We start from the raw sequence: 57,671 nt of genomic DNA, 5'->3' as shown, positions 1-57,671 counted from the left end.
TGGGGATACTTCCCTCTTTTGATACGCTTAGGTTGTCCGGGTGTGTTGTAATAGCCCACAGTATTGTCGCTAAACACAGCCACATATCCATTGGTCAGGTTCATTTCTTTTGCCAGCAGCTCCTGTTTGAGGATGTATAAAGGAAAATCAATGCCATCGAGATTAATATCGTTAAAGGCTATAGTATATCTGTCTTTAGCATAATGCGCCACTTTGCCAAATTCCATTTCCGCATAACGGGGCACAAGGCCAAACTTCTTGATTTTCAGTTTGCCGGTGGAGGCACGAAAATCAAGCTGGTTGATGTTGATGTGGTAGAGACTGTCGGGCGTAGCATAGGTATAGTCATTGATATTGACTGCAATATCTTTAAGGAGGTAGATTCTATTAGGATCCGTTGCCGAATTTTTGTCGATCAGCCAGTCGGTAAGTGTAATGTTCAAGTTAGACAAGGAATCTGCTTCTGGTACCGGAAGGTTTGCATTGATATACTTGAATTTGATATCTTTAAAAGCAATGGTTTGCACGCGTAACTCCTTTAAAAACTGCGAAATATAGCCATAAGGTGATTTGCGTGGCCTTGGCAGCTTACCCTCGTTGAAATCCAGTTGTTTGTTTACCATGAGTACACTTGGATTATCCAGGCGGATGAGGTCGATGTGCAGGGTCTTATCCCGGAACAAAAGTATCGGGTGAAAGCCGCGGATCATCAATCGCCGCAGCCTAATCGTATAAACGTTGTTGGGAGCCTTTTTTTCCGCTGTAAGTCGTTTTAGCACATCGGCATTGGGCACAATGCGGACATTGATCAGCGCAGCATTACCGGTGATAACATTGGTACGCACATCGGAAAACTCGATGTGGTACAGGCTATCCGTAGCATTGAGCACCAGTTCCTTGATCTCTGCGGTTAACATCGGCCGGAGCTTTACTGAGTAATACCAGGAAATGGCACCGAGTAGCAGGAGGATGCCTACCGTAACTGCGGCAATCCATTTCCATATCCTGAGTGTTCCGGGAATTCTTACAACCATATTAAGCGCCAATTCTTTGCTACAAGATACATTTTGTTAGTCAGATTTTTTGTCTTTGTCTTTTTTATTGTCGGCTTTACGGTCGGCCTGTTTCGCCTGAACCTTCTTGAAGGCCCCTTCCGGACTTTTCGGCTTGATAGCACCGATACCTACTGTTTCGCGGATCCCTATAAAGATACCTTTCCAGAGCAGGTTAAAGAATGAGGCTGCCGGGGTACGTTCAAACTTGATGTTCCCGGTACGTACAGGGTCTCCTTTTGTAGGATTGGAATCCTTAACTACAAACGTATTGGCCAGGAAAGATAAGAATCCACGCTTTTTCATCGGTGCTCCGTTTTCTCCTTCTTTAAGCAACTGCACTTTGAGGTTGGTGTAATAGAGGTGCATGCTTCCCGTTGAGCCGTACAGATTGGCCTGTACATCAAAGTCCGCTTTCTGCACCTGCCCGCTTTCTATTTTAACCAATCCCAGAGATTCCGCAAGTGGATTGAGCGACACCATGTTCAAGGCACCGATATCACCACTATAATGGAAAGCACCATCTTTGGCCAGCAGGTTAAAATTGATATTAATATTGATCGGCGCGTTCATGATGACAGCTGAAAGCTTAGCCAGCATGTGTCCGTGTTTGGCTTTCTGATCATCGTTGTTGGTAACATTTAACAGGTTTCCGTTTAAGTTATCAATATGTACGGTACCACGTTCTTTGGTGATCGGGTTATACTCGGTGTAGGCTACATCTACATTGTTTAATTTTACCGAATCGATGATTAAGGGCTGCTCCAACCGCTGAAGAGCAATCTGCGGATAGTTTCGTCCTTTATTGAATGTTGGCGGCGGCAGTTCGCGGTTCATAAAAACGTTGACTTTTGCAGGGCCGATCTTTGCCGAACGCGCATATACTAATGCTTCGGTATTAAATCGGACAAAGTCAAACCCTTTCAAGCTGATGCGATTAAAGGATAAGTCGTAACGATCTTTCTGGTGACTGTATTTTCTGCTGAAGGTTAGATCCGGGTAATTGGGGATCATCTTAAAGTTTTTGATGTTCACGATTCCGTCTGCCGCAGATCCTTTAAGTGAATCCATCGTCATGGTGTACATCTTATCCTTGGTAACAGATTTGTAGCCCGACATTTCGAACTCCACATCCTTAGTATAATAAAACCGCTTTGCATCAAACTGCGATGCAGAATCTATCAGCAGGTCGGTCACGTTTACATTCAGGTTTTTTACGCGGTTGAGGACAATCCGGCGCTCGCCGCTCAGGTAATCAAAATCAGCATATAACACTTTGATCGTGCGGATATGTATCGATTCCAGCGATTTTGAAATCATTTGATATAAGGTCTTGTCGTCTTTAACAGTATCTGTTTTTTTGGGCACATTAAAGTGCAGCATGTTGATGGAGGGGCGATCAAGGATAATCGCATTCATATTGATACGCTTTTTGAAATAGGCGGTCAGGATGCCTATGCGCGTTAGCTTAAGCTGTTTCATCTTCAGTTCAAACAGGTGCACCGGCGCTTTTCCGTTTTTGCGAAGCGTGTTAAACACAGCAGTATCGGCGCTCAGGCTTACACTATCCATGGCGGCTGTTCCGGTAAGCAGGTTGATGTGAAGGTCGGTAAAGTTAATGCGATACAGATGGTTAGACCCCTCATACACCGTGCTTTTAATCTTTTCGGTAAGCACAGGCTTCCATTTGGCGCTAATGTAAAATGCCGCTATGGCAAGGATTAAAATGATGACGCCAAGGATTCCGCCGATCCATTTCAGCAGTTTATATTTTCCGGTTTTTTGTGCAGGCATGGTGTAGATTTAAAAATCACTATGCAATATCAAGGCCAACAATCATTTAAGTGTTGAAGTAATGTCTTTTAAAATATGACACTTTGTCATTTGTAAAAATATTTCCGTATTTTTGAACCAGTAAAAATTTAAGTATATAGATGATTGATTTACAGCTGCTAGATAAAAAACATGATGAGTCACGCCAGGGAGAGGCCTTAGTATTGGACGCTCCTACTGGTAATGCATCGCGAAAGCTCTACATTGAAAGTTATGGTTGCCAGATGAATTTTGCTGACAGCGAGATCGTAGCTTCTATATTACTGGATCAGGGATTTGAGACCACTGGCGACTATAAGGAGGCCGATGCAATCTTTATCAATACCTGCTCTATCCGTGAAAATGCAGAACAACGCGTACGCAACAGACTGTCGCAGTTCGGTGTAGAGAAGCGTCGTAATCCGAAGCTGATTGTTGGTGTACTGGGTTGCATGGCAGAACGGTTAAAGTCTAAATTTCTGGAAGAAGAAAAGCTTGTTGACGTTGTTGTTGGGCCTGATGCCTACCGCGATTTACCTCAGCTGATCTCTCAGGTGGAAGATGGACAGAAAGCGATCAACGTGTTGCTTTCCCGTGAGGAGACTTATGCAGACATCGCTCCTGTACGTTTAAATGGAAATGGCATCACTGCATTTATTTCTATTATGCGTGGTTGCGATAACATGTGTTCTTTCTGCGTTGTTCCTTTTACGCGTGGCCGCGAACGCAGTCGCGATCCGTTTTCTATCCTTGCCGAGGCGCAGGATCTGCACGACAAAGGCTATAAAGAAGTTACCCTTTTGGGCCAGAACGTAGATTCGTATAAATGGAAAGGTGGCGATGAAAGTGAAACGGCAGCCGTTGCTGTAAATTTTGCGCAGCTGCTTGAAAAAGTAGCTTTAATCAGTCCGGAGTTACGTGTGCGTTTTTCTACCTCGCATCCTAAAGATATTACCGATGAAGTATTATACACCATTGCGAAGTATGATAACATCTGTAACAACATACACTTACCAGTTCAGTCTGGTAGCACCAGAATGCTTGAGCTGATGAACCGTACTTACACCAAAGAATGGTACATGAACAGGGTTGATGCCATCAGACGTATTATCCCTGGCTGTGCAATTTCTACTGATATCATCGCCGGTTTCTGCACGGAAACTGAAGAAGATCATCAGGAGACTTTGGCAATGATGGATTATGTAGATTATGATTTCGCCTTTACTTTCAGTTACTCTGAAAGACCAGGTACACTGGCGGCACGTAAACTGCCTGATGATATACCCGAAGAAGTTAAAAAACGCAGACTTACCGAGATTTTACTGAGACAACAGGAGTCTTCTTATAAACGCTTACAGGAAAATGTAGGCAAGACCATCCGTATCCTGGTTGAAGGAAAGTCTAAAAAATCCGATGCTGACTATTGCGGAAGAAATGATCAGAATGCGATGATCGTGTTTCCTGCGACAGCAGAAATTCAACCTGGCCAATATGTAAACGTCTACATTGAACGTTGTACATCGGCTACATTGTTGGGCAAAATTGCAGATTAATTATGGACGTACAGGACATTAAGAACCGGTTCGGGATTATTGGCGGCTCTCCGCTACTAAACCGGGCTATAGATATAGCAAGACAAGTTTCTCCAACCGATATGTCGGTATTAATTACCGGCGAGAGTGGTAGTGGAAAGGAAGTTTTCTCACACATTATCCACCAGCTTAGTGCACGTAAGCACGGTGCTTTTATCGCCGTAAACTGCGGTGCCATTCCTGAAGGAACGATAGATTCAGAGCTTTTTGGTCATGAGAAAGGATCTTTTACTGGTGCCCATGAAGCACGTAAAGGATATTTTGAAGTAGCCAACGGTGGAACGATCTTTCTGGATGAGGTGGCTGAACTACCGTTAGGTACTCAGGCACGCCTGCTTAGGATTCTGGAAAGCGGCGAATACCTGCGTGTAGGATCATCAAAAGTACAAAAAACAGATGTCAGGATTATTGCGGCGACGAACGTAGACGTGTATAACCGGGTAAAATCTGGCAAGTTCAGGGAAGATTTATATTACAGACTAAACACCGTACCTCTGCGTATTCCTGCATTGCATGAGCGCAAGGAAGATATTTATTTATTGTTCAGAAAGTTCTCAGCCGATTTTAGCGACAAATACCGCAGTCCGGGAATCCAGTTAGAACCAGATGCTATCCAGGTATTGAGCAATTACAGCTGGCCTGGAAATGTTAGGCAGCTGAAGAATATTGCGGAGCAGATCTGTGTACTTGAAAAGGATAGGAATGTTACTGTGAGTGCATTATTAAATTATATCCCCAACGAGAGCGCTACAAACCTCCCTATGGCCATTAACGGTAATAATAAGGAGGATTTCTCTGAGCGTGATATTTTATACAAGGTCCTTTTCGACATGAAGAAGGACATGGTAGAGTTAAAGAAACTTGTTGCCGAGATTATACAAAATGGTGGAAATACGCAGCATATTATGGCCGACAACCCCCATTATATCAATCAGCTGTATCAGGAAATCGAGCAGTCTCCTGCCGGTTATGAGCCTACATTAACCATCAAAAAACCTGTTCAGAACGCTCCTGTTGATTACAACTATACGCACCACGAGGCTGAGGAAGTAGAAGAATCTTTATCGCTCATTGATAAGGAATCTGACCTGATCAAAAAGGCATTGAAGAAACATAAAGGAAAGCGAAAGTTTGCTGCACATGAACTGGGTATTTCGGAGCGTACATTATACCGCAAAATCAAAGAACTGAACCTGAACTAATGAAGAAAATCATATCCCTGTTGCTGTTCGTTGTAATGGCAACTTTCAATTCTTGTTCCGTGTCTCTGAATGGGGCTTCAATACCTGCAGAGATGAAAACGGTGACAATCAATTATTTTGAGAACAATGCGCCATTGGTGGTGCCTTATCTGGCACAACAGTTTACGGAAGCATTGAAAACAAGGATCAGAAATCAGACTCGCCTAAGTGTGGTGCAGAATGACGGGCATGGTGTTTTTGAAGGTAGGGTTACGGGTTATGAGGTGAGGCCTGTTACGTACACCGATAATAGAGCTACAACGGGTAACGGAACTAACAGGCTGTCTATTACTATAGCGGTGAAATATACAAACAACATCAATCCGAAGCTTAGTTTTGAAGAATCCTTTATGCGATTTAAAGATTTTCCATTGTCGGGAGCCTCCTTCCAGTCGCTTGAGCCTAATTTAATCAAAGACATTAACTTAATGCTTACCGAAGATATTTTTAACCGTGCTTTTGCATCACAATGGTAAAAAAGTTTGCATTCAATTATTAACTTAGCAACGTGGACCAGGATAAAGAAATCAGCACATACGTATCAGCATTAATTGCGAGCCCTGAAAAGCTTAGTGCATCAGATGTGCCTGTACTGCAGGATTTACTGGAGCGTTATCCCTATTTCCAGCCCCTGCATTTACTGCTGGCGAAAGCAGGTACAGAATTACCTGAGGCCCAAAATATGCTGACTACAGCAGTTATACATACCAATGGCGAACTGGTTTATGATTTCCTGCACAGGAAACAGTGGAACCAAAATCACCTTATTGCTGCAGAAGTTACGCCGCCTACTGATGAACCCTCAATTTATGAATTGATAGACACCAAACAGGCTATCGATGAACAAGAAATTTTTGAAGAGATCGGTGAAATTGATCCGCATGAATTTCCTGTTACTGAATTAACGCATACTGAAGTATCAGCGCTTACATTGGAGACAGCAGCCGATTTTCTTGCCGACGCAGATGTTGAAACTGCTGAGCGGAATACCGAGCACCAGGAAGAAGAAACAGAGAAACCTTCATTTGACATTGAAACTGCTGAGACCGATGTAGTGGAGGAAGAAGAAACAATCGTTGAAGTGCCAACTGCTCCGGCAGATGCTGAATATCGTCAGGAATCCGTAGCGGTAGAAACTGCAGAAAACGAGTTTATTGAAGAGGAAGAATCCACAGATATTGTAGTGGAGGCTGAAGGGACACCTGAGCCTGCTGAAACAAAAAGTATTCCTGCCATTGAAACCCAGGAGGATGCATTTGTATTGGAGAATATCATGTCGACCGACTTCTTTGCTTTTGAGCAAAGCTTTGCGTCGCCTGCGGTAGCAACCCCTGAAATTGAAGAGGCATCGGAGCCTGTTGCACACCACGAATACGTGGAAGCAGAAGCAGCAGTGCAGCATGCAGAACCTGAAGTTATTGCCGAGGAGGTTTTACAACAAGAGGGCAATGAGGTTACCAATTACCACGATGAGAAAATGCCTTACACCTTTTTATGGTGGCTGGCAAAAACCAGAAAAGAATATCAGACTATCTTTCAGCCATATGTTTCGCTGAAGAAAAACAACCCCAGCGAACTGCAGCAGCAGTATGTGGAACATATTTTCCACATTCAGAGTCCTTTCAATCCTGAGGAAATCCTGAACAATACACCTGAGCTTCATGGCGATCCTAAAGATGTGGCTATCATTGATAACTTCATTAAAAAAGATCCGCAAATCAGTCCGCCGCGACCAGATCAGATCGACAATGAAAACAAGGCCCGTAAAAGTGCGGAGGATCAAAATGACGTTGTTTCGGAGACTTTAGCAAAAATTTATATTGAGCAAATGCTTTATCACAAGGCCATAGATACTTATGATAAATTAAGTTTGAAGTTTCCAGAAAAAAGCCGTTACTTTGCCGACCTTATCCAATCTATAAAAAAGAAAATTTAACCATAACACAGACCATGCTTTTTTTAATTATTCTATTAATCATCATTTGTATCGCATTAGCCCTGTTTGTTTTGATCCAAAACCCTAAGGGTGGTGGTCTTGCAGCGGGTGCATCAGGAGGAAGTAACATGTTTGGCGTGCAACGCACCGGAGATGTTTTGGAAAAAGGCACATGGATTCTATTGGCTTTGATCGTTGTTGTTACTTTGTCAATCACAACGGTAGCAAAAAGCGGTGGAACTTCAACTGGAGACTCTAAAATTCAGGAGCAACTGGACAAAACAGTAACACCTTCACCTATTGGCAATAAAGGCACACAGGCACCAGCGCCTGCACCCGTTAAGCCGGTAAAATAAGGAAACAGATATTTGTTGAAAGAGGATAGCCTTTAGGTTTATCCTCTTTTTTTATGTGTCAATTTTTTGTAATTCTGCCACTCTGACACCCTTAATTACTGATTAAAAAGTCATTGCTGACAGGCTGTGCAAATTTGTCAAGCTTAATCCGCTTGGCATAAAAACTGTAATAGACATTGTGCTCGTATTTTATGCGAATCAAATTTTAAACTAAAAAATAAATTAATATCAAGTTATGGCTTTAAACCTTAAACCCATTTCAGGTACAACAAATAGAGTTATTGTTGAGCCTGCTGCGGCAGAAGAAAAGACAGCTTCTGGAATTTATATTCCTGACACTGCAAAAGAAAAACCGTCCAAAGGAACTGTAGTTTCTGTATCTGAAGAAGATTCAGAAGGCAAAAAACCATCTGTAAAAGTTGGTGATGTTGTTCTTTATGGAAAATACGGTGGCACAGAGCTTCCTATTGATGGTAAAGACTATCTGATTATGCGTGAGAACGATATCTACGCTATAGTTCTATAATTATTTAAGCCTGATAAATTAAAACAAGACATGTCAAAACAAGTTAAATATAACGTTGAAGCCCGTGATGCCCTGAAAAGAGGTGTTGATATTCTGGCTAATGCTGTAAAAGTTACTTTAGGTCCTAAAGGTCGTAATGTAATTATTGATAAAAAATTCGGTTCACCAGCAATCACCAAAGATGGTGTTTCTGTGGCTAAAGAAATTGAATTGAAAGACCCTATTGAAAACATGGGCGCTCAAATGGTTAAAGAAGTTGCTTCTAAAACTGCTGATATTGCAGGTGACGGAACAACAACTGCAACTGTATTGGCTCAGGCTATTGTTACAGCGGGTATTAAAAACGTTGCTGCCGGTGCAAATCCAATGGATCTGAAACGTGGTATCGATAAAGCGGTTACCGCTGTTGTTGAAAATCTTAAAAAACAGTCACAAACTGTTGGTGAAGACAACAACAAAATCAAACAAGTTGCTTCTATCTCTGCTAACAATGACGAAATAATCGGTTCATTGATCGCAGAAGCTATGGGTAAAGTAGGTAAAGATGGTGTTATTACTGTTGAAGAAGCAAAAGGTACTGAAACTGAAGTTAAAACAGTTGAAGGTATGCAATTTGACCGTGGTTACTTATCACCGTACTTTGTAACTAACGCTGATAAAATGGAAGCTGAGCTGGAAAGCCCTTACATTTTGATCTACGACAAAAAAATCAGCAACATGAAAGAATTGTTGCCGGTATTGGAAAAACAAGTTCAAACTGGTAAACCATTACTGATTATTGCAGAAGATTTAGATGGCGAAGCTTTAGCTACTTTAGTAGTTAATAAAATCCGTGGATCCCTGAAAGTTGTTGCTGTTAAAGCTCCAGGTTTTGGTGACCGCAGAAAAGCAATGCTTGAAGATATCGCTATCTTAACTGGCGGTACAGTGATCTCTGAAGAAAGAGGTTATAAATTGGAAAATGCTGACCTTTCTTACTTAGGTACTGCTGAGAAAGTTGTTGTTGATAAAGACAACACAACAGTCATCAATGGTGCTGGCCAGTCAGAAGACATTAAAGCTCGTGTTAATCAGATCAAAGCTCAGATTGAAACTACTTCATCTGATTATGATAAAGAAAAATTACAAGAGCGTTTGGCTAAACTTGCTGGTGGTGTTGCCGTACTTTATGTTGGTGCAGCTTCAGAAGTTGAGATGAAAGAGAAAAAAGACCGTGTTGATGATGCTTTACATGCAACCCGTGCGGCTGTAGAAGAAGGTATTGTTGCTGGCGGTGGTGTTGCTTTTATCCGTGCAATTGAGGCATTGGATGGCATGAAAGGTATCAACGATGATGAGACTACTGGTATCCAGATCATCCGTCGTGCTATCGAAGAGCCACTTCGTCAGATCTGCGAGAACGCTGGTATCGAAGGATCTATCGTTGTTCAGAAAGTTAAAGAAGGTACTGCAGACTACGGTTACAATGCACGTACTGATGTTTACGAAAACTTAATCTCAGCTGGAGTTATCGACCCTACTAAAGTAGGTCGTGTAGCTTTAGAAAATGCAGCATCTATTGCAGCTATGTTGTTAACAACAGAAGTTGTTTTAGCTGACGATCCTGAAGATAATGCTGGTGCAGCTATGCCTCCTATGGGCGGTGGCGGCATGGGTGGAATGATGTAATTTCCACACAGCTATATTACAAAAACCCCGCGATGAGCGGGGTTTTTTATTGTTTAAAAATCTGCTTTATTAACTAGCTTTGCACGATGCACCGGGAACCTATTTCTGTATTTGACATTTTTAAGATTGGTATCGGACCGTCCAGTTCCCACACCCTGGGTCCGTGGCGTGCCGCACAACAGTTTGTGGCATTACTAGCTGAAAATGCCCCCCTGGAACAGGTAGACCAGATCAAGATCCTCTTATATGGCTCGCTTGCTAAAACAGGTGTAGGCCACGGTACAGATATCGCTATCCTATTAGGCCTTAGCGGTGCTGACCCGGTTACATTTGACGTCAATGCAATTGACTTTACCATTGCACAGATCAAGGCGAATAAAGTATTACAGCTTAATGCTGAACAGGCCCTAAATTTCGATTACAATGAGGATCTGCTTTTTCTATACAACGAGAGTCTGCCTTTCCATCCCAATGCCGTTACCTTCCAGGCATTCCTGAGTAATGGAAAAGCGGTTTCTGCCACCTACTATTCCATTGGTGGTGGTTTTGTTGTTAAAGAGGGCGATAACAGTGCGGAGAAAGAACAGGTGGAACTACCATTTCCCGTGGAGCGCGCCAATGACCTCTTACACTGGTGCTTAACGACCGGACTTAAGGTATCCGAGATTGTAATGGAAAATGAGCTTTCCTGGCGTACGGAAGCCGAAACCAGAAAAGGGATTTTGCAGCACTTTCAGGTGATGAAAGATTGCACCTATCGGGGTAGCCATACTTCCGGCTTCTTACCGGGTGGTCTAAATGTAGGCAGAAGAGCAGCTGCGTTAAACAAAAGGTTGGTGGGTGACCGCGTCTACACCGATTATACCAGCTGGGTTGCCGCCATTCGCGAAGGCGGAAACGGATTTAATTACATCCTGGACTGGGTAAGTTGCTTTGCCCTTGCTGTGAACGAAGAGAACGCATCTTTTGGACGTGTTGTAACAGCACCTACGAATGGTGCAGCAGGAGTGATTCCGGCGGTATTACAATATTACATCGCTTTCTGCGATGGTTATTCGGATGAGAAAATCACACAGTTTATTGCCTGTGCCTCCGAGATCGGAAGTATCTTTAAAAAAGGAGCTACGATATCTGCTGCAATGGGCGGCTGTCAGGCTGAGATTGGCGTTTCTTCCGCTATGGCCGCGGCAGCGCTGACCGAATGTCTGGGTGGATCGCAGCGTCAGGTGTTGATGGCCGCAGAGATTGCCATGGAGCATCATCTGGGTTTAACCTGTGACCCCATTGGCGGGCTTGTTCAGATTCCATGTATCGAAAGAAACACCATGGGTGCCATAAAAGCAATTACTGCCAGTCAGCTGGCATTACAAAGTAATCCTGATAAGGCAAAAGTAAGTCTGGATGCTGTGGTACGTACAATGTGGGAGACAGCATTAGACATGAACTCCAAGTACAAGGAAACCTCTGACGGAGGTTTGGCTACCAACATCCCAATCAGCTTACCAGAATGTTAGTTTTGCTGAAATGCTGCTTTTACCGCAGGGAGCATTGCATCTGACCAATTACCATACATCTTGCCCGAAGGGTGGAGACCATCTGAAGCAACCAACGCCGGATCGTTAATCACCGCCCTGGATCCTGGAGTAATATCCGTATAATTTACCCCCATGGCCAGTGTTTCTGTTTTATTGATACTATTAAACGTATCAATTTCTGCAGAAATACCGCTCTGATCTCTCCCGGTAGATGCACCATAAGGAGTCAGACCCCAATCAGGAATAGAAACCACAAAAACATGTTCCTTTTTACCGCCCGCAAAAGCGATAGCCTGTTGTAGCAGAGATTTAAATTCTGTGCGGTAGCTTTCGCTAGACATGCCACGGTATTGATTATTTACGCCAATCAATAAAGTTACGATATCATAAGTACCTTTCAGATTAGCTGCATTTATGGCCGACTGAAGCTCGCCCGTTGTCCAGCCTGTTTTTGCAATCACCTTTGGTGCCGATACGACTATTCCTGACGCACCAAGTTTTGCTGCCAGCTGAAAAGGAAAGGTTAGATTTTGTTCCACGGCTTCACCGATGGTATAGGAATCACCTAGTGCCAGGTAGCTATGTGTTGTCCCTATATTTACAGGCGTAACAGTTGTATTCATTTGATTAACCTCAGCTTTTTCGCAGGCCATTAACAGACAGGCAGAAACAATAGCAGTTATAATTTTCATACTGTGAATTACGAGAATTCACACGGCTTAGTTTTGGATCTCCATCTGAAAGAGATCAGCGATATGTCCTTTTAGTTTGCCTTTAACCTCATCCATATCCAGCGCCTTTCCGAGTTCATGTTCGAGCGAGGTTACCGCTTTATCGTCAATCCCGCAAGGGATGATATTTTTAAAATAATCCAGGTTGGCATTTACATTAAAAGCAAAGCCGTGCATGGTCACCCATCTGCTGCAGCGGACCCCCAGGGCACAGATTTTTCTGGCTTTATCGTTATCAGCATCCAGCCATACTCCGGTAAAGCCGGGATAGCGTCCAGCTTCCACTCCGTAATCTTTAAGCGTTAGAATTACCGCTTCTTCCAGGGTACGCAGGTAGAGGTGGATATCTGTAAAGAAGTTATCGAGATCAAGGATGGGATAACCCACAAGCTGTCCGGGCCCATGGTAAGTAATATCCCCTCCCCTATTTATTTTATAATAGGCAGCATGTTTCTCTTCCAGTCCTTTTTCATCCAGCAATAGATTTTCAGGATGTCCACTTTTACCGAGTGTATACACATGAGGATGCTCACAGAAGATCAGGTAGTTGGGAGTTTCGAGGGTTGTATTATTGGTACGGTTTTGGGTTTTCAGGGTAACGGTATCCTGAAAAATCTTCTCCTGATCGGCCCATGCCTGTTCGTAATCAATCAGACCCCAGTCTAAAAATTCTACTTTCTTATTCATGTTCTTTTATTTATCGGCAACGTAACCCAACATGTAGGCGGCGTCGACCTTAAAGTAGTGTACTGTAAGCTGCCGTTCACCATCGGGCAGGCTTACCAGCGCTGTGATTTCACCTTGTTCTGCAGCAACAAAGGGCTTGATTACCATGTCGCGTTTAAACTCCAGTCCTTTGCGTCCATGCCATTTGAAGATTGCCTCCTTGGCACACCAGCAGATGTAGAGCGCAGATACATTATCTGCACTGGGTAACCCGGCTAGCTCTTCGTCAGTCATAAATTTATTCCTGATCCGCAGCACCTTTTCTTTAACAAGTTCGATGTCTACACCAACCTGCTTATCCTTACTGATCATTACCGCAGCGTAGTCAAAGGAGTGACTTAGAGAGATATGGTAATCGCGGTTCAGCAGAAAAGGTTTACCATGCTCGTCAAGTCCGGTAGCAATATAGTCTGAAGTCTTCAACATCGTTCTGAGCAGCAGTCTGGTACTTAACCAATGGAGCAGTCTTTTGCCGTTATTGAATGTGGCAATAAATTCGAGCTCATGGTCTTTCAACTGTAAGCCTGCGAACAATTCCTGTTCGGTTTCTTCAATCTTCCATACAGAAAGTATGGTATGTTCATCTATATGCTTGGTAAAGACTACAGGCATCCCTATTTTAGAAAAATGAATGTAAAAGTATCTTAAATTAATCATAATTTAGCCCAATACTTGATAAATGATACTTTCTGATAAACGCATTCTTGAAGAAATTGACAAAGGAACAATAATCATTGAACCTTTCAGGCCCGACTGTCTGGGTACAAATTCTTATGATGTGCATCTGGGAAAATACCTGGCCACCTATACCAACAGGGTACTCGATGCAAAGGCACACAACACCATTGAACATTTTGAAATCCCTAAAGAAGGATTTGTATTGCAACCGGGCACTTTGTATCTGGGTGTGACACTAGAGTATACGGAAACACATGCCCACGTACCTTTTCTGGAGGGAAAATCAAGTACCGGGCGTCTGGGTATTGATATTCATGCCACTGCAGGTAAAGGAGACGTAGGCTTCTGCAACACCTGGACCCTGGAGATTTCCTGTGCACAGCCTGTAAGGATTTATGCAGGCATGCCTATCGGGCAGCTTATTTACTTTATGGTGGAGGGCCAGATCGAAACGATGTACAACAGTAAAAACGACGCTAAATACAACAATAAAACCACCAAGCCGGTAGAAAGCATGATGTGGAAAAACAGCTTCTAAAACGATTTAAATCCTTGGAATAAAGCCTCAATATACGTATATTGAGGCTTTAATTATTTTCCAGGATGTTAACAAAAAGATACCTCACAGCGCTCACCGGGATTTGTATTGTTTTGGTTTTAGCCGCATTCCAGTTGAAGGACGAGACCTTTGACCAACTGATCAAAAAGATCGAAACTTATGTGAGAGCCAATCCCCAGGAAAAGGTATATCTGCACCTGGACAAACCTTACTATGCTGTTGGCGATAACATCTGGTTTAAATCTTATATCCTGACCTCCGAAAATGACCGGCTATCCAGTCTCAGCAAAATTCTTTATGTAGATCTGATCAATGAAAAGGATTCTACTGTGCAGGCACTAACGCTTCCGATTACTGAAGGCTTAAGCTGGGGAAATATCAACTTATCAGACTCTCTGTCTGAGGGCAATTACAGGGTAAGAGCCTACACGCAGCTGATGAGGAACAGCGGTCCAGAATATTTCTACGATAAGACTATCAAAGTTGGTAACGCCTGGTCAAATCAGGTCTCCGTTAAGGCAGCATATAACTTTAAAACTGTGGGTACGGAATCCTCTGTAGCCTCTACTTTACAGTTTAGCAATAGGGACGGCACTACGCTGTCTGGTAACGATGTGAGATACAGTGTAGTCTGGAACGATAAAATAATTAAATCGGGCTCGGGAAAAACAAACGGTTCGGGAATGTTGGACTTGAATTTTAATAGTCCGAAAGACAATGGAACGGGAAGGATTTTAGCTACAGTGACTATGCCTGACAAGAAGAAGGTATTAAAAGAAGTCTTGATCGACGCTGTGTCTTCCAGGGTTGATGTTCAGTTCTTTCCTGAAGGTGGAAATATGATTGCTGGTTTACCTGGCAAAGTTGCTATTAAAGCTGTAAATGCTGCTGGAAAAGGAACCGATGTAAGTGGTACTATTGTAGATAATGAAGGGAACCTATTGAGTACGTTTAGCACAACATATTTGGGTATGGGAAACTTTATCCTTATACCGGAACCCGGTAAAAGCTATAAGGCAAAAGTTAAGTTTACAGATGGCTCTGAACAGGACTATCCTTTACCCGAAGTGCAAAAAAGTGGATATGCCCTTTCGGTAAACAATACAGACAGCACTAAGCTTCAGTTGAAAATCTATATCAGTGCCGACTTGCTAAACCCTGGCGCAGATGTAAATTTACTGGTGCAGCACAATGGTAATATCTATTTCACTTCTACAGCAAAGGCTACGAAACAGATTATCTCCGCAAGTATTCCTAAAAAGGATTTGCCTTCAGGCGTTAACCATATTGTTGTGGTAGCCGGTGCTAATCAACCCGTTTGTGAACGCCTTGCTTTTATTAGTAATTCAGAGGACCGCCTTCCCCTAAAACTGGATACTGACCAGCCCAGCTACAAAAGAAGGGCACATGTAACGATGAATTTCTCTGATTTAAACACCAGTCCTGCTGTGGGTTCTTTTTCCGTAGCGGTAACTAACGCAGATGTTGTTGTTCCTGATCCTGATAATGAAAGTAATATCCTAACCAGCTTATTGCTAACCTCAGATCTGAAGGGTTACGTGGAACGGCCCAATCACTATTTTCTGAATTCCAGTATGGAGACCATCAGGGAATTGGATAATCTAATGCTGACACAAGGCTGGAGCAGATTTTCCTGGAGAAAAATGCTGGAAGGAAGTTTCCCTCAACCCAAATTTGATGTACAAAAAACATTCAGGATAACAGGCACCATCAACACATTAGGCGGCAAGCCACTGCCAAATGGAAGGGTATCATTATTTTCGTCTACTAAAGGTTTTTTCATGGTTGATACCGTAGCAGACGCCAATGGCCGTTTTGTGTTTGACAAACTATCCTACCCGGACAGCACAAACTTTATCGTTCAGGGTAAAAACATCAAGGGCAAAAACAGGGTAGAGATTAAAGTAGACCCCATGCCCGGGCAGGTTGTTACGAAGAACAAAAACACCGGGGACCTGGAGATCAATGTGAACGAGACGCTATCAAAATACATTCAGCAGAGCAATCAATACTTTGACCAGCAGTTTAAACAAGGCTTCCTAACCCGCAGCACACTCCAGTTAAACGAAGTTAAAATCACGCAAAAAAAGAAAAACCCTACACCAAACTCAGCAAATCTAAACGGCGCAGGAAATGCCGATGCGATTATACTTTCTAAAGACATGCTGACATGTATCACACTAGTACAATGTTTACAGGGAAAAGTGGCAGGCCTGATGTTTACACCTCAGGGCGAACCTTATCTGATGCGAAATAATGGTAAATATATGGCGATTTACATCGACGGAATTCAGGTACAACCAGACTTCCTGGCGAGCATCAATGTACCTGATGTAGAAAGTGTGGAAGTGTTAAAAAGCGGGGCCAACACTTCTATATATGGAATGAACGGTGGTACGGGCGTGCTGATTATTACTACCAAACGGGGCGGTGGTGGAGCCTACACACAATACAGTCCATGGATTGTTGCCTTTTCACCGAAAGGTTATTCAATGACCAAGGATTTCTATTCACCAAAGTATACTTCCACAGATGTTCCTGGAAATACAGATTTACGGACAACCGTATACTGGAATCCAAATATCATCAGCGACGCTTCCGGCAAGGGTAAATTTGATTTTTACACTTCTGACCAGCCGGGAAATTATCGAGCGGTGTTTGAAGGGATCAATTTAAATGGTAAAATTGCGCGACAAACGCTCACTTTTCAGGTAAAATAAAAATAGCACTATTTCAAATTAGCAAGTAACGCTCAACTAATGACTTTCAGCCTATTAATCAAAAAGTATTTGCCCATACTCACGGGAATGAGTATGATTCTTGTACTTGCCGCATTCCACCTCAAAGAAGAGTCATTTGACATTCTGACTAAAAAGATCGACACATACGTGCGGAGCAATCCACAGGAAAAAATCTACGTACATTTAGATAAGCCTTACTACGCTGTGGGAGACACGATCTGGCTTAAAGCATATATTGCTAATGCAACTAACAACCGCTTGTCCAACCTAAGCAAAATCGTGTATATCGATCTCATCAATGACCGGGATTCTATTGTACAAGGTCTCACCCTACCCGTTGCTGAGGGAATGTGTTGGAGTAGCCTGAGTCTTTCTGATTCCCTTTCTGAAGGGAATTACAGACTGAGGGCATATACCACGCTAATGCAAAATACAGGCCCAGATTTTTTCTATGACAAGACCCTTAAAATAGGTAACAATTGGTCTAATAAGGTCTCACTAAAAGCAACATACAGTTATCATAAAGAACGTAACGGGGAGCTAGGGGTGGCGTCATCATTGCAGTTTGCAAATAACGACGGGGTTGGAATTACAGCCAAAGAGCTTACCTATGAAGTTGTATGGAATACAAAAGTGATTAAGCGCGGCAGCGGGAAAACCAATTCGGATGGAAAATTTGCGCTGAACTTTATAAGTCCCAAAAATGAAAATGGTGGCCGTGGACGGATTATAGCATCATTAACTATGCCGGATAAAAAAAAACTGGTTAAAGAAGTACTTATTGAAGCCGCTTCTGACGATGTAGACGTTCAGTTCTTTCCCGAAAGCGGCAACCTCATTGAAGGTTTTCCAGGCAAAATTACATTTAAAGCTGTAAACCCTGTTGGAAAAGGTGTTCCCATTAGCGGTAGCCTGCGCGATCAGGATGCTAACATCCTCAGCACTTTTAATTCCGCTTTTCTGGGAATGGGAAATATAATTCTGACACCGGAAGCTGGCAACACTTACATGGCTCACGTGAAATTTGCTGATGGCTCCGAGCACAATTACCAATTACCGAAAGCGCAAAAAAGTGGGTATGCTATATCAGTAAACAATATAGACAGCAGCAAGATTCAGGTTAAAATTTATGTGAGCAAAGATCTGCTGAATGAAACTGGACAACTGAAATTGTTAGTTCAACACAATGGAATTCTCAGCTACAGCTCCAGCTCGGTGATTAGAAAACAAATTATCACTGCAACGATACCAAAGAAAGATTTGACATCGGGCATCAATCAAATCCTATTGATATCCGATAAAAACCTACCCATTTGTGAGCGTTTAGTATTTGTTAAAAATAACGCAGACTTACTCCCGATTAAAATGGAGAGCAATAAAGCCGTGTACAAAAAAAGAGAACAGGTCAGGATGAGCTTTTCTATCCCAGGTGCCAGTTCTGGCCTCGCTGCTTTTTCTGTTGCGGTAACGAATGCAGATATCGTAGTACCTGACCTGGAAAATGAGAGCAATATCTTTACCACATTATTATTGACTAGTGATCTGAAGGGGTATGTCGAAAAACCAAATCATTATTTTCTGAGTGATGATGTCCAAACGACTATTGAGCTCGACAACTTAATGCTTACGCAGGGCTGGACCCGTTATTCCTGGAAAGATCTGATCGAAAATAAATTAACACAGCAGTCATTTAAAGCGGAACAGTCATTCAGGATTACTGGCACCATTAATCGCCTTAGCGGCAAACCACTTCCATATGGGAAGGTATCTCTTTATTCTTCTACTAAAGGATTTTTCATGGTAGATACTGTAGCAGATGCCAGCGGCCATTTTGTATTTGACAATCTGTACTATACAGACAGCACAAATTTTCTTATCCAGGGGAAAAACGCTAAAGATAAACTGAAGGTAGAGATTAAAATGGATCCTAACCCGGCACAAACGGTCACAAAGAACAAGAATTCCGGTGATATAGAATTGAATGTCAATGACGCATTAAGTCAATACATCCGCAACAGCAATATCTATTTTGAGGAGCAATTGAAACAGGGATTCTTGAGTCGGTCGACCGTGCAGTTGAACGAAGTAAAAATTACGAAAAAGTGGGTAAATCCAGCACCGAATTCTGCAAATCTTAATGGGCCGGGGGTCGCAGATAAAATCCTGGTAGCAAAAGACTTTAAGAACTGTTTTTCAATACCCCAGTGTCTACCTGGGCGGATTCCAGGGCTGATGTTTTCCGTGGAGGGGATACCTTCCCTAATGCGAATGAATGGCAAACCAATGGCAATTTTTATAGATGGAATGAAAGTTCAGCCTGATATCCTGCAGTATTTTCCTATCGATGATGTCGAAAGCGTGGAGTTGCTTAATAGTGCTGGAACCATGGCTATTTATGGGTCTCAAGGTGGAGCCGGGATTTTATTGATTACCACCAAAAGGGGGAATGGATCAACTTACAATCACTATACGCCATGGATTGTTTCGTTCATACCGAAAGGCTATACATTATCCAAAGAATTTTATTCACCGAAGTACGCGATTGATAAAAGCAATACTGATGAGGATTTAAGAACCACAGTTTACTGGAATCCAAATATCATCAGCGACGCTTCCGGCAAGGGTAAATTTGATTTTTATACTTCTGACCAGCCGGGAAATTATCGGGCGGTGCTGGAAGGAATCAATTTGAATGGTGAAATTGCGCGACAAACGCTTACCTTTCAGGTAAAATAACCAGGTATTATGAATACGATTAAAGTAACGATAAAAGACCGCTTAGCCATTATTATGCTGAATAGGGGGAAATCGAATGCCCTTAACAGAGAAATGATCACCGAACTGAATGATATGCTGACGAACATCAGCTCTGACCCTGCGATAGGTGGAGTCATGATTGCCGGGCAGGAAAACTTCTTTTCCGCAGGCTTAGACCTGATAGAACTTTACGGTTATACTGAGCAAGAGGCAAAGACGTTTTGGGATCTGTTTTTAAAGTTTATTGCCAATATTACATCTTTTCGTAAGCCCATGGTGGCAGCGATAAATGGTCATAGTCCGGCCGGCGGTTGCGTAATTGCTATGGCCTGCGATACCAGGGTAATGGCAGAAGGTAAGTTTATCATCGGGTTGAATGAAGTACCCGTTGGAATTATCGTTCCCCATAGCATATTTGAGCTCTACAGCTTCTGGATTGGCAAGGCTAACGCTACGCGCAGCCTGCTTGAAGGGAAGTTATTTAGTCCGGAAGAAGCATTATCCATTGGATTGGTTGATGAAGTAGTAAGACAGGAAAGCATTCAGACGGCTGCAGAACGGCGGATCAGGAAATATATGGCATTTGAACCTAACACCTGGCAACAAAGCAAGCTGAATATTAGGAAAGAGCTTATTGCTGCAACCGCTGCCGACCAGAGTGAGATGTTGGAACTTATGCTTAAGCAATGGTGGTCGCCGGCAACACGAACTATTCTGAAAACAATTATTGACAACCTACAAAAGAAATAAGCATGTATAACGAACCCATGTTAAGAGACGATGCGCTTAAAGGCAAAACAATTGTTATTACTGGCGGTGGTACAGGTTTAGGAAAAGCGATGGGCACTTATTTCCTGAAACTTGGCGCTAATCTGGTAATTACGAGTCGGAAGGATGATGTGATCCAGAAAACGGCGAAGGAGATGGAAGAGCTTACTGGTGGAAAAGTATTAGCCGTAGCTTGTGACGTCCGTGAATACGAACAGGTAGAGCATGTTCTTGCCGAAACTGTACGTGTTTTTGGAAAGGCTGATGCTTTGTTAAACAATGCTGCAGGCAATTTTATATCGCCAACAGAGCGTTTATCGGCAAATGCCTTTTCTTCCATCATTGATATTGTGCTGAAAGGATCTGTAAACTGCACACTTGCTTTTGGTAAGCACTGGATTAAAGAAAAACAGGCGGCAAGCATTCTGAATATCGTAACTACTTATGCTTTCACTGGTTCTGCGTATGTAGTTCCTTCGGCATGTGCTAAGGGTGGCGTGCTGGCTATGACACGGTCGCTGGCCGTAGAATGGGGGAAATATGGAATACGGACGAATGCTATAGCACCTGGACCTTTCCCTACTAAAGGTGCATGGGAGCGATTATTGCCTGGCGACCTTGCGGAGAAGTTCGACTTCAAAAACCGCGTACCGTTAAAGCGCGTTGGCGATCACCAGGAGTTAGCCAATCTGGCGGCATTTCTTGTGAGCGACTTCTCCGGCTACATCAATGGCGAGGTAATTACCATTGATGGTGGCGAGTGGCTTCAGGGCGCTGGACAGTTTAATGGATTGGAAGCCATCCCTGGAGAGATGTGGGATATGCTGGAACAGATGACACGATCTACAAAAGGAAGCTAAGGCTTCCTTTTACCACCTTATAATTGCACTGGCCCAGGTAAATCCTGATCCAAATGCCGCCAGGCATACCAGATCACCGTCTTTGATCTTGCCTGCCTCCCAAGCTTCACATAAAGCGATAGGAACCGATGCTGCAGTCGTGTTTCCGTATTTTTGGATGTTGTTAAAGACTTTCTCGTCTGGCAGGCCAAGCAATTGCTGCACATACTGACTGATACGTAGGTTGGCCTGATGCGGCACCAATAAATCGATATCCTCAGGCTTCAGGTTATTTGCTTCGAGGGCTTCGCGGATAACCTCCGGGAACTTAACTACGGCTTTTTTAAATACTGCAGGACCATCCATGTAGGGCAGAGCTGCACCGCTGGTAATTTGTTCGGGGGTCATAAACAGTCCGCCCAGCTCCTGCTCAGGATAGCCCGGTTTCTCGGGAAGCCACTTATTGGCAGCTGCGCCGGGATAAAACATGGCGAGGATTTCAGCTTCGGCACCGTCGCTGTGCAGGTGCGTACTCAAAATACCCTGGCCTTCGCGTTGCGCAGGTTGCAGAACTACAGCACCGGCACCATCACCAAAAATCACTGATACGTTGCGGCTTTCTGTCGTAAAATCCATAGCGAAAGAATGCTTCTCGCTACCCACCACCAGGATGTTTTTATACATCCCGGTTTTAATAAACTGATCAGCTATCGATAGTGCATATACAAAACCCGAGCATTGATTACGAATATCAAGTGCACCAATTTCCTTCATCTTCATTTCCCTTTGCAGCAGGACACCACAGCCTGGAAAATAGTAATCGGGGCTTAGCGTGGCGAAAATAATAAAATCGACATCCTGAGCGGTAATACCTGCACGCTCAATAGCAATTGTAGCAGCCTCAACCCCCATGGTGGTGGTGGTTTCGCCTAGCCTATCAGCAAAACGACGTTCCTTGATTCCTGTACGCTCGGTTATCCAGGCGTCATTGGTATCCATGAACCTCGACAAATCATCGTTTGTATATATATTTTTAGGGACATAGTAACCTATGCCTGCGATTTTTGAACTTTGCATCGTTATGTTTAATTGCAAATTTTAAGCAAAAATTACTTTAACTGCAACATTAATTCGAATTTAGCTTATTTTTGTAAGATGTCAACAGAAACAAAAGAGGAAACTTTTACATTGGATGAAATCCTGAGTTCTTTAAAAACTTCACACAGGCTGATTTTATGGAACGACGATGTAAATACTTTTGATCATGTGATTCACTGCATGATGAAATATCTTGACTATAATGAACATCAGGCAGAAAAAATTGCCTGGGAAGTACACAATAAGGGAAAGTGTGCTGTACTGGAGGGATCTTTTACAGAAATGGAAATATACCGCAAGATCCTTCAACAGGAAGGTCTCACGGTGTCTGTTGACTAATCCAGGTTACTAAACGCTTTTTCCAGTTCATGCTGCGTGGTCAGTGTTTTATCTTTGGCATACCAACCGTGTAGCTGCTCGGCAATTACTTTCATATCCGTTGCTTCAGCTTTCCATCCTTTTAATAGATTCTGAAGAACCTGCGGACGAGGTCCCCATTTAAAAACCAGCTCACCGGTTTCGTCAATTACTAAAACCGCAGGTATTGCCCTACCGCCATTTGTTAAGTGGGCATCAATGAGCGAATGATGCTGGTCTCTAAGTACAAATTTAAGCTCAAATTTATCCGGGAAAGCCGCAACGATCTTAGGCAACACCGGTACAATTTGCGCAGCATCCCCACACCATCCCTCAGTGACCACCAGGATTTGGTAGTTTCCTCTAACTTGTGCTAAAACTTCAGTGAGTCCTGCAGTAAGCTGGACGGTCTTATCAACGCGATTCATTCTTTGCACATTCATTTTTGTATAGTGCAACATGTCTGGGGAGTGATCTCCACCTGTAGTTCTACCTGATTTAAGTTCCTGATCGATAAGCGATCTGTAATCGGCATAGGATATACCGTCGTTAACAAAAATATTACTGTAATTCATGTCTTTAAAGCTGTAATAAAATAGTTACCACCCCGGATATTAAACCAAGGCTCCGTTACTTTGTCTCCCTTATATACAATTCGAAAAAAGATACCATACATGAAGAAGCATTTATCCAAAGTTCTATATTTAATCACTATACTTTGTTGCCTGACGGTAAAACTATCCGCACAAACTACCGGCCCAGGAAAAATCACTGCCAAAATTATTGACGCCCAAACTAATGAAGGCATATCATTTGCCACAGCAATGGTGCTGGACAGAAAAACAAAAGCAACTGTTAAACTGGCACAGACCGACGCTGATGGAAATTTAAATATGAGTAATATCCCTGAAGGGGTATTTACTTTTAAGGTGAGTTATGTGGGTTATCAGACTTTAGTAAGAGACTCCATAAAAATTACTACTGCTGCACCGAATCAGGTGTTCGGCACCGTAAAGATGAGAACTGCGAAAGGTAATACCCTTTCTGAAGTTAAAATTACAGCGCCTAAAAGCACTATGCAAATGGGAATTGACAAGAAAGTTTTTTCTGTAGACCAAAGTTTAGTAAGTGAAGGTGGCTCCGCTACCGACCTTTTGCAAAACGTACCATCCGTACAAACAGACATGGATGGAAATATCAGTTTAAGAGGCTCTACTGGCGTAAGGGTCTTGATCGACGGGAAACCTTCTTTGATTGCAGGCGGTAACGTTGCTCAGATTCTCCAGTCTATTCCAGCCAGTTCGATTGAAAGTGTTGAGGTTATTACCAATCCATCTTCGAAATATGATGCAGAAGGACAGTCAGGGATTATCAACATCGTTCTTAAAAGAAATAAAACGATAGGTTTTAACGGCAATGTGGCACTTACCGCAGGTAACCGCGATAACTATAATGCCAATACCAGTTTAAGTTTCCAAAACAGTAAAGTGAATATTTATGGTAACTATAGCTACAGATATGCCAACAGAATCGGTGGTGGCTACAATAACATCACTTACCTGAATCCGGCAAGCACAACTGCTTTCGCGGAGCAAAATACAGCATCAAATTCTCAGGATAAAGGTCATAATGTTAAGGCAGGTCTTGATTATTATCTGGCACCAAAAAGCGTCTTGAGTTTCTCTGGAAGTTTTAACAATCGTAATAATGACAGAAATGAAGACCTGACCATCAATCAGTATAGCAGAACAAGAACCCCTGTACAGTTGAGTAACCGCACAAACATTAACGATGGTAGTGGAAACAGTTATGATCTGAATCTGGACTATAGTCAAAAATTTAAAAAACCAAAAGAAGAGCTCACATTCAACTTCGGTTTTTCTCAGGGCAGCAACAACAACCTTCAGACCTACAAAACAAGCATTTACAATAGAAATGGAGCTGCAGTAAATGAACTGGTAGCACAACGTAACGATGGCGAAGGCTTAAATAAAAACTACAATATCCAGTCAGATTACGCTTTACCCGTAGGTGCAGCAGGTAAAATTGAAGCTGGCTACAGAAGCCAGATCCGGTTTGCAGATCAGACAACTTTTGCTGACATCTTAAATCCTGTAAGCGGTCAGTATGAAACGGATTACATCCTGACAAACGCATTCAATAGCAAGGAGCAGATACACGCACTTTACTTCAATTACCAAAACACCATCAAGAGTTTTGGCTACCAATTGGGATTAAGAGGCGAGGATGCAAAACTTAATACCTCTTCAGGAATTTTCAACAGAGCAAACCAGCCTGTCTTTACCCCTGGACAAGTTGCTTACACCAGATTATATCCAAGTGTTTTCCTGACAGAAAAACTTAAAGGTGACCAACAGTTACAGTTAAGCTATAGTAGAAGGGTAAACAGACCACGCGGCATGGATACCAACCCTTTTATTGATGCTTCTGATCCATTAAATTATCGTACAGGTAATGTGAACCTAAAACCGGAGGATGTACATGCGTTTGAGTTTAGCTACAGCAAATTCTGGAAAAAGGTGACCTTCATATCCAGTGTGTACTACCGTCAGACGAATGACGTAATTCAGCGTGTTTTGTCTGATCCAGATGCCAATGGTGTAACTATATCTACTCCACAAAACTTAACGCGTAATATATCAAGCGGTTTAGAGCTGATTAGTAAAGTAGATCTGATCAAAGTCTGGAATTTCACAACCAACGTAAACTTATATCAAAGTAAACTTGAAGGTGCACCTCAATATGGTATTGCCGAGACCTCAGGATTTAGCTGGAATGCCAACTTGACGAACAACTTTACCTTGCCTTATGGGATTACCATGCAGGTGCGGGGTGACTACCGTTCATCTGAGGTGATGGCCCAGGGTAAAAGAAATGCAATGTACGGTATAGACGGCGGAGCCAAATACGACTTCCCGAACAAAAAAGCATCTTTGAGCCTAAATATCAGAGATATCTTCAACACCAGAAAATGGAGTATGACCAGGGAAACGAACACAACTGTCGTTGATTTTCAGCGTTACATGCAGGGAACGATGGGTAACCTAACGTTCAGCTACCGTTTTGGTAAGTCAGATTTCCAGTCTAAAAAACCTAAGAAAAATGACCAGCAGGATCAACGTCCTGATGAGGAGCAATTTTAACAGTAACAGAAATTCGTATCTTGCGGCATGGAACAAAGCAACCCATGGCAAATATTGGATGAAACCCAGATCTATGACAATAAGTGGATCGGACTAACAGAATATCAGGTTATCAACCCTTCGGGAGGAAAAGGCATCTATGGCAAAGTTCATTTCAAGAACTTTGCCATTGGTGTTATACCGCTAGATGAACAATACAATACCTGGTTGGTAGGCCAATACCGCTTCCCACTCGATGCCTATAGCTGGGAGATCCCGGAAGGTGGGGGGCATCTGCACGAAGCGCCAATTTTAGGCGCGCAGCGCGAGCTGCTTGAAGAAACAGGCTTTACAGCATCCCGCTGGACAGAGGTGTTAAGGATGCACCTATCCAACTCCGTTAGCGATGAATTATCCATTATTTATGTAGCCACAGGGCTTACCGCCGGACAGGCGCAGCCCGAGGAGACTGAACAGTTGGTTGTTCGTCAGCTGCCTTTTGCTGAAGCATTCCAAATGGTTATGCGTGGCGAGATTACAGATAGCATGAGTGTGGCAGGAATTCTAAAAACACATCTTCTGATTCAGGAAGGAACCATTTAAATCACCAACGATATGAACAAATTTTTAGGGTATATCTTGAGCCCTGTTTTCTATTTCTTCTTTTTACTTACGCTGATTATTTTTCAGCCCATCCAATGGGTGTGTTATAAATTCTTTGGATATAAGGCACACAAAGCTTCGGTAGATCTGCTGAATTTCTTTTTAACCTATTGCCAGATATTTCTGGGCTCCTCTACCACATTCAGTAACGAGCAGGATATTCCCGTAGATCGGCCCATTATCTTTGTAGCCAATCATCAGAGTATGTATGATATTCCGGCAATGATCTGGTTTTTGAGAAAGTATCACGTTAAATTCATTTCGAAGAAAGAACTTACCAAGGGTATCCCTTCTATTTCTTTTAATCTGAAGTACGGTGGTGGCGCAAATATTGACCGTAAAGACAGCAAACAGGCGGTTGGCGAAATTATCAAGCTTGGCGCCAGAATGAAAGCAAACAACTGGTCTGCAGTAATCTTTGCAGAAGGTACACGGGCTAAAGACGGCAGGCTTAAGCCGTTCCAGATTGGTGGTATTGCCACCTTGCTTAAAAAAGTTCCTGAGGCAATGGTAGTTCCTGTAGCGATAGAAAACTCCTGGAAAATCGTACAGTACGGAACCTTTCCACTTACTGCGGGCGAAAAGTTAAAGTGGACGGTCCTTACGCCTATATCAACCACAGGCAAAGGCCCAGAGGAGGTAGTTGTGGAAGCCGAAGCAGCAATCCGTCAGAAGCTAGGTCAGTAGGATATTAAATATTATTATTATCGATTCTTTTGAAGAACTCGTCCCTGTAGGTATCGCCTATCGGGATGATCTTGCCACATATCGTGATACGGCTACGTTCTATACTCTCGATTTTATCCAGTGAAATGATATAAGACTTATGCACCCGGATGAACTGAGTTGATGGCAGGGTCTCTTCCATCTTTTTCATATTTTGCAGCGTAATTACACGTTCTGCTTTTGTATAGATAGAAATATAATCTTTCAATCCTTCAATATATAAAATATCGTCTAGCTCAATCTTCTGGATTTTGTGTTCTGTCTTCACAAAGATAAAGTCCTGAACCGGCTGTATATTTGCTGAAAAAGGTGCTGAAGTAAGAATTGGTTGGGGGGCTGCAACAGGTTCGGCAACTTTAACCAGGTTATGAACTTTCTCTACTGCTTTATAAAACCGGTCAAATGCGATTGGCTTCAACAAGTAATCAGAAACATTCAGGTCGTAGCTTTCGAGAGCATATTGAGAATAGGCGGTAGTCAGAATATAGTTTGATTTGCCACTGGCAATTTTCAGGAATTGAATTCCAGTAAGTTCAGGCATTTGCACATCCAAAAACACAAGATCTATACCACCGGCCTGCACAAGTTGCAGCGCTTCAATGGCATTCTCTGTACGTTTTACAAGTTCAAGAAAAGGCACTTTGGAAATATAGTCTTCAATGATGTCAAGTGCCAGAGGCTCATCGTCAACTGCAATACATTTCAACTTTGTCATATGTCAAGCATTAATTCACTGGTGTAGTGAGTAGCCGAATTTACGATATTTAATTTATATCTATCCGGGTAAAGCAACTGTAATCTGCGCTCTACATTATTTAAACCTACCCCACCCATTTCGTCTTTATTGTGTGTATTCTTCTTATTGGTGATACTAAAATGAAGGATCTTTTGGTTAGCGATCACATTTATTTTAATCGGATCATTCGGATCATTGGCAACACCATGTTTAAAAGCATTTTCCACGAAGGAGATCAAAATCAAGGGCACGATATGCTGCCCATCTATTTCTCCGTTCAGTGTAAATTCGACGGCAGCTCCATCCTTAAACCTCAGCTTTTGTAGTTCTATAAAGCTTTTTACGTATTCGATTTCCTTGCTAAGTTCAACCCAACTGTCGTTGCTTTCATAGATCATGTAGCGCATAATCTCAGATAGCTTAAGGATAGCATCGGCAGTTTTATCAGATTTCTGGTAAGCAAGCGAATAAATGTTGTTTAGTGAGTTGAACAGGAAATGTGGATTGAGCTGAGATTTCAGGAATTGAAGCTCCATGTCTTTCTTTTCGCTTTCCAGATTACGTTGGATACGCTCATTACCGAACCAGTCGACCGCAAATTTGATCAGGGAACTGATAACGATAAAAAAGCCAGAACTAAAGATCGTTCCCACTGCAAACCTCGTGATATTCATTGGTTCGATCTTGTGTGTCTCCATGTTCATGCGGGCCAACATAATGTCTGAGTTCAACGTAGCAAGTACCGTTTTCACAAAGCCCATAAATACAATTAGAAAAGTAATGGACAAGATATATATCCCATACTTCTTCTGCGTTTTAACAAGTTGTGGGATGAGCAATGTGTAGTTGATGTAGAATATAGAGACATTAATCAACCCATAATACCCAAACTGCACCATGATAGCGTAGGCGCTCATTTTTTCTTTGTTAAGGTACAAACCCAGGCAGAAAAAGCCCAGGAGGAAAAGCCAGAACAGTGCATGTATGATAAAGGAAGTCTTATTTTTCATTTCCTAATGGCAATATTGAGCATACAAAGTAAAAAAACTATAAGGTTTAAGATGTTACTTTCGACGAACTGGCATTTTTTTTCTACGAACAGTTAAATATGCCGATTTTCTTCAAAACTAGCCAAAACAACTGTTTATCTAGAATAAAATGTGCTTGGTCTAAAAGATTTTAGCAGGTTCAGTTTTATGATTCTATTTGTTTCATCAAAACGAAACGATTATGAAACGGTTATCAAACATCTCGCCATTTATACTTTTATTAGTTCCTGTATTCATCATGATGTTATTTACATTTACTACATCTTTATCGGGCACAACAAGCCAGTCTAATGAAGTGGTATTGAAAAACACAGGAGCGGCAACATTGGCAAAAGTTTCTACCAACCCAGCTAAATAAGATGAGCGGGCTGGCTATTGAGACTTGCGGTTTAACGTACCACTTCGGCAACCAGAAGGTTGTGGACAACCTTTCTTTGAAAGTAGAGAAAGGAAGTATCTACGGCTTCTTAGGCCCTAATGGTGCTGGAAAAACCACCACTATTAAAATATTGCTTAATCTGCTGAAATCTCCGGCTGATAGCGTTTTTATTTTTGGAAAAGACATCAGTACCAACCGAATTGCCAGTTTAAAAAGAATGGGTGCGCTTGTAGAGCAACCAGCGATATATGCACATTTATCTGGCAAAGAAAATTTATATAACCGTTGTATCCTGTTGGGTACTCCGCGCAGCAGGGCTGCAGAAATGTTGGCTCTTGTAGGGTTAACAGAAGCTGCCGACAAAAAAGCAGGGAAATATTCTCTGGGCATGAAGCAACGTCTGGGTATCGCCCTGGCACTTCTCGGAGACCCTGAACTCTTATTGCTGGATGAGCCAACAAACGGACTTGATCCGAATGGGATCATCGAGATCAGGAATCTGATGATAGAGCTCACCAGCAAACACAATAAAACGATATTGGTATCCAGCCATTTGTTGGCTGAAATCGAACGTATCGCTACGCATGTAGGGATTATAAATAAAGGTCAGCTTTTGTTTCAGGGGACAATTAATGAACTTCAAACACTGAATAAACCTGTAGTTGAAATTGAGACTGATGCTATTGAGGCTACACTTGGCATACTTGCCGCAGAAGGCTATACACCAGAACAAATTAAGACTGGAACAATTCAGATTCCCTATACCTCAAAGGCAGAGACGGGAAGAATAAATACAGTTCTGGTTCAGGGAGGTAATACAATATCCAGCATTCATCTGGTAAGAAAAGATCTTGAACATTTATTCCTGGATATTACTAAACCCAACTAACATGTACGCACTAATCATATCCCTGCAATCTGAGTTTTATAAATCCAGGAAAACACTGGCCTTTTGGGCAGCCATTCTTTTACCGTTCTTAATTTGTGCAATGGTGGCCTTTGGCTTCTACACAAAATCAGAAAATATTCTAAAATTGCATTACCCACCAGAGGTACTCTGGATCACCTACAGCGGTGCGGCTCTAGGTGTTATGGGTATGCTTATTCTGCCTTTCTATGTAATCTTTATGGCTTTTTCGGTCAATAATATCGAACATAAAAATGACACATGGAAAACGCTTTTTGCCCAGCCGCTGGGCAAATTATCAATCTATACCGCTAAATATTTATATGCGGTATTGCTCATATTCATCTGCCTGTTCCTGTTTGCAGCATTCACTTTTGCCTCCGGGCATCTGCTGCAGGTATTGGTGCCTGAATATAAATTTAGCGATTACTCTCCGATAAACCTGTTGAGTAAGTTTTACGCTAAACTCTTCCTTTCGTCTTTAGGAATTTTATCTGTTCAGTTTATCATTAGCTTGATCTGGAGTGATTTCCTAAAACCTATGGGTATTGGATTCATTGGCATTATCTTCGGAAGCATTGTAGCCAGCAAACACTGGGAATATGCCTACATGGTTCCGTATAGCCAACCGTCCCTCGCGCTGACCATGAAAAAAACAGCAGGGGGGTCTGACTTCTTTACTCAGGATATTTATGCCAGTCTGGCCACGGCCCTGGTACTATTTATCGTCGGTTACTTTATTGTGGCGAAGAAGAGCATTAAATAGCCTAATAAATTAGGAAATAGTTAATAATAGAAAGGCTGCTTATGGATGTAACAGCCTTTCTTTTTTACCGTCCTGCCCTGGGAATTACAATCAGACTCTCATGGCCCTCACTGTCTACAGACTGTATACCAAAGTAATAATTGTCTTTTGAGTAAGGCATATTCACAGAAGTACGCGTTACAAACGTTTTCTTTTCCCAAACCGGACTGCTCGTTTCACGCATCAATATATAATACCCCACCGGAGCTTTTCCTTTTGGCGCTGTCCATTTTAATGCTGTTTTATTTGTTAAGCCAGCTGTCAATACCGTTACCGCCTGTGGCTCCTGCGTAGCCAAGGCCACATTAGCGAGTACTGCTAAATTTAGCCTGCTTACTTTCTGCAAATATCCGTAGTCAACATATTCTGGCAGGTCGCCAAACTTAAAGCCTTTTTCTACACGTACATCCTGATGCTGCCTGTTAAAATCTTCATTCATTTCTGTTACTCGAACGGCGGTAAAACCTTGCTGGGAGAACGGCGTGTGGTCTCCACCTCTTAGAAACCGATCTCTTCTGTAAATGAGTTTTACGCTAAGCTGATCTACATAGCGTTCGCCAACTTCTTTGATATACCGCGCAGCCTGACGTGCGTTGCCGTCGTTATCACTTCCTGTAGACTGCCTTGCTGCTGCCTGTTCCTTGGTTTCGACGGGAGAGACCCCTTCACTAAATATCCGTACACTGCTGTTGTCTTTTAGGTCTGTTTCCATACCGTAAGAATTACCTACGATATCATTATTCATTAAAAGGTTAACATCCCAGCCTTCGGCTCTAGCTCTTTTTGCAAGGTTCGTTGCTCCGTATAAACCTTGCTCCTCTCCTACCATCGCTATAAAAACTAATGTTGCGCTGAACTGATGCTTACTCATAATTCTGGCCAGTTCCATCACCGCCGCTACGCCAGAAGCATCGTCATTTGCTCCCGGAGCAAAATCTTTAATGTTCATTACATCGGTGACACGGGAATCATAATGCCCGGAGATCATCAGCATGCGCTTGTCTTCGGGATCAGTTCCCGGCAATATGGCCAGCACATTTTTTAAGGTTACCGGCTGCAATATCCTCCGGCCATCAGCGGGCTGCACAAAAGTATCAAATGATACCTGGAGTTTCCCACCACTCGCCTTACTGTATTGTTCAAATTCTGAGCGGATCCAGTTCCTTGCCGCGCCTATTCCAGTGGTTTTACTTAGCGTATCACTCAAGGTATGTCGCGTTTGGAAAGAAACTAGCTTTTTTATAGTCATTTCGAGGTTTGTTGCCGACACTTCGTTCAGCATTCCTTCTATTTCGGGATCGCGTTTAACAACATTTTGTGCTTTTGCGGCTGTATAACTCAATAAACAGAGCAGAGATAAAGAATAGATTAACTTCATTTTAGATAATTGGCGGTTGGACTGTAAAAATATGATTAGAAAGATACAAATATTTAACATTTAAAGTAATTTTAGACAGAACTTAAACTATTAATGATGATGAAAAAATTTACTACAACAATGTTCGCATTGAGTATATGCCTATATGCCGGCGCACAGGAGTCTGTAGACATGGCAGCGGTGCAGAAGATCAGAAAAGAGGGTCTTGAAAACTCAAAGGTGATGAACCTTGCTTATCATATTACCGATGTAAGCGGTCCCCGTCTGTCCAACTCTCCGGGACTGAAAAGAGCTCAAGACTGGGCGATCAAACAATTTAATGAATGGGGTTTAAAAAATGTACATCTGGAAGCCTGGGGTAACTTCGGTAAAGGATGGCAGGTAGAGAAATACTATGCTGCAACTACCCTTCCATATTACCATCCAATCATTGCTTCACCAAAAGCATGGACTCCAGGAACAAATGGACCAATTAAATCAGAAGTTGTTCTGATCAAAGCAGATACAATTACTGACCTTGACAAATATAAAGGTAAGCTTGCCGGAAAGATCGTAATGTTCGATCAGATGAGCAATGCTGCATTACAAAACAGCTATAAAGCAGATGCAGTACGTCATACTGACGAAGCTTTAGAAAAAATGGCTAAAGATACGCTTCAGGTTCGTCGCGGTGGCAGACCAGCTGGCAACAACAACCAGATGGCAATGATGCTTAAAATGAGAGAAACCAGAGCGGCTATGGTTAAATTACTTCTTGAAGAGAAAGTTGGTTTGATCCTCACTTATGCCCGTGGCAGCTATGGCACGTTCTTTACCAGCAACGGTGCTTCTTATGCGTTAGATGCTGCTCCTGTATCTCCCGAACTGGAAGTTTCATCAGAAGATTTCCTGCACATGCTGAGATTACTTAAAGGTGGAGAAAAAGTAGAGATGGAAGCGGAGATCAAAACATCGTATTTTGATAAAGATCCTCAGGGATATAATGTAATTGCCGAAATCCCTGGAACAGACAAAAAATTAAAAGATGAACTTGTCATGATTGGGGGGCACTACGATTCGTGGCACTCAGGAACCGGTGCTACAGATAATGCTGCTGGGTCGGCTGTGATGATGGAAGCAATGCGCATCCTGAAATCAATAGACTTCAAACCAAAAAGAACAATCAGAATTGCTTTATGGAGCTCAGAAGAACAAGGATTGTTTGGTTCAAAAGGTTATGTGACCAAACATTTCGGAGATTCTAAAACAATGGTACTTACGCCTGACCAAAAGAAAATAAGTGCTTACTACAACCTTGATAATGGTACTGGTGCCATTCGTGGAATCTATCTACAGGGTAACGTTGCAGCTGGACCGATTTTCCAAAGCTGGTTAGCTCCGTTTAGCGACATAGGCGCGAAAACAGTTACTGTAAATAACACCGGTGGTACAGATCACCAGTCATTTGATGCAGTAGGAATTCCAGGATTCCAATTTGTACAGGATCCTATGGACTACAATACCCGTACACACCATAGCAACATGGATACCTATGACCGTTTAGTTGAAGAAGACCTGAAAAGATCTGCAACAATTGTAGCCTCATTTGTATACAATACGTCAGAGCGTGCAGCGCAGATTCCAAGAAAAGAATTACCGACACCTCCTCCGGCAACTGCTGCAAGACCATAACAAACTTAAAAGCTCTTCTACGGAAGGGCTTTTTTTATGTTCTCATATAGCGGCACATTGATTTCACATCCGTTGTTGTGATTTAATGCGTTAAACAACATAAGAAGGCATTAAAATCCCTTAAGACGTTTCGGAAGCACTCGAGAGTCGTTTGACAATCTTCAGGAAAATAAATGCATGAATTCTTTGAAAACTAATCGATTAGTTTTAAGTTTATATTAAATCCACTTCTTCATGTCCAGAATGTGGCTAACTATCGAATAAATTATGGAAATTAAAGATTTAACAAAAGCTGAAGAACAGATCATGCAGATTGTATGGCAGATCGAAAAAGGTTTTGTCAAAGAAGTAATGGATTTTTTACCAGAGCCCAAACCAGCATACAATACTGTATCCACGATTATCCGGATACTAGAAGTTAAAGGATTCATCGGCCATGAGGCTTATGGTAAGGCCCACCAGTATTACCCCCTGATCAGTCGCGAAGATTATAAACGTCATGCCACAGAAAAACTATTGGGTAGTTATTTTGAAAACTCTGTAGAAAGCATGTTTTCATTCTTCGTAAAAGAAGAGAAGCTTGATGTAGGTGATGTAGACGAGATTTTGAAAATGATTAATAAAATCAAACACAAACCAAAATGAGTTGGGCACATTATCTCCTGCAGGCTAACCTGTATCTGATCGTATTTTTTATTTTCTACAAGCTTTTTCTGGAAGGAGAAACGTATTTTAAGCTCAATCGTTCTTATCTGATTGCGGCCGGAGTATTTTCTCTAATCATTCCTTTCATCAGATTGGAATGGTTTTTCAGGCAGCCTGTAACGCAAAAAATATCCGCAGGCGTAGGTCAACTTACCATACTAATTTCTGGAGGGGGTAATGAAACAACACAAGAATACATCAATTGGGGTAATATCGTTGTCTTCATTTATATTACTGGCGCTCTATTTTTTCTTGGTCGGTTTATGCTTCAGTTATTATCTATTAAAAAGATCTTCAACCGTTTTAATCCCGGATCAGCCTTTACTTTTTTTGGTAAAAAGTCGATTGATCCAAATTTACCCGGCCAGGATACAATCAATGCGCATGAGCACATCCACATTCAGCAGCTTCATACTGCTGATATCTTATTTTTTGAAATCATAGGTATCGTTACATGGTTTAATCCGGTGATCTATTTCTACAAGCATGCAGTTAAAAATATCCACGAATACCTTGCTGATGATGCTGCGGCAGCCTATATCGGAGATAAAGAAGCATATGCAATGCTCTTGCTTAGTAAAGCCTTTGGCGTAAATCCAAGTGCGATTACCAATAGCTTCTTCAACAAATCGCTGATTAAAAAAAGAATCATCATGCTGCATAAGGAAAAGTCAAGAAAAACAGCCATACTGAAATATGGGCTTTTCGTTCCCTTGTTTTCAGCGATGCTTATTTTATCATCAGCAACATTGCGCCGAAATGAAGACATTCTGAATGTGACCAAGCAAATACCGCTAAACAGCCCTATGCAAGCATTTAAAGAAGTTCTAATTAACGAAAGCACACCAAAGCCATCGGCAACTGATACCGTAACAAAAGAGCTGAATAAGCCTCAGATTCAGCATGGGTATGCGACAGTTCAGGCGGAGCCCGATTTAAAGAATTCTGATCTTCGCTCAGTCGAAATTTCAAGAGATACCATTGCTGATGATATTCATAATTTTTCAGAACTTGATGTTGTTCCGAGTTTTCCCGGAGGGATGCGGAAGTTCTATGCTTATGTAGCAAAGAACATAAAATACCCGACGGAAGCTGTGCAAAATAATGTAGAAGGGCGGGTTATCTTATCTTTTACAGTGGAGAAAAATGGAGAACTCACCAATATTCAGGTTGACCGGAAAGCTGGTAGCGGGTTGGATGAAGAGGCTGTACGTGTGCTTCAGGCATCACCGTTTTGGACTCCAGGAAAAATGAACGATGAGCTTGTACGGGTTAAATATAACATCCCAATTTCATTTGTATTGAACACAGAGCCTGCACCAGTTAAAAAGGACCCTGTAATAGAAAAGATGACCGTAACCGCAAGTACCATGCAAGGGATTGCCAGTGTACAGGTTGATGGCAAACCAATCAAAGATGATGTATTGTTTATTGTTGACGGTCAGAAGTCGTCACAAGCCGTCCTCAAAAAAATCAATTCCAATAAGATCGAGAGTATCTCAGTGATCAAGAATCAGACAGCTGTGCTACTTTATGGAGCTGAAGCGAAGAACGGCGTAGTGCTTGTCAAAATGAAAAAAAACACAGACGACAATCAAGACTCCTGGTTAAAATAAAAAACCCCAGCATTTCTGCCGGGGTTTTCGCCTTAATATCCTTGTCTCGAGATATAAATCTATTAAACTTCCTCCTCAGAAACAAATTTTGCAGAATAAAAATCTCTGTTCATCCTTGCTATGTTTTCCAGGGAAATTCCTTTCGGACATTCTGCCTCACATGCACCGGTATTTGTACAGTTACCGAAACCTTCAGCATCCATCTGTGCAACCATGCTTTGAGCCCTGCGGTAACGCTCAGGCTGCCCCTGTGGGAGTTGTGCAAGCTGAGAAATCTTAGCTGAGGTGAATAACATTGCCGAAGCATTTTTGCATGTAGCTACGCAAGCTCCGCAACCAATACATGCTGCAGCTTCAAATGCCGAGTCTGCCTGAGACTTAGGAATTGGAAGCGCGTTTGCGTCCTGGGCATTACCTGTATTAACAGAAATAAAGCCTCCAGAAGCGATAATCCTGTCAAACGCAGTACGATCTACCATTAAGTCTTTGATTACCGGAAAAGCCTTAGCTCTCCATGGTTCTACAACGATGGTATCTCCATCTTTGAAAGAGCGCATATGCAGTTGGCAGGTGGTAATACCTTCTTTAGGACCATGAGGTCTGCCGTTGATAAACATAGAGCAGGCGCCACAAATACCCTCACGACAATCGTGATCGAATACAATAGGCTCATCACCTTTTGTAACCAGGTCTTCATTCAATACGTCAAACATTTCTAGGAATGACATATCCGGCGAAATCTCTGACACTTTATAATCTACCAAATTACCTTTGGCTTTGTTATCTTTTTGACGCCAAATTTTCAGCGTTAAATTCATATTTCCTGTACTCATGATATTGAGATTTTAGTACTTAGCAATTATTTATAACTTCTTTGTGCAATCTTGATGTTTTTGAACTCCAGTTGTTCTTTATGCAGTTCAAACTTCACACCTTCCTTATATTCCCAAGCGGCAACATAAGCATAGTTTTCATCGTCACGTAAAGCTTCACCTTCCTCAGTCTGATACTCCTCTCTGAAGTGTCCTCCGCAGGACTCATTTCTGTTCAAAGCATCAATACACATCAATTCGCCAAGTTCAATAAAATCGGCAACACGACCGGCTTTCTCTAGTTCAGGGTTCATACTGTCAGAAGTACCAGGCACACGAACATCACTCCAGAATTCCTTACGCAACGCTTGAATCTCCGCTATTGCTTCAGTCAATCCTTGTGCGTTACGAGCCATACCGCATTTATCCCACATAATCTTTCCTAATTTCTTATGGAAATAATCCACAGACTTCGTTCCATTAATAGCGATAAATTTATCAAGGATGCCTTTTGCATTTGCCTCAGCTTCAACAAAAGCAGGGTGATCGGTAGGAATAGGCTTTGTTGCCAGTTCTTTAGACAGGTAGGCACCAATAGTATATGGAATAACAAAATAACCATCTGCCAAACCTTGCATCAGCGCTGAAGCCCCTAAACGGTTAGCACCATGATCAGAGAAATTTGCTTCACCGAGTGCATACAAGCCAGGTACAGTTGTCATCAGGTTATAATCTACCCATAGTCCACCCATTGTATAGTGTACAGCAGGATAAATACGCATTGGCAATTCATAAGGATCTTCTCCGGTAATTTGCGCGTACATATCAAACAGGTTACCGTATTTCTCTTTAATCACATCGCGGCCCAAACGCATCACCGTTTCCAGATCAGGGTTATGGATATTGTGTTTATTTGCTTCAATACGGCCGTAACGTTCCGTATTCGCCTTGAAGTCAAGGTACACGGCAAGCTTGGATTTTCCTACACCATAACCTGCATCACAACGTTCTTTTGCAGCACGTGAAGCCACATCACGGGGAACAAGATTACCGAAAGCAGGGTATCTTCGTTCCAAATAATAATCTCTTTCGTCCTCAGGGATCTCCGATGCCTTACGGTTATCGTCTTTTTTCTTAGGCACCCAGATTCTTCCATCGTTACGCAACGACTCAGACATCAGGGTCAATTTAGACTGATGATCTCCAGATACAGGAATACAAGTTGGGTGGATTTGCGTATAACAAGGATTTCCGAAGAACGCTCCTTTTTTATGTGCTTTCCATGCTGCGGTAACGTTACTACCCATTGCATTAGTAGAAAGGTAGAATACGTTTCCGTAGCCTCCTGACCCTAATAATACGGCGTGACCAAAATGACGCTCCAGCTCTCCGGTGATTAAGTTACGGGCAATGATACCTCTGGCTTTACCATCTATTACCACTACTTCCAACATTTCATGACGGGTAAACATTTCAACTTTACCCATACCTATCTGGCGTTCCAAAGCGCTATAAGCACCTAGCAACAACTGCTGACCGGTTTGACCGGCAGCGTAAAAAGTACGTTGAACCTGTGTGCCACCAAAAGAACGGTTATCTAACAAACCGCCATATTCTCTTGCAAGGGGCACACCCTGGGCAACACACTGATCGATGATGTTCGTACTTACTTCAGCCAAACGGTGCACGTTTGCTTCGCGGGCACGGTAATCACCACCTTTAATTGTATCATAAAATAAGCGATAAGTACTATCACCATCGTTCTGATAATTTTTTGCTGCGTTGATACCACCCTGAGCAGCGATTGAGTGTGCCCTTCTTGGTGAATCCTGGAAACAAAAGCATTTTACCTTATAACCCATTTCAGCAAGGGTCGCTGCAGCAGAAGCACCGGCAAGACCGGAACCTACTACAATAATCTCTATACTTCTTTTATTGGCCGGATTAACCAATGGCATTGAAGAACGTAACTTCGTCCATTTTTCGGTTAATTCACCTTCTGGTATATGAGCATCTATTTCTGCCATTTTATTTAAGCTTTTCGTTCAAAAATTATTTAATAAGTCCTGTATAGATTGCCACAGGCATTGCTGCAAAAAGTAGAGAGATTCCGATAGAATACCAGATTCCGATAGTTTTGATCAGCGGAGTATATTTCTTATGGTTCCAGCCCAGTGTCTGAAAAGCAGATGCAAATCCATGCAATAAATGATAAGCGAGTGAAATCATCGACAACACATAAAGAACAACAATACCAGGGTTCATAAAGGTCTGGTGCATTACAGCATACAGATCTTCCTGTCCAAGCGCATCTTCTGTCGGTATCCCGGTAAAGCGCGATACTACCCAGAAATTTGACAAGTGGACAATCAGGAAAATCAATAACAACGTTCCGAGTAAGCCCATAGAACGTGAATACCATTTACTGTTTGCCTGTCCGTTGGTAACAGCATACTTAACAGGACGTGCAGCCTGGTTATTAAGTGTTAACCTTGCAGCCTGGAAGATGTGCAGCAAGAGCCCCAGGAAAAGGACAATTTCCCCCGCCCTGATGATCCAGTTGGATGCCATAAAATGTGCACCTGTATTAAAGGTCACGCCACCATCATTCATGAAAATTAACGCGTTAATAAAGCAATGCACAATTAGAAATAAGATAAGAAACAGGCCGGTAATACCCATTATTAGTTTTTTTCCTATAGAAGAGGAAAAAGCGTTTCCGAAACTAGCCATTTGATTGTATTTAATTTATTCAGTTGTGCAAAACTAATTAATAAAGGAATTAATTTCGTGACAACAGCAACAAAAGTGTCAAATATCAGCTATTTAGAAACGTTCTACGTTTTTGGCGTATTTTGCGTCCCATTAGGCCTTTAACGCAAAAAAGGGAGCAATATAACATTGCCCCCTCTTATCGAATTATGGGATCTTATTAAAACGTAAACGAGTAGTTTCCGTTAGGGCCAACACCCGTAACAGTAGTCATTCCGTTTCTCGAAGTAGGCAATGCAGCCTCTACATCTTTTGCACTGTTTACTGGCTTGCCATTGATCGAAGTAATGATCATACCTTTTGGAATATCAAGTCCGTCAAATACTTTTCCACTTTCTACATTAGTTACTACAACACCACTCTTAACTCCATATTTAGCTTTAAGAGCTGGCGATGCTGGCGCAAATGATGCTCCTAATTTACCAATACTTGCACCTGTTGCTTTTCCTGCAGGGACAACCTTAGCTAACCCTACACTCGATTCGCCACGAAGCGTCAGATCGATATTTTTCAATACCCCATCTCTGGAAATAGTTAGCTGAAGTTTATCTCCAGGACTTAGTCTTCCTACTTTTTCCTGCAGGTCTGGGGAGTCATAAATTTCAACACCCTCAACTTTTTTAATGATATCTCCAGCTTTGATACCAGCAGCAGCAGCGGCGCCGCCAGCAGGCACATCACTTACATATAAACCACTATTATCTTTAACGTTAAGTTCTGAAGCCCTGTCAGCGTCAAGTGGCTGGAAAGAAACTCCGATATATCCACGTTTAACCGCACCATATTTTCTAAAATCTTCAAGGATCTTTTTGGCTAGATTTACAGGAATTGCAAAACCATAACCTTCATTTCTTCCTGTTTCTGAAGCAATAGCCGCATTGATACCTACAAGTTCACCGTTAGCATTTACCAAAGCACCACCGCTGTTTCCAGGGTTAATAGCGGCATCAGTCTGAATATAAGACTCAATACTATTACTTGCCGGCAGTTTTGAGATCTTGCCTGTTCTTCTGTATTCTTCCTGTTGTTCTTCAGTAAATTCCTGCTGACGATCAAGGATACCGATTTTCCTTGCTTTTGCACTCACGATACCTGCTGTTACGGTAGTCTGAAGATCCAGAGGAAAACCTACTGCCAATACCCACTCGCCAACCTGTACATTATCTGAGTTACCCATTTTCACCACAGGTAAATTAGTAGCATCAACTTTGATCAGGGCAAGATCAGTATTTGGATCTGTACCGATCACTTTAGCAGTAACCTTGCGTCTGTCGGATAAAATCACCTCAATTTTCTGAGAATTTTCTACTACGTGATTGTTAGTAACAATATACCCATCAGGGGTTAGGATTACACCTGAACCTGAGGCTGCTCTTGGCGCTCTGGATCTCATTCCACGACCGCCGCCGCCAAAAAACTGCTCCATTAAATCCATCGGAGAACCTTGACTCTCGCTGGTAGAACTATTAAATGTTGTCCTGATGTGTACAACTGCCGGAGATACTGCCGCTGCTGCCTGAACAAAATCCACAGTACCTGCCGATGATATTTTAATTGGGTTGCTGGCGAAAAGCACATTTTGCTTTTCCGTTAATGACAACCCGTCATTTCCGCGCTCTAATAATTTATAGGCGCCAATTGCGGACGCACCACCTACAAGTGCGGCCAACAGAATTAATCCTATTCTTTTCATGCTATGTGTTATTAATATAATTTTTTCTTTCTATTAGTCAAATTTAATACCATATGAACGATATTTGTATCGCCTTAACATCATAAAATTTGTTAAAAAATGTTAAAACGCAAACATGCCATATGACGACAATACCGTTTTATAAATATCAGGGTGCAGGTAATGACTTCATTCTGATCGACAACAGAAGTCAGAATTTCAATAACCTGAGTACTAAAGATATAAAAAAACTTTGTGACAGGCGTTTTGGCATCGGTGCAGATGGCTTGATGTTACTGAATAGTCACGCGGACTATGATTTTGAAATGCGTTATTTTAATGCAGATGGCAGGTTGGGTAGCATGTGTGGCAATGGTGGGCGATGCATCGTTGCTTTTGCTAAACACCTGAATCTTATCACCATGGAAACTAACTTTTTGGCAGTAGATGGGCCGCACTATGCCAAAATTTCAGCTGAAGGCAATTGGGTAGACCTCCAAATGATAGATGTTGAAGAGATTTTCACCGACGGAGCTGCGTCAATTTTGAATACAGGTTCACCGCATTATGTAACACAGGTGACGGATCTTGAGGATCTCGACGTCTATCAGGCAGGCTTTGAAATTCGCAATAACGATACTTATCGTGAAAACGGAATCAATGTAAACTTCATAGAAGATAAAGGAGACCGTTTCTTCGTTCGGACTTTTGAACGCGGCGTGGAGGATGAAACCTTTGCCTGCGGAACAGGTGTAACGGCGGTGGCCATGGCCATGGCTAAGAAAAATGGAAAAACAGGTAAACTGAGCCAACCTATACAGGTTAAGGGTGGAGAGCTGCGTATCGACTTCAATTATGACGGAACTCTCTTTTCAGACGTTTTTCTTTGTGGGCCTGCAGAGCGGGTGTTCGGAGGCTCGGTAAGTATTTAATCACCCCCTTCAGCCAGATGCGCGGCAATTCCGATCTTAATCTCCCCAAAACTGTAATCACGCCCAAGATGTTCACGAATAGGGTTCATCTGTAGTGTTTTTAATTTTTTAATTGTCGCCATGATCTCATCCAGCTTCCTACGGCTGATGATATCTTTTGCATCGATTTCCTGCTTTGCCACAAAGTGCGCCAAATGCGCTTCAATAGTCCCGATTACCAATTTGCGGGCCGCTGCAATTTCAGTGATCGTTTTCCCCTCACGATGTAGCTGAAGTGAGAGATCTTTGGTGTCTTCTTTTGGCTCTTTAGCTTTTTTTGCTGCAGGTGTTTTAAGGCTTTTACCCTTTTTAGCAGTAAAATCGATCGTGTTGGGCATCGCAAATACTTTTTGCATCTGGAATTCCCTATCAGCCTGATTTAAAAGTTTATTGACGTCATTTTTTGTAAAATCCTCTCCTTTGATTGTCGCACGAAGTAAGGCTACCCCTTTCCTAACGGATTTATACTGCTCGTAAAACATAGCCTCCATTTCCAGCAACTCAGTCAGAAAAGCAACTACCTGCTTATCCTGTTTCACCAGTTCCATCCTGTCAAAGATATTCTTAGACATTTTCTGCAGCAGCGGGCTGAAGTAGTGCTCCGCAGCGATCGTACGATCCAATAGTGCTTCCAATCCTGCGAGACTCCTGTCCATCGACAGCCGCTGGATTTGTCCTCTGAATTTATCTGCATGCACTCGAAGTTCCGATAGCTCTTTAAGCAGCAGCTGCGCCCATTTATGATGCTTTTGCTTAGCAGATTTATTAATATCCATAGTATACGAATGCACATGCTCATATACAAAATTATCGAGTCGTGATAAATCAAAACATTGCAATAGATAGTTGCGCAAAAAATGTTCACTCTCTACCTTCATCTGTTCACCAAGGACTTCTACTTCCTGCTTATTTCTGGAAAACAGCGAAACATTGGGATCCTGACGAATGCCTGATCCAGAAATCAGTGAAGTTAACACGAGACCATCTAACGAACGTAATCGGGATAATGCCACGTAGATCTGTCCGGGAGCAAAAGCATTTCCAATGTCGATGATAGCCTTATCAAAGGTAAGACCCTGACTCTTATGAACGGTAATTGCCCAGGCCAACTTCACGGGGTACTGTGTAAACTTGCCGACTACTTCCTCCTGTATCTCGTGCGTAACGCGATCGGTAGTATAACGAATATTCTTCCAGGTAAATTTTTCAAGGATAATCTTTTCCGATATACCCTCTGTCTGCACCTCAATACTATCCTGTTTTAATGCGACTACCGTAGCGATCTTTCCGTTAAAAAATCTTTTATCAGAGCTCGTATCGTTCTTGATGAACATGATCTGTGCGCCCACTTTCAACGCAAGGGTAGCTTCGGCAGGGAAAGAACTTTCAGAAAAATCATCTTCGATCTCCGATTTATAATACCATACAGGCTCTTTAAGTGCTTCCAAACTTTGTTTGTTCAAGGCATCAGCACGTTGGTTGTGCGTGGTTAAAGTGATATACTTATCCTCTTTTGCCGGCACAAAATTTTCCTTATAATAAGTTTTTAGAAGATCAGTATCCTGTATCGTAATTGTATTATTTCGGAGATTATTGAGTAAACTTATAAATACCTCATCTGCCTGCCGGTAGATTTTCTCAAGTTCTATGTATACAGGCGGGTTATGCTGTAAAGCCAGGGCATCAAAAAAGAATGCACTTTTGTAAAACTCACCCAGCAGATTCCATTCGCTGGATTTTACGACCGGTGGTAGCTGGTGCAGATCCCCGATAAACAACACCTGTACTCCGCCAAAACTTGTATTATTTTTTCTCAGATAGCGCAACACCATATCCATCGCATCCAACAGGTCTGCTCTCAGCATACTTACTTCGTCGATAATAAGCAACTCCAGATCTAAAAAGATCTTGCGCTTGGTTGCATTCATCTGCAAATGACGAACAATAGATTTCGGTGTGGTGTACTGCTGATCAAAATGACTGTCACCAACTGATGGCTGTTTGGGAAGATAAGTGCCAAATGGAAGCTGAAAAAGTGAATGTATAGTAACACCTGCGGCATTAATTGCAGCAATTCCCGTGGGAGCCACAATTACGGCCTTTTTGTGAGTCTCGGCAATCAAGCTCCTGAGAAAAGTGGTCTTACCCGTACCTGCTTTACCCGTTAGAAAAATATGCCGTGATGTATAATTGATAAACCGGGCAGCAAGTTCAGCAGGATTGATTTCAGACATGCTGCAAAGGTAAGATTGTTCTGTTTGGTATTCAACCCTAATTTACGCTTAGCAAATAAAGCGCATTATCGAGGGTATCAGAATCCAGTTGGTTAATTAACCAGTAACTTATAGCCCTTGCCATGTACATTAAGAATTTCAACTTTAGGATCCTCCCGCAGGTATTTCCTCAGTTTGCTAAGGAAAACATCCATACTGCGTCCATTAAAATAGTTGTCATCATGCCAAATGCTCAGCAAGGCTTCTTCACGCGTAAGCACCGCGTTCTTTTTTAAACAAAGCAATTGCAGTAACTCCGCTTCCTTAGTAGAAAGTTTTTGTTGCTGCCCATTCAAATGAATCATTTGTGTTGTATAATCAAATATATAGTTGCCTATTTCAAACTGAGTTTGTTGTGGTCCGGCATCGGGAATTTCGGCATTGGCCACACGTTTTAACAGGGCATTAATACGCAACAAGAGCTCTTCTATCCTGAAAGGTTTTGTAATGTAATCATCACCGCCAAGATCATAGGCCGAAGCTTTATCTTCCATCATGGCTTTCGCCGTTGCAAAGATGATCGGAACATGCTGGTTAATTTTCCTGATTTCCTTACCTAGCGTAAATCCATCTTTTTTAGGCATCATCACGTCGAGAATACAGAGATCGAAAGCCTGCTTATTGAAACTCTTCAAACCCTCTTCACCATCTGTACAAAGTACAACATCAAATTTCCCCTTCAACTGCAGATAGTCCTGCAATAATAAACCAAGGTTTGGATCATCTTCTACCAGTAAAACTTTTTTCATTTGTGCAGGGGTAATGTGATTATAAATAGTGTTCCTTTATCTTTTTCGCTTTGAACTTTAACGGTTCCATCCATTTGCAGCAATACATCCTGCACATAGTTCAAACCTAAACCAAATCCTTTAACATCGTGCAAGTTTCCTGTAGGAACCCTATAAAACTGGTCAAATATCCGCTTAGACTGTTCTTTCGTCATCCCAATTCCTTCATCAGCAACTTCGATAATTAACGATCTGTTAGTACTTCGTGTTTTGACGGTAATCTGCGGATTTGTTACGCTATATTTATTTGCGTTATCAATGAGATTATAAATCACGTTGGATAGATGTAACTCATCACCTATAACAATATCCGGATCGGCCTGAAGTTCCATCTTTATACTGGCGTCCTTTTTCTGAAGCTGTAGCTGCATGCTATCCATTACAGCACTCACCAATTCGTTAATATGAACTTCAGTGCGCTCCATGTGAAGCTCTCTTTTTTCCAGGCGGGCGATACTCAGTACACGCTCAATGTGATTACCAAGACGTACGTTTTCATCATAGATGATACCTGCCAGTCGCTTGATCCTGCTTTTATCCTCTACGATCTCGGGATCCTTCAGTGCCTCGCTGGCAATCATGATGGTGGCAACCGGAGTCTTAAACTCATGCGTCATGTTGTTGATGAAATCTGTCTTCATTTCAGAGATTTTTTTCTGGCGAAGAATGGTGTAGAGGGTATAAGAGAAGATAACAATCAAAACCAGCAGCAAAATACCCGACGAGGCCAGCGTAGCACTCATATTGCCAAATATCGCCGACTGCTGATCGGGGAAGCTCAGATATAACATTCCGGGATCACGACGAACATCGCGGTTAAAAATCGTAGTTTTATAAGTGTTTGATGGAAGCACATCACCTGAAATATTGGCGGCTTTTCGATAAAGGACAGTATCCCTATTTGCTTCCTTTACCCAGAAATCATAGTTTAATGTTATGTTTTTGTTAAGTAGTTCTTTTTTGATTAACGTGTCCAGTTTATCCTTGGAAATTCTTCTGCTTAATGGCTCTTTTGCATTAGCTACTTCTTTGGCGGCGGCTTCGACCAATCCAATCTGTGACGAATAGGAACTAACCGTATCTGCTTCCAGCTGTCTCAATTCCTGCTCATGGCGGCGTGCAGCTATAACATCTTCACTCCTGAACTTTGCTTCCAGTGCACCATCTACACTTGCCAAAGAAATTTTTAATGGCTGCCCATCTGTGAGGCTATAAGCCAGGTAGCGGATGGTATCTGGCAAAGAGTTAGGTCGCATTGAAAAGGTCTTTCCCACTTCTGCCTTGAATGAATTACGGATCTTACCACTAACCATATTCATGTCATCGTCCAGCTTAAATTCTACATCCAGATTTAAAGGCGTGGTCGTTTGACTACCCAGCGCAATAAACTTGTCTTCCGGAATAATACTGGGATTTCTGTATTCAGCGCGGATCACACTGTCTTGAAAATTGAGGTCGTCAACAATTCGCTTTTGCTGGGCGATCCTACGATCAGCATTTTCCTTGATTTGCTTTTCCTTCAGTTCAGCAATCGTACGGATCTGGCGCTCATGTCCCTTCTCCCGGCGATAGCGCCATTCGTTATTCTTATCGTTATAGTGGCTAAATGCATTATTTGCCTGTATTTTATTAACCACATTACTGAGCACCTGGTTTACGTTTTGCTCAAACAACTGCGAATTCAGGCTATATGCTTGCTTAATGTAATACAATTGCATTACAACAACACCAAGCAGTGCCAGGCTCATCAAGCCGGTTATAAACCAAAATCCTCTCTTTTTCATTCTTTTAGCAATCCAAAAATAAAGAAGCGGAGGCAGTTTGCATGTATTTTAACAAATTTTAACATGCTTGCAGGCCGCAGTCCAAACAAGATTATCAGCCAAAAAAAATGCCGGAAAAACATTTCCGGCACTCATGGTTCAATTTGTCCTTAAAAAAGATCTTTAGAAGGGCAGATCATCGTCTTCACCTGGTTTGCTGCTCAGATCTACTGGCGGCGCATATTCAGGGGTTGATCCTGCCGAGGCATTGTTAGTCAAAGCATTGATTCTCCAAACAACAAGACTGTTGAAATAAGACACTTTACCTGTTTTGTCTGTCCATGGACGACCACGCAGGTTAAAAGAAACTTCTACATCATCTCCAGTCTTCAAGCTATCAAATAATGCGGTTTTATCTTGTAAAGCTTCAAATCTAATATATTCAGGATAAGTCGGGTTTTCTGCGTATTCTATAATTAGATCGCGTTTTTTAAACGTTTCACTTACCTGTTGTAATGCGCCAATTTCGTGCACTTTTCCTTTGATTTCCATAACAACTACTCTTTATTCTTCTTACAAGTTCAAATCTCTATATTTTTATTGATAACTTCGCAGAATAAATTATGCAAGTTTTCCACACAAAAAGTAAGGTTATTATAACCTGCAATAAAAGGCTTTCAAAATACCTGGTTCAGGAGGTTGAAGCTTTAGGCTATACCATTGTCAGGGATTTCCCTACAGGTGTTGAGCTGAACATTACATTGACGGAATGTATTAAACTGAACCTGAACCTGCGCTGTGCAAGTCAGATACTTTATGCATTGCGCAGTTTCAAGATCAACAGCCCCGAAGAATTGTATAGAGAAGTAGTTGACCTTCCCTGGGAGGAACTGATCGATTTCTCTGGATATTTTTCTGTTACATCGAATGTGGATAACGAAACCATCACGACACCGCTTTTTGCCAACCTTAAAGTTAAGGACGCTATTGTGGATCGTATCAAGGAGAAAAAAGGCATTCGTCCAAATTCAGGATCCGACGCCAACAAGGCTGTTGTTCACCTATATTGGAAAGATGACGAAGCAGATATCTTTATCGATACCTCGGGCGAAACACTTGCCAAGCACGGTTATCGCAAAATCCCTGGAAAAGCACCAATGCTTGAAGCCCTTGCTGCAAGCGTAGTAATGAGTACAACCTGGGATCATAAGTCGCCATTTGTAAACCCGATGTGCGGCTCAGGTACACTTGCCATAGAAGCCGCCCTGCTTGCTACAAACAGAAGACCTGGCCTATTTAGAATGAACTATGGCTTTATGCACATAATTGGCTATAACGAAGAGGAATTTTTTGCTGAAAGAAGAATCTTAAAGGATCAGGTAATCAAAAATATCGACCTGCAAATTATCGCCACAGATATCTCTGAAGATGCAGTTGATGTGAGCCGTAAAAACGCAAAAACTGCCGGTGTCGACACACTGATTACCTTTGAAGTTTGCGATTTTGCAGACACACCTGTTCCCGAGGGTGGTAAAGGCGTTGTAGTCTTTAACCCTGAATACGGAGAACGCCTTGGTGTGCACACCGTTCTGGAAAGTACCTACAAAAGAATCGGCGATTTTATGAAGCAGAACTGCAAGGGTTACACAGGTTATATCTTTACCGGCAATCCTGATCTCGCTAAAAAAATTGGGCTGAAAGCGGCACGGAAAGTAGAATTTTATAACGGCAAACTTGATTGCAGAATGCTTGAATATGAACTGTATGATGGATCAAAAAGACCTGACGAGAAAAGGCCAGTAAGACCAACATCAACAGGAGCGTAATCCCGCGTTAAATCTGACTGTTAATTTTTCTCGTTTATATGTGGAACATCAATTGCCAGTTATATGAAAGAAGCCTTGGAGTTAAAACCAAAATTAGTAGCCGGGAACATCCGCAAAGTAAGAGAATTCAGACATTACACCCAGGACTACCTGGCTGCAAAACTGGGTATCTCGCAAAACGCATACAGTAAAATCGAACTCGCATATAGTAAAATCACGCTAGACAGACTATTTCAGATTGCAGACATTCTGGAAGTGGAAGTAACACAGCTTATTACTTTTGATCAGACAGAATTTATGCGTACAGCAGTCAACTCAAGGGCAAGTTCTACACAGCTCATCTAATATTTGAATACCTTTGCTTTATGCAAACTGATTCAAATCTCATCCTTGAAAAAACTATAAAATTTGTTAAACAAACCTTAGCGGGCGCTGAAGCCGGGCACGACTGGTTTCATATAGACCGTGTCTATAAAACTGCACTAACTATCAATCAGCTTGAAAAGGGAGATCCCCTTGTTGTTAGCCTGGCTGCTTTGCTTCACGATATTGCAGATGCTAAATTTAACAACGGCGACGAGGAAATAGGGCCCTTTAAGGCGGGTGAATTCATGAAGTCCTTAGACCTAAACCAAGAAATAATTCGGCATGTTCAGGAGATTATCCGTAACTTAAGCTACAAGAGCAGTCTAGGTACCATCACCTTTCAATCCGCAGAGCTAGACATCGTTCAGGATGCCGATCGCCTGGATGCAATAGGCGCCATTGGAATCGCCCGGGCTTTCACCTACGGCGGATATAAGAATCGCATTTTGTACGATCCGGAGATCAAACCGGTATTGGAAATGACAAAGGAAGAATACAAAAACACCCAAGCCCCCACCATCAATCATTTTTACGAAAAGTTACTGCGATTGAAGGATCTGATGAAAACTCAAACCGGTAAAACCCTCGCAGAAAAAAGACACAACTTCATGTTAACCTATCTGGAAGAATTCTACCAGGAGTGGGAAGGAAAAGCATAAAACATTTACTAAAGCGAATAGTTTATTTACTATATTTGTTAGTAAATAAACTATATGTCAGAGCGTATTAGAGAAAAGCTAAGCATTCTTGCTGATGCAGCAAAATATGATGTTTCCTGCTCGTCGAGTGGCAGCACCCGGAAAAATGATAACAAGGGCCTGGGCAACGGTCACAACTCTGGCATTTGCCATACCTATACTGAAGATGGCCGCTGCGTGTCCCTCTTAAAAATTCTGCTGACGAATCATTGCATCTTTGATTGTGCATATTGTGTCTCCCGCAAAAGCAATGACATCACCCGTGCAGCCTTTACTGTAGACGAGGTTGTAGAACTGACGATGAATTTTTATCGCCGGAATTTTATTGAAGGGCTCTTTTTAAGTTCTGGCATTTTCAAGAATGCCGATTTCACTATGGAACGACTGCTGAGGGTTGTTAAAAAGTTACGTCTCGAAGAGCGATACAATGGCTATATTCATTTAAAAACTATTCCCGGAGCAAGCGAGGATCTGATTAGGGAAGCCGGACTATATGCTGACCGGATGAGCATAAATCTTGAGATGCCCACAGAAAGCGGATTAAAGCTTCTTGCCCCTGAAAAAACACACAAAGAAGTAATAGATCCGCTCAAACTTGTACAGAACCAAATTGTACAATTCAAGGACGAGAAGAAACTCATAAAAAATGTACCGACATTTGTCCCTGCCGGCCAAAGCACCCAAATGGTTATTGGGGCCACACCAGAAACGGACAAAGAGATTATGCAGACCGCTGATGCTTTTTATAAAAACTTTTCTTTAAGAAGAGTCTACTATTCTGGCTATATTCCAATTAGTAACGACAGCAGACTACCGATATTAGGCTCGCAGCCACCCTTAGTACGCGAAAATCGATTATATCAGACCGATTGGTTAATGCGTTTTTACGGATTTAACGTAAATGAACTTCTAAACGATGCCAATCCCCATTTGGATATAGATATTGATCCCAAGCTAAGCTGGGCTTTACGCAACCTGCAATTTTTCCCTATAGATATCAATGTAGCTAGTTATAAAATGATTTTGAGAGTTCCCGGCATTGGCGTGGGATCCGCAAAAAAGATCGTTCAGGCACGCAAATTTGGCAGACTGCGGATCGACCAATTGCAAAAAATTGGTATTGCGTATAACCGAGCAAAATATTTTATCCGCTGTTCAGATTCGCCGATGCAACTTAGAGAATATCAAAATACCCAAATCAAATCTTTTATTCTTGCAGAAAGTCAGAGTAAATATTTAAAGAACGATATTCAACAACTTATTCTCTTCTGATGACTACGTTTATTTTCGACGGCAGCATGGAGGGTCTGTTTTGTGCGGTCTTCGAATGGTTTGAACGAAAGCCTGGGCCTATTAAACTATTAACCATCAAACAGCATCAACCTACTGCCTTTGACGTCTTATTTGAAGTCTTTAATAACTCCGCTAAGGCACACCGCGTATGGAAGGGATTAAGCGAAAAACTAGAAAAGGGATGGACCAGAAGGATTTATTGTGCCTACTTATCAGAGCAGCCCGATACTTTCCAGCATCTCTTTGACATGATCTGTTATTTATTCCAGAATCCTAAAGGCGCGGAAGCCAATTACGGCAATGAAGCCGTATTACACGTAGCACAGATGGCTAGGAAAGTAGAGCGGGAAAAGCATAGAATGGAAGCTTTTATCAGATTTCAGCATACTGCTGATGGTATCTTTTACTGCGGAATAGACCCGGACTTTAATGTATTGCCTTTATTGCTTACGCATTTCAAAAACAGGTATGCAGACCAACAGTGGATAATATATGATATAAAGCGTCACTATGGTCTGTTTTACGACCTCCACAAGGTTGAAGAAATTCAGATGGAGTTTAAAAACATTACCAACAGAACACAGCCCGCAATCCAGTCATTATCTGAGAAAGAAAACCTATATGCTTGCTTGTGGAAAGACTATTTTAAGAGCACAAATATTCCCGCGCGTAAAAACATGAAATTACACATTCAGCATGTACCAAAACGTTATTGGAAATACCTAACCGAGAAGCAACTGGATCACTAAAATTCAGCTTAGGACTTCAATTTCTCATTTAATCTTGTAAATTGCTACCATGAAACTCAGCGTACTCGTATTGATCACTGCTTTCGCAGTAGCTCTATCTATCAGTCTGGTAAACTTCCACTTCCAGAATAGCTTCTATTATCTTGCAGTGTCATTTGGCGTATCTTTCATCACAAGTTTTATAGTTTTTTATTACCTGATGGAGAAATATATCTATTCCAAGGTAAAATTAATCTACAAGATGATTCATAACTTAAAACTGGGAAAAGATCTAAAGGATGCCCTGGGAGAATATGTAAGTTCTGATCCGATTAACGATGTAGAGCAGGAAGTTAAAGAATGGGCAGGCGCCAAGAAAAAAGAGATAGAGATTCTAAAAAAGCAGGAACAGTTCAGAAGGGAATTTCTATCAAACGTATCTCATGAATTTAAAACACCCTTATTTGCAATTCAGGGATATATAGAAACATTACAAGACTGTTTGCTTGACGATCCGGAGATGGCAGCGAAATTCCTGAACAAAGCAGAAAAAAACGTGGAACGCTTGAGTTACCTGATTAATGATCTTGATGCTATTTCAAAGCTCGAAAGTGGGGAGGTTCCTATAAACTTTGAAAAGTTCGATTTTGTTGGCCTGGCCAAGGAGGTAATGGAAGGATTGGAAGACAAAGCAAAAACAAAAAATGTCAAGCTATCTTTCAAAGAAAAATATATGCATCCCGCATTAGTGAATGCTGATCGCGAGAAAATCAGACAGGTACTGATCAACCTGATTCAGAATTCCATTAAGTATGGCAAGGATCCAGGATCAACGGCCATTAAAATATTTGAACTGCATGATCAATACCTGATTGAGGTAACAGACGACGGCATCGGTATTGACGAAAAACATCTGCCTCGCCTCTTTGAACGCTTCTATAGAATTGACTCTCACAGATCCAGGGAGGTTGGGGGTACTGGCCTCGGACTGGCCATTGTAAAACATATTCTTGAAGCGCATCAGCAAATCATTTCTGTGAGAAGCACGCTGCAGATCGGTACTACGTTTGCTTTTACCTTAGAAAAGGCTGGTTAAAAAGACGTCCGAATGGCAAATCATTCGCAATAGTTAACATTAACTTAACATTGCAATTCTACATTTGTATCATAATTTAATTGCGCCGAGGAATGGCGGCTTTAACGCCTCCAGCTCCGAGAAGGCAACTAGATAATTAACAACATATAGATGAATAACATTTTTAAGTTCTTTACGCCGAAAGACAAAAAATTCCAGCCTTTATTCGAGCAGGCCGGAAGCAATTCTTTAAAGATCTCTGAAGCTTTACTACTTGCATTAAGCACTACCGACCTTGAAAAAAGGAAAGAGTATATCAAAGAAATTGAGCGTCTGGAACATGTGGGGGATGACATCACGCATTCTATCTTCCTGGAATTAAGCAAAAATTTCATCACTCCGTTTGACAGGGAAGATATCCACGCCCTTGCAAGTGCTGTTGATGATATTGCTGACTATATCCATGCTTCAGCAACAAACATAGAGTTGTACAACATCACCAATATTGGCGATGCCATGATTAAATTGGCAGAGCTCCTGGTAGAGATGTGTACAGATTTAGATAAAGCGATCAAAGAACTGAGAAGCTTTAAAAATATCCGAGTGATAGCGGATGCCTGTGTAAGGATCAATAGCGGCGAAAATCAGGCAGATTATGTATGTAATCTTGCTATTGCCCGTCTTTTTGAATTTGAAACAAACGCTATCGAACTCATCAAACAAAAAGAAGTACTCCAAACTTTGGAAATGGCCACAGATAAATGTGAAGATGCCGCCAACGTATTGGAATCTATTCTTGTTAAAAATGCTTAATACCTAAAGAATGATACCTACCTTATTGGTTGTTGTAATTATATTGGCCATCGGCTTTGACTACATTAATGGATTCCATGATGCAGCAAATTCCATTGCTACAATTGTATCTACGAAGGTACTTACTCCATTTCAGGCCGTTTTATGGGCCGCACTGTTCAACATGGTTGCTTACTTTGTTTTCACAGAACATAAAGTGGCAAACACTATTGCCAAGACTGTTCTTGAACAATTTATCACACTTGAAGTTATTCTCGCAGGTCTAATCGCCGCAATAGCCTGGAATCTTTTTACCTGGTGGTTTGGAATACCTTCCAGCTCATCGCACACGCTAATTGGTGGCTTTGCTGGTGCCGGTATGGCTAAAGCAGTAACCGTAGGAAGTTCTGCGATGTCTGCTATTAACCTTGCTCCAATCCTTAAAACTGTTGCCTTTATTGTCCTTGCTCCTGTAATAGGGATGATGGTTTCTGTAATTATTTCCATCATTATTTTACATATTTCAAAAAACGCCAGGCCATCGATCGCAGAGAAATGGTTTAAACGCCTGCAGCTGATCTCTTCGGCTGCACTTAGTTTCACCCATGGGGGTAATGATGCTCAGAAAGTTATGGGAATTATTTACGTAGCCATGATTGCCGCAAAAGTACTTAAGGTTGACGAGACAATGCCAGAATGGATTCCCATTTCCTGCTACGCCGCAATTTCACTTGGAACAATGAGTGGCGGCTGGAAGATTGTGAAAACAATGGGCACGAAGATCACCAAAGTAAATGCTTTTGAAGGTGTGGCTGCCGAAAGTGCCGGCGCAATCACCTTAGGTATCACTGAATATTTTGGTATTCCCGTATCCACTACGCATACTATCACGGGCTCTATTGTAGGTGTCGGTCTATTGAAAAGAGTATCTGCTGTAAGGTGGGGTGTAACCGTTAGCTTATTATGGGCTTGGGTACTTACAATTCCCGTTTCCGCTACCTTAGCAGGTATTGTTTACGGCATTATTTATCTATTCTTCCTGTAGATTAAAAACCAACTTTTAAACTTATTACTTCCGACTGGTCGGCACCAGCTTCCCAGTCGGGCCCTTCTTTAATTAGACGAATGGCCTCCTGATCATACTGCTCTGCTAAGCCAGAGGTTATGTGAATATCAACGGGTCTACCCTTGCTATCGATGTGGAAATTTAAAGTAACACTTTTCCCTGCCTGACCTTTCCCTATCAGCAAGTTGTGCTTATTCAACCAGAGCACATAGTTCTTCATCCCTATTGTCGGCATCAATACTGATCCTTCAGCCTTTTTTGATGGCGCAATAACTACTTCTACAGGTGCATTCACAGCTTGTTTACGTCTATTTTCTTCGCGCATCCAGAATACAATGCTTACCGTAACAAAAAGCACTGCTGCGGTAGCTCCTATGCTCAGTCGCTGCCAGGTAATCACGGCAGTTTTTTTATGTTGCTGTTGCTCTCCAATACGCTCAGCCAACTGCTTTTGCAGTATCGAAAGTGATTGAACAGATCGGTTAGAATTACTCAAACCTGCCAAAGCTTCTGCCACAAAAGGATCTTCTAACGCTTCGCGCTCGATTCTGTTCATAGTCTTCACGTCCAGCTTCCCGTCGAGGTAATCCGTTAGTAGGTCGATATCTAAAAAGTCGTTATTCACCACTGTTTTTCTCTATACAAATTTTCAAATTCCTTTTACCATTCTGGATATAACTCTTCACCCTATTCATATCATATCCGGTAACATCAACGATTTCTTTATAACACTTTTCCTGCAGATAAAACAAATCTACACAAATCCGCTGTTCTTCAGTGAGTGTTTGCATGCACGCTTCCATCACCGTCAATTTCGATTCCTTTGCATCGTCAACATCTAGATGCACAAAATCAGTGTTTTCCACAAGCGCCTCTTCTAATGAGACGGTAGAACTACGCGATTTCTTACGCAAAACCATCAAACAATGATTGCGTGTAAGTACGTGGAGCCAGCTTTTAAAATTCTGCACCTGATGAATCCGCAGTTTGACTACAAGTTCTTCGAAAATTTGCATTACCGCATCCCGGCTTTCCTCTTCATCTTTCAGATAATTCAGACATACCCCAAACACCAGATGCATGTATCGATTGTACAGGGTGCCCAAAATCTCCAGGTCACCACTTTTTTTATACACATCGATACATTCCAGATCGCCAAGGGCCGTTGTCGTCTTACTGCTGTTCTTTATAAACTTCAAGGATGATTCTTCGTTATTTACCCAAGTATAAAAATATTTATCCATAACCCGGGATAATTTTTACAAAGAGGCCAGATCCCTTTTTTAAAAAAACAGCAGGATATGGCCGGAGTTTTGTTAACTTAAACGTATACCCAAACAAACCATCAGTAATGAAACACATTCAACTATTTACCATTTCCCTGTTAGCTTGCTTTTTATTTAACAGCTGTGATGTGCAAAGCCAGTCTCAGATAGGCAATATCCTTAAACAGCTTCCCACGGGTGCTACACCTACAGCATCCGAAATCGGGCTGGGCATAAAACAAGCATTGGAAATTGGTACTTCCGCAGGTGCAGACCGCTTATCAGCTAAAGATGGCTTTTTGGGTAATCTTGCTGTTAAGATACTATTCCCTCCAGAAGCTCAGAAAGTAGAAAAAACACTGCGGAGCATTGGCTTAGGTTCTGTGGCCGACAATGTGATTACCAGTTTAAACAGAGCAGCCGAAGATGCCGCAAAAGAAGCCAAGCCAATCTTTATTGATGCTATTAAGCAAATGACAATCACAGATGCGACCAATATCCTCCTGGGAAATAAAGATGCCGCGACTACCTATTTCAAACGTGTAACCACAGCACAATTGATGGCCAAATTTAGTCCGGTAATTACCAATAGCCTGAATAAAGTTGGTGCAACAAAATATTGGACTGATGCTGCTGCACAATATAACCGTTTACCACTAGTAAAACCGGTTAATACCGATCTATCTAGCTACGTCGCACAAAAAGCTATCGATGGAATGTTTTTGGAAGTAGCGCAGGAA

Annotated in this window: 53 protein-coding genes (2 of these 53 running past the window's edge); 33 read left to right on the top strand and 20 right to left on the bottom strand. The window is 42.0% G+C overall.

Features of this window, described 5'->3' with window-relative positions; all coding sequences use genetic code 11:
* Together CLV32_RS12725 and CLV32_RS12720 are read right to left on the bottom strand one after the other, a co-directional pair.
* Positions 1-1,034 carry the 5' portion of a hypothetical protein gene (locus CLV32_RS12725; RefSeq protein ID WP_133556095.1) on the bottom strand. It extends 787 nt beyond the left edge of the window, so 1,034 of the gene's 1,821 nt are visible here — the first part of the coding sequence; its start codon is at positions 1,032-1,034; its stop codon lies off the left edge, out of view.
* Positions 1,035-1,070: 36 nt separating this feature from the next.
* Positions 1,071-2,846, bottom strand: coding sequence for an AsmA family protein (locus CLV32_RS12720; RefSeq protein ID WP_133556093.1), 1,776 nt, complete (start codon positions 2,844-2,846; stop codon positions 1,071-1,073).
* A gap of 140 nt (positions 2,847-2,986) precedes the next feature.
* Here CLV32_RS12720 and miaB point away from each other — a divergent pair, with 140 nt between their 5' ends.
* The 8 genes from miaB (at position 2,987) to CLV32_RS12680 (ending at position 11,697) form a co-directional block, all read left to right on the top strand.
* Positions 2,987-4,417 carry a tRNA (N6-isopentenyl adenosine(37)-C2)-methylthiotransferase MiaB gene (miaB, locus tag CLV32_RS12715; RefSeq protein ID WP_133556091.1) on the top strand — a complete coding sequence of 477 codons (1,431 nt, stop codon included), beginning with the start codon at positions 2,987-2,989 and terminating at the stop codon, positions 4,415-4,417.
* Positions 4,418-4,419: 2 nt separating this feature from the next.
* The gene (locus tag CLV32_RS12710) at positions 4,420-5,658 is read left to right on the top strand and encodes a sigma 54-interacting transcriptional regulator (RefSeq protein ID WP_133556089.1); all 1,239 of its coding nucleotides are present in this window, start codon (positions 4,420-4,422) and stop codon (positions 5,656-5,658) included.
* Positions 5,658-6,173, top strand: a complete 516-nt coding sequence (locus CLV32_RS12705) for an LptE family protein (RefSeq protein ID WP_133556087.1) — start codon at positions 5,658-5,660, stop codon at positions 6,171-6,173. Before CLV32_RS12710 ends, CLV32_RS12705 begins: the two co-directional genes overlap by 1 nt.
* A gap of 32 nt (positions 6,174-6,205) precedes the next feature.
* Positions 6,206-7,633, top strand: coding sequence for a hypothetical protein (locus tag CLV32_RS12700; RefSeq protein WP_133556085.1), 1,428 nt, complete (start codon positions 6,206-6,208; stop codon positions 7,631-7,633).
* A 14-nt stretch (positions 7,634-7,647) separates the two neighbouring features.
* On the top strand, positions 7,648-7,989 hold the full coding sequence (gene secG / locus CLV32_RS12695; protein WP_133556083.1) for a preprotein translocase subunit SecG: 342 nt from the start codon (positions 7,648-7,650) through the stop codon (positions 7,987-7,989).
* 235 nt (positions 7,990-8,224) lie between these two features.
* On the top strand, positions 8,225-8,515 hold the full coding sequence (locus CLV32_RS12690; protein WP_133556081.1) for a co-chaperone GroES: 291 nt from the start codon (positions 8,225-8,227) through the stop codon (positions 8,513-8,515).
* A gap of 30 nt (positions 8,516-8,545) precedes the next feature.
* Positions 8,546-10,183, top strand: coding sequence for a chaperonin GroEL (gene groL, locus CLV32_RS12685; protein ID WP_133556079.1), 1,638 nt, complete (start codon positions 8,546-8,548; stop codon positions 10,181-10,183).
* A gap of 86 nt (positions 10,184-10,269) precedes the next feature.
* Positions 10,270-11,697 (top strand): L-serine ammonia-lyase, encoded by a 1,428-nt coding sequence (locus CLV32_RS12680; RefSeq protein WP_133556077.1) that lies wholly within the window; start codon positions 10,270-10,272, stop codon positions 11,695-11,697.
* On the opposite strand, the gene CLV32_RS12675 is transcribed toward CLV32_RS12680, so the two are convergent.
* From CLV32_RS12675 to CLV32_RS12665, 3 genes are read right to left on the bottom strand one after another with little or no spacing between them, the layout of a single operon-like run.
* Positions 11,694-12,410, bottom strand: coding sequence for an SGNH/GDSL hydrolase family protein (locus CLV32_RS12675; RefSeq protein WP_133556075.1), 717 nt, complete (start codon positions 12,408-12,410; stop codon positions 11,694-11,696). The two genes, CLV32_RS12680 and CLV32_RS12675, sit on opposite strands and share 4 nt — an antisense overlap.
* A 27-nt stretch (positions 12,411-12,437) precedes the next feature.
* Entirely contained in the window at positions 12,438-13,136 is a 699-nt protein-coding gene (gene lipB / locus CLV32_RS12670) for a lipoyl(octanoyl) transferase LipB (RefSeq protein WP_133556073.1), read from the bottom strand.
* Between the two features lie 6 nt (positions 13,137-13,142).
* Positions 13,143-13,832 (bottom strand): 4'-phosphopantetheinyl transferase family protein, encoded by a 690-nt coding sequence (locus CLV32_RS12665; protein WP_243732303.1) that lies wholly within the window; start codon positions 13,830-13,832, stop codon positions 13,143-13,145.
* Between the two features lie 22 nt (positions 13,833-13,854).
* Here CLV32_RS12665 and dcd point away from each other — a divergent pair, with 22 nt between their 5' ends.
* The 5 genes from dcd to CLV32_RS12640 all read left to right on the top strand — a co-directional run bounded on the left by dcd (position 13,855) and on the right by CLV32_RS12640 (position 21,559).
* Entirely contained in the window at positions 13,855-14,391 is a 537-nt protein-coding gene (gene dcd, locus CLV32_RS12660) for a dCTP deaminase (protein ID WP_133556071.1), read from the top strand.
* Between the two features lie 65 nt (positions 14,392-14,456).
* The gene (locus CLV32_RS12655; protein WP_133556069.1) at positions 14,457-17,153 is read left to right on the top strand and encodes a carboxypeptidase-like regulatory domain-containing protein; all 2,697 of its coding nucleotides are present in this window, start codon (positions 14,457-14,459) and stop codon (positions 17,151-17,153) included.
* 87 nt (positions 17,154-17,240) lie between these two features.
* Positions 17,241-19,910 (top strand): carboxypeptidase-like regulatory domain-containing protein, encoded by a 2,670-nt coding sequence (locus tag CLV32_RS12650; RefSeq protein WP_133556067.1) that lies wholly within the window; start codon positions 17,241-17,243, stop codon positions 19,908-19,910.
* Positions 19,911-19,919: 9 nt separating this feature from the next.
* On the top strand, positions 19,920-20,681 hold the full coding sequence (locus tag CLV32_RS12645; protein ID WP_133556065.1) for an enoyl-CoA hydratase/isomerase family protein: 762 nt from the start codon (positions 19,920-19,922) through the stop codon (positions 20,679-20,681).
* 2 nt (positions 20,682-20,683) lie between these two features.
* The gene (locus CLV32_RS12640; RefSeq protein WP_133556063.1) at positions 20,684-21,559 is read left to right on the top strand and encodes an SDR family oxidoreductase; all 876 of its coding nucleotides are present in this window, start codon (positions 20,684-20,686) and stop codon (positions 21,557-21,559) included.
* Between the two features lie 9 nt (positions 21,560-21,568).
* Here the strand turns inward: CLV32_RS12640 and CLV32_RS12635 are convergent, their stop codons facing one another.
* Positions 21,569-22,615, bottom strand: coding sequence for a 3-oxoacyl-ACP synthase III family protein (locus CLV32_RS12635; protein ID WP_208111000.1), 1,047 nt, complete (start codon positions 22,613-22,615; stop codon positions 21,569-21,571).
* A 78-nt stretch (positions 22,616-22,693) separates the two neighbouring features.
* Here CLV32_RS12635 and CLV32_RS12630 point away from each other — a divergent pair, with 78 nt between their 5' ends.
* On the top strand, positions 22,694-22,975 hold the full coding sequence (locus CLV32_RS12630; protein ID WP_133556061.1) for an ATP-dependent Clp protease adaptor ClpS: 282 nt from the start codon (positions 22,694-22,696) through the stop codon (positions 22,973-22,975).
* Here the strand turns inward: CLV32_RS12630 and CLV32_RS12625 are convergent.
* On the bottom strand, positions 22,972-23,568 hold the full coding sequence (locus CLV32_RS12625) for a thioredoxin family protein (protein ID WP_133556059.1): 597 nt from the start codon (positions 23,566-23,568) through the stop codon (positions 22,972-22,974). The genes CLV32_RS12630 and CLV32_RS12625 overlap by 4 nt on opposite strands.
* Positions 23,569-23,667: 99 nt before the next feature.
* Between CLV32_RS12625 and CLV32_RS12620 the strand changes: the two genes are divergently transcribed.
* The 3 genes from CLV32_RS12620 to CLV32_RS12610 are packed head-to-tail and all read left to right on the top strand — an operon-like array spanning position 23,668 to position 27,486.
* Positions 23,668-26,157 carry an outer membrane beta-barrel family protein gene (locus CLV32_RS12620; protein ID WP_133556057.1) on the top strand — a complete coding sequence of 830 codons (2,490 nt, stop codon included), beginning with the start codon at positions 23,668-23,670 and terminating at the stop codon, positions 26,155-26,157.
* A 27-nt stretch (positions 26,158-26,184) separates the two neighbouring features.
* On the top strand, positions 26,185-26,739 hold the full coding sequence (locus tag CLV32_RS12615) for an NUDIX domain-containing protein (protein ID WP_133556055.1): 555 nt from the start codon (positions 26,185-26,187) through the stop codon (positions 26,737-26,739).
* Positions 26,740-26,751: 12 nt separating this feature from the next.
* A complete protein-coding gene (locus CLV32_RS12610; protein ID WP_133556053.1) occupies positions 26,752-27,486 on the top strand; it encodes a lysophospholipid acyltransferase family protein in 735 nt (244 codons plus the stop codon).
* Between the two features lie 4 nt (positions 27,487-27,490).
* On the opposite strand, the gene CLV32_RS12605 is transcribed toward CLV32_RS12610, so the two are convergent.
* Both CLV32_RS12605 and CLV32_RS12600 read right to left on the bottom strand, forming a co-directional pair.
* Positions 27,491-28,240: a LytR/AlgR family response regulator transcription factor gene (locus tag CLV32_RS12605; RefSeq protein ID WP_133556051.1), complete on the bottom strand. Its 750-nt coding sequence runs from the start codon at positions 28,238-28,240 to the stop codon at positions 27,491-27,493.
* On the bottom strand, positions 28,237-29,271 hold the full coding sequence (locus CLV32_RS12600) for a sensor histidine kinase (RefSeq protein ID WP_133556049.1): 1,035 nt from the start codon (positions 29,269-29,271) through the stop codon (positions 28,237-28,239). The genes CLV32_RS12605 and CLV32_RS12600 overlap by 4 nt, the downstream gene beginning before the upstream one ends.
* 220 nt (positions 29,272-29,491) lie before the next feature.
* Here CLV32_RS12600 and CLV32_RS23100 point away from each other — a divergent pair, with 220 nt between their 5' ends.
* Genes CLV32_RS23100 through CLV32_RS12590 form a run of 3 tightly spaced genes read left to right on the top strand, consistent with a single transcriptional unit; the run spans position 29,492 to position 31,362 of the window.
* A complete protein-coding gene (locus CLV32_RS23100; RefSeq protein WP_166641941.1) occupies positions 29,492-29,668 on the top strand; it encodes a hypothetical protein in 177 nt (58 codons plus the stop codon).
* A 1-nt stretch (position 29,669) separates the two neighbouring features.
* A complete protein-coding gene (locus CLV32_RS12595; RefSeq protein ID WP_133556047.1) occupies positions 29,670-30,578 on the top strand; it encodes an ABC transporter ATP-binding protein in 909 nt (302 codons plus the stop codon).
* Position 30,579: 1 nt separating this feature from the next.
* Complete coding sequence (locus CLV32_RS12590) at positions 30,580-31,362, top strand: ABC transporter permease (RefSeq protein ID WP_133556046.1); 783 nt, start codon at positions 30,580-30,582, stop codon at positions 31,360-31,362.
* Positions 31,363-31,426: 64 nt separating this feature from the next.
* Here CLV32_RS12590 and CLV32_RS12585 read toward each other — a convergent pair whose 3' ends face one another.
* On the bottom strand, positions 31,427-32,779 hold the full coding sequence (locus CLV32_RS12585) for a M20/M25/M40 family metallo-hydrolase (RefSeq protein ID WP_133556044.1): 1,353 nt from the start codon (positions 32,777-32,779) through the stop codon (positions 31,427-31,429).
* A gap of 96 nt (positions 32,780-32,875) precedes the next feature.
* Between CLV32_RS12585 and CLV32_RS12580 the strand changes: the two genes are divergently transcribed.
* The 3 genes from CLV32_RS12580 to CLV32_RS23345 all read left to right on the top strand — a co-directional run bounded on the left by CLV32_RS12580 (position 32,876) and on the right by CLV32_RS23345 (position 36,771).
* Positions 32,876-34,450 (top strand): M28 family metallopeptidase, encoded by a 1,575-nt coding sequence (locus tag CLV32_RS12580; RefSeq protein ID WP_243732302.1) that lies wholly within the window; start codon positions 32,876-32,878, stop codon positions 34,448-34,450.
* Between the two features lie 267 nt (positions 34,451-34,717).
* Positions 34,718-35,095, top strand: a complete 378-nt coding sequence (locus CLV32_RS12575) for a BlaI/MecI/CopY family transcriptional regulator (RefSeq protein ID WP_133556042.1) — start codon at positions 34,718-34,720, stop codon at positions 35,093-35,095.
* Positions 35,092-36,771, top strand: coding sequence for a M56 family metallopeptidase (locus tag CLV32_RS23345; RefSeq protein ID WP_133556040.1), 1,680 nt, complete (start codon positions 35,092-35,094; stop codon positions 36,769-36,771). Before CLV32_RS12575 ends, CLV32_RS23345 begins: the two co-directional genes overlap by 4 nt.
* Before the next feature lie 62 nt (positions 36,772-36,833).
* Here CLV32_RS23345 and CLV32_RS12565 read toward each other — a convergent pair whose 3' ends face one another.
* From CLV32_RS12565 to CLV32_RS12550, 4 genes are all read right to left on the bottom strand, one after another.
* Positions 36,834-37,604, bottom strand: coding sequence for a succinate dehydrogenase/fumarate reductase iron-sulfur subunit (locus CLV32_RS12565; RefSeq protein WP_133556038.1), 771 nt, complete (start codon positions 37,602-37,604; stop codon positions 36,834-36,836).
* Positions 37,605-37,630: 26 nt separating this feature from the next.
* Entirely contained in the window at positions 37,631-39,610 is a 1,980-nt protein-coding gene (locus CLV32_RS12560) for a fumarate reductase/succinate dehydrogenase flavoprotein subunit (RefSeq protein WP_133556036.1), read from the bottom strand.
* Between the two features lie 25 nt (positions 39,611-39,635).
* Positions 39,636-40,316 carry a succinate dehydrogenase cytochrome b subunit gene (locus CLV32_RS12555; RefSeq protein ID WP_133556034.1) on the bottom strand — a complete coding sequence of 227 codons (681 nt, stop codon included), beginning with the start codon at positions 40,314-40,316 and terminating at the stop codon, positions 39,636-39,638.
* A 199-nt stretch (positions 40,317-40,515) separates the two neighbouring features.
* On the bottom strand, positions 40,516-42,048 hold the full coding sequence (locus tag CLV32_RS12550) for a trypsin-like peptidase domain-containing protein (RefSeq protein ID WP_133556032.1): 1,533 nt from the start codon (positions 42,046-42,048) through the stop codon (positions 40,516-40,518).
* A 122-nt stretch (positions 42,049-42,170) separates the two neighbouring features.
* Here CLV32_RS12550 and dapF point away from each other — a divergent pair, with 122 nt between their 5' ends.
* Positions 42,171-42,959 (top strand): diaminopimelate epimerase, encoded by a 789-nt coding sequence (gene dapF / locus CLV32_RS12545; RefSeq protein ID WP_133556030.1) that lies wholly within the window; start codon positions 42,171-42,173, stop codon positions 42,957-42,959.
* Here the strand turns inward: dapF and CLV32_RS12540 are convergent.
* The 4 genes from CLV32_RS12540 to CLV32_RS12525 form a co-directional block, all read right to left on the bottom strand.
* Entirely contained in the window at positions 42,956-45,232 is a 2,277-nt protein-coding gene (locus tag CLV32_RS12540) for a helix-turn-helix domain-containing protein (RefSeq protein ID WP_133556028.1), read from the bottom strand. The genes dapF and CLV32_RS12540 overlap by 4 nt on opposite strands.
* A gap of 92 nt (positions 45,233-45,324) precedes the next feature.
* Complete coding sequence (locus CLV32_RS12535; protein WP_133556026.1) at positions 45,325-46,020, bottom strand: response regulator transcription factor; 696 nt, start codon at positions 46,018-46,020, stop codon at positions 45,325-45,327.
* Positions 46,017-47,843, bottom strand: coding sequence for a sensor histidine kinase (locus tag CLV32_RS12530; RefSeq protein ID WP_133556024.1), 1,827 nt, complete (start codon positions 47,841-47,843; stop codon positions 46,017-46,019). Before CLV32_RS12530 ends, CLV32_RS12535 begins: the two co-directional genes overlap by 4 nt.
* Before the next feature lie 162 nt (positions 47,844-48,005).
* A complete protein-coding gene (locus CLV32_RS12525; RefSeq protein WP_133556023.1) occupies positions 48,006-48,374 on the bottom strand; it encodes a DUF3127 domain-containing protein in 369 nt (122 codons plus the stop codon).
* A 71-nt stretch (positions 48,375-48,445) separates the two neighbouring features.
* On the opposite strand from CLV32_RS12525, the gene CLV32_RS12520 reads away from it, so the two are divergent.
* The 8 genes from CLV32_RS12520 to CLV32_RS12485 all read left to right on the top strand — a co-directional run bounded on the left by CLV32_RS12520 (position 48,446) and on the right by CLV32_RS12485 (position 55,645).
* A complete protein-coding gene (locus CLV32_RS12520; RefSeq protein ID WP_133556021.1) occupies positions 48,446-49,648 on the top strand; it encodes a THUMP domain-containing class I SAM-dependent RNA methyltransferase in 1,203 nt (400 codons plus the stop codon).
* Between the two features lie 63 nt (positions 49,649-49,711).
* Positions 49,712-49,993: a helix-turn-helix domain-containing protein gene (locus CLV32_RS12515; protein WP_133556019.1), complete on the top strand. Its 282-nt coding sequence runs from the start codon at positions 49,712-49,714 to the stop codon at positions 49,991-49,993.
* 20 nt (positions 49,994-50,013) lie between these two features.
* Complete coding sequence (locus CLV32_RS12510) at positions 50,014-50,673, top strand: HD domain-containing protein (protein ID WP_133556017.1); 660 nt, start codon at positions 50,014-50,016, stop codon at positions 50,671-50,673.
* 54 nt (positions 50,674-50,727) lie between these two features.
* The gene (locus tag CLV32_RS12505) at positions 50,728-51,984 is read left to right on the top strand and encodes a putative DNA modification/repair radical SAM protein (RefSeq protein ID WP_133556015.1); all 1,257 of its coding nucleotides are present in this window, start codon (positions 50,728-50,730) and stop codon (positions 51,982-51,984) included.
* Positions 51,984-52,754, top strand: a complete 771-nt coding sequence (locus CLV32_RS12500; protein WP_133556013.1) for a TIGR03915 family putative DNA repair protein — start codon at positions 51,984-51,986, stop codon at positions 52,752-52,754. The genes CLV32_RS12505 and CLV32_RS12500 overlap by 1 nt, the downstream gene beginning before the upstream one ends.
* 49 nt (positions 52,755-52,803) lie before the next feature.
* Complete coding sequence (locus tag CLV32_RS12495; protein ID WP_133556011.1) at positions 52,804-53,829, top strand: sensor histidine kinase; 1,026 nt, start codon at positions 52,804-52,806, stop codon at positions 53,827-53,829.
* A 150-nt stretch (positions 53,830-53,979) separates the two neighbouring features.
* Entirely contained in the window at positions 53,980-54,621 is a 642-nt protein-coding gene (locus tag CLV32_RS12490; protein ID WP_133556009.1) for a DUF47 domain-containing protein, read from the top strand.
* Between the two features lie 10 nt (positions 54,622-54,631).
* Positions 54,632-55,645, top strand: a complete 1,014-nt coding sequence (locus CLV32_RS12485; protein ID WP_133556007.1) for an inorganic phosphate transporter — start codon at positions 54,632-54,634, stop codon at positions 55,643-55,645.
* 1 nt (position 55,646) lies between these two features.
* Here CLV32_RS12485 and CLV32_RS12480 read toward each other — a convergent pair whose 3' ends face one another.
* Together CLV32_RS12480 and CLV32_RS12475 are read right to left on the bottom strand one after the other, a co-directional pair.
* Positions 55,647-56,291 (bottom strand): hypothetical protein, encoded by a 645-nt coding sequence (locus CLV32_RS12480; protein ID WP_133556005.1) that lies wholly within the window; start codon positions 56,289-56,291, stop codon positions 55,647-55,649.
* Positions 56,284-56,865 carry an RNA polymerase sigma factor gene (locus CLV32_RS12475; RefSeq protein WP_394346175.1) on the bottom strand — a complete coding sequence of 194 codons (582 nt, stop codon included), beginning with the start codon at positions 56,863-56,865 and terminating at the stop codon, positions 56,284-56,286. The genes CLV32_RS12480 and CLV32_RS12475 overlap by 8 nt, the downstream gene beginning before the upstream one ends.
* Positions 56,866-57,017: 152 nt before the next feature.
* On the opposite strand from CLV32_RS12475, the gene CLV32_RS12470 reads away from it, so the two are divergent.
* Positions 57,018-57,671: the 5' portion of a DUF4197 domain-containing protein gene (locus CLV32_RS12470; protein WP_133556001.1), read on the top strand. It continues 84 nt past the right edge of the window; the window shows 654 of its 738 coding nt (coding positions 1-654); its start codon is at positions 57,018-57,020; its stop codon lies off the right edge, out of view.

The sequence above is a fragment of the Pedobacter duraquae genome, assembly GCF_004362245.1.
In the GTDB taxonomy this organism is placed as follows: domain Bacteria; phylum Bacteroidota; class Bacteroidia; order Sphingobacteriales; family Sphingobacteriaceae; genus Pedobacter; species Pedobacter duraquae.
Note: the sequence above shows the minus strand (reverse complement) of the source record. Positions and strands in the feature narration are given on the sequence as shown.

Excerpts from the sequence above, each read along its gene's own strand:
- CLV32_RS12720 (WP_133556093.1), bottom strand. The coding sequence starts at position 2,846 with ATGCCTGCACAAAAAACCGGAAAATATAAACTGCTGAAATGGATCGGC.
- miaB (WP_133556091.1), top strand. The coding sequence starts at position 2,987 with ATGATTGATTTACAGCTGCTAGATAAAAAACATGATGAGTCACGCCAG.
- CLV32_RS12710 (WP_133556089.1), top strand. The coding sequence starts at position 4,420 with ATGGACGTACAGGACATTAAGAACCGGTTCGGGATTATTGGCGGCTCT.
- CLV32_RS12705 (WP_133556087.1), top strand. The coding sequence starts at position 5,658 with ATGAAGAAAATCATATCCCTGTTGCTGTTCGTTGTAATGGCAACTTTC.
- secG (WP_133556083.1), top strand. The coding sequence starts at position 7,648 with ATGCTTTTTTTAATTATTCTATTAATCATCATTTGTATCGCATTAGCC.
- CLV32_RS12690 (WP_133556081.1), top strand. The coding sequence starts at position 8,225 with ATGGCTTTAAACCTTAAACCCATTTCAGGTACAACAAATAGAGTTATT.
- groL (WP_133556079.1), top strand. The coding sequence starts at position 8,546 with ATGTCAAAACAAGTTAAATATAACGTTGAAGCCCGTGATGCCCTGAAA.
- CLV32_RS12680 (WP_133556077.1), top strand. The coding sequence starts at position 10,270 with ATGCACCGGGAACCTATTTCTGTATTTGACATTTTTAAGATTGGTATC.
- CLV32_RS12675 (WP_133556075.1), bottom strand. The coding sequence starts at position 12,410 with ATGAAAATTATAACTGCTATTGTTTCTGCCTGTCTGTTAATGGCCTGC.
- lipB (WP_133556073.1), bottom strand. The coding sequence starts at position 13,136 with ATGAATAAGAAAGTAGAATTTTTAGACTGGGGTCTGATTGATTACGAA.
- CLV32_RS12665 (WP_243732303.1), bottom strand. The coding sequence starts at position 13,832 with ATGATTAATTTAAGATACTTTTACATTCATTTTTCTAAAATAGGGATG.
- dcd (WP_133556071.1), top strand. The coding sequence starts at position 13,855 with ATGATACTTTCTGATAAACGCATTCTTGAAGAAATTGACAAAGGAACA.
- CLV32_RS12655 (WP_133556069.1), top strand. The coding sequence starts at position 14,457 with ATGTTAACAAAAAGATACCTCACAGCGCTCACCGGGATTTGTATTGTT.
- CLV32_RS12650 (WP_133556067.1), top strand. The coding sequence starts at position 17,241 with ATGAGTATGATTCTTGTACTTGCCGCATTCCACCTCAAAGAAGAGTCA.
- CLV32_RS12645 (WP_133556065.1), top strand. The coding sequence starts at position 19,920 with ATGAATACGATTAAAGTAACGATAAAAGACCGCTTAGCCATTATTATG.
- CLV32_RS12640 (WP_133556063.1), top strand. The coding sequence starts at position 20,684 with ATGTATAACGAACCCATGTTAAGAGACGATGCGCTTAAAGGCAAAACA.
- CLV32_RS12635 (WP_208111000.1), bottom strand. The coding sequence starts at position 22,615 with ATGCAAAGTTCAAAAATCGCAGGCATAGGTTACTATGTCCCTAAAAAT.
- CLV32_RS12630 (WP_133556061.1), top strand. The coding sequence starts at position 22,694 with ATGTCAACAGAAACAAAAGAGGAAACTTTTACATTGGATGAAATCCTG.
- CLV32_RS12625 (WP_133556059.1), bottom strand. The coding sequence starts at position 23,568 with ATGAATTACAGTAATATTTTTGTTAACGACGGTATATCCTATGCCGAT.
- CLV32_RS12620 (WP_133556057.1), top strand. The coding sequence starts at position 23,668 with ATGAAGAAGCATTTATCCAAAGTTCTATATTTAATCACTATACTTTGT.
- CLV32_RS12615 (WP_133556055.1), top strand. The coding sequence starts at position 26,185 with ATGGAACAAAGCAACCCATGGCAAATATTGGATGAAACCCAGATCTAT.
- CLV32_RS12610 (WP_133556053.1), top strand. The coding sequence starts at position 26,752 with ATGAACAAATTTTTAGGGTATATCTTGAGCCCTGTTTTCTATTTCTTC.
- CLV32_RS12605 (WP_133556051.1), bottom strand. The coding sequence starts at position 28,240 with ATGACAAAGTTGAAATGTATTGCAGTTGACGATGAGCCTCTGGCACTT.
- CLV32_RS12600 (WP_133556049.1), bottom strand. The coding sequence starts at position 29,271 with ATGAAAAATAAGACTTCCTTTATCATACATGCACTGTTCTGGCTTTTC.
- CLV32_RS23100 (WP_166641941.1), top strand. The coding sequence starts at position 29,492 with ATGAAACGGTTATCAAACATCTCGCCATTTATACTTTTATTAGTTCCT.
- CLV32_RS12595 (WP_133556047.1), top strand. The coding sequence starts at position 29,670 with ATGAGCGGGCTGGCTATTGAGACTTGCGGTTTAACGTACCACTTCGGC.
- CLV32_RS12590 (WP_133556046.1), top strand. The coding sequence starts at position 30,580 with ATGTACGCACTAATCATATCCCTGCAATCTGAGTTTTATAAATCCAGG.
- CLV32_RS12585 (WP_133556044.1), bottom strand. The coding sequence starts at position 32,779 with ATGAAGTTAATCTATTCTTTATCTCTGCTCTGTTTATTGAGTTATACA.
- CLV32_RS12580 (WP_243732302.1), top strand. The coding sequence starts at position 32,876 with ATGATGAAAAAATTTACTACAACAATGTTCGCATTGAGTATATGCCTA.
- CLV32_RS12575 (WP_133556042.1), top strand. The coding sequence starts at position 34,718 with ATGGAAATTAAAGATTTAACAAAAGCTGAAGAACAGATCATGCAGATT.
- CLV32_RS23345 (WP_133556040.1), top strand. The coding sequence starts at position 35,092 with ATGAGTTGGGCACATTATCTCCTGCAGGCTAACCTGTATCTGATCGTA.
- CLV32_RS12565 (WP_133556038.1), bottom strand. The coding sequence starts at position 37,604 with ATGAGTACAGGAAATATGAATTTAACGCTGAAAATTTGGCGTCAAAAA.
- CLV32_RS12560 (WP_133556036.1), bottom strand. The coding sequence starts at position 39,610 with ATGGCAGAAATAGATGCTCATATACCAGAAGGTGAATTAACCGAAAAA.
- CLV32_RS12555 (WP_133556034.1), bottom strand. The coding sequence starts at position 40,316 with ATGGCTAGTTTCGGAAACGCTTTTTCCTCTTCTATAGGAAAAAAACTA.
- CLV32_RS12550 (WP_133556032.1), bottom strand. The coding sequence starts at position 42,048 with ATGAAAAGAATAGGATTAATTCTGTTGGCCGCACTTGTAGGTGGTGCG.
- dapF (WP_133556030.1), top strand. The coding sequence starts at position 42,171 with ATGACGACAATACCGTTTTATAAATATCAGGGTGCAGGTAATGACTTC.
- CLV32_RS12540 (WP_133556028.1), bottom strand. The coding sequence starts at position 45,232 with ATGTCTGAAATCAATCCTGCTGAACTTGCTGCCCGGTTTATCAATTAT.
- CLV32_RS12535 (WP_133556026.1), bottom strand. The coding sequence starts at position 46,020 with ATGAAAAAAGTTTTACTGGTAGAAGATGATCCAAACCTTGGTTTATTA.
- CLV32_RS12530 (WP_133556024.1), bottom strand. The coding sequence starts at position 47,843 with ATGAAAAAGAGAGGATTTTGGTTTATAACCGGCTTGATGAGCCTGGCA.
- CLV32_RS12525 (WP_133556023.1), bottom strand. The coding sequence starts at position 48,374 with ATGGAAATCAAAGGAAAAGTGCACGAAATTGGCGCATTACAACAGGTA.
- CLV32_RS12520 (WP_133556021.1), top strand. The coding sequence starts at position 48,446 with ATGCAAGTTTTCCACACAAAAAGTAAGGTTATTATAACCTGCAATAAA.
- CLV32_RS12515 (WP_133556019.1), top strand. The coding sequence starts at position 49,712 with ATGAAAGAAGCCTTGGAGTTAAAACCAAAATTAGTAGCCGGGAACATC.
- CLV32_RS12510 (WP_133556017.1), top strand. The coding sequence starts at position 50,014 with ATGCAAACTGATTCAAATCTCATCCTTGAAAAAACTATAAAATTTGTT.
- CLV32_RS12505 (WP_133556015.1), top strand. The coding sequence starts at position 50,728 with ATGTCAGAGCGTATTAGAGAAAAGCTAAGCATTCTTGCTGATGCAGCA.
- CLV32_RS12500 (WP_133556013.1), top strand. The coding sequence starts at position 51,984 with ATGACTACGTTTATTTTCGACGGCAGCATGGAGGGTCTGTTTTGTGCG.
- CLV32_RS12495 (WP_133556011.1), top strand. The coding sequence starts at position 52,804 with ATGAAACTCAGCGTACTCGTATTGATCACTGCTTTCGCAGTAGCTCTA.
- CLV32_RS12490 (WP_133556009.1), top strand. The coding sequence starts at position 53,980 with ATGAATAACATTTTTAAGTTCTTTACGCCGAAAGACAAAAAATTCCAG.
- CLV32_RS12485 (WP_133556007.1), top strand. The coding sequence starts at position 54,632 with ATGATACCTACCTTATTGGTTGTTGTAATTATATTGGCCATCGGCTTT.